This window comes from Nocardia sp. TBRC8007 (assembly GCF_056629435.1).
Genome location: NZ_JBWSOR010000035.1, coordinates 1 through 48238 on the forward strand (window position 1 = coordinate 1; position 48238 = coordinate 48238).

Genomic DNA, 48238 nt, shown 5'->3' on the forward strand with positions numbered 1-48238 from the left:
CGGGTGTCCTCTATCCTGTAAGTTGCGACCCATGGCAGAACATACACCGGGGCTGCGGGTACTAGGCAGACTACGGCTGAGCAGGGATACCGACGAGTCCACCTCGATCGAGCGCCAGAAAGACGCCATCACCCAGTGGGCGACGCAAGAGGGGCACACGGTCATAGGATGGGCCGAAGACGTTGACGTAAGCCGGTCCACAGACCCGTTCAACACCCCAGAGCTAGGCAGATGGTTTAAGCCGGATAAAGCTGGTGAATGGGACATTGTTGCGGCTTGGAAGCTCGACCGGCTAGCCACCGGAAGTATTTACTTGAATAAAGTCATGTCCTGGTGCTTCGAAAACAACAAATCGCTGGCGTCAACTACCGAGAGATTCGACCTGAGCACATGGGTGGGTAGGCTTATTGCCAACGTCATAGCTGGTGTCGCCGAGGGCGAATTAGAGGCGATTCGGGAACGCACCAGGGCGTCACGCGCAAAACTCTTGCAGCTTGGGCGGTGGCCCGGAGGGGCTGTGCCGTACTGGTGTGACAAGCACAAAGTCGACAATGGGTACAAGCTCCGCAATAACCTCGAACGATCCAATGTGGTCCTACGGGTGGTGTCTGATGTCATCTCGGGCAAGTCAGTAGGTGAAGTGGCCCACGACCTGAATTCCGAGGGCGTGCCATCTGCCACCGGGAAGGCTTGGTCATCCAAGGTTTTATGGCAGATTCTCACGAGCAAGACATTGCTTGGGTATGCCACTCATGAGGGTGTGACAATCCGAGACGCGGAGGGTAAGCCGGTGCTACTCGGGGACCCGTTGCTCACCTTCGAGCGATGGGAGGAATTACAACACGCGCTTGAGCAGCGGCGTAACCCGAACCGTAAACGTACCCGCAATCCATCTCGATTGTTGGGGGTGGCGAAGTGCTGGACCTGCGGGCTCAATTACTCGATTCGGGACCATGAAAAGAACGGGAATCGGTATCGGTACTACTGGTGCCGTGGGAGGCACCCCGGAGAGGGGCAACTGCCCGCCGGTTGGCTCGAGGAACTGCTGGCGGAGCAGTTCCTCGAGTCGGTGGGGCACCTAGAGGTGCTAGAGAAGGTGTACATCCCTGCTGAATCTCATGCAGCGGAATTGCAGGCCGCTCAGACGGCTATAGACGAACTAACGCCAATGCTGACCACTCTGAGTAGCAAGACGGCCCGCGCACGTGTCACAGCACAAATCGGGGCGCTTGATGCGCGTATCGCCGAGCTTGAAACACTGCCGGTGCGGGAAGCTGGGTACGAACTACGCAGCACAGGCGAGACGTACGCGGACGTGTGGGGGGCTTCCGAATGGCCGGAACGCCGGGAACTGCTCCTCCAATCCGGCATCACGATCAGAGCCAGGGTCACCGGCCGAGGTAAGCGGCCGGGGGAAAGTGGAGTGTTCCAATCTGAGCTGCTTGTGCCGCAGGAACTCAAAGAGAGAATGCAAGCCCTTAGCTAGCTGTGAACCTGGGCATGAAAAGACCCCCAGTGCCGGTAGGCACCGGGGGGTCGGTAAACCAGTCGTTACGCGGTCCTGATGTAGATAGCTAACCCGTAGTCAAGGATGATCTTGTGTGAGACGCCAGCGAGGATATCGGCTATGTAGATCACCACATGCGCGTATTCGGCGATCGGCTCCGGGTATGGGTTCGGGATCGTGTAGTGGTGTTCGGAGTGCTTGTTGCTGGTACGGCCGCTGTACCCCGCGCCGACTCGTTTACCGTCCACGGTGACGGTCAACTCCATCGGGTGGTTGAGCATTGACACCTCAGGGTCAAGGGACACGGCGACATACGAGAATTGAAGCCCTAGCTGGGTTGACAATATAGGTGTCAGCCAGGACCGGACTCCGCCCTCACCGTTGCTCACGAACTCGGGATCGGTGTGTCTCCCGATGGTGGTGGGGCTGCCCCATGCACTGTTGTTGATGGTGTCTGACATAAGCGTGGTGTCCTTCCGGGAAGTGGTGTGGATACCAGTCTCCCCTCCCGTGTGGACGGGAGGGGAGGTTAGGCGTGGATCAGTTACCCGATGTAGCAGGGGGCTGAGTACTCATCAGAGAGTGTCTGCCCCTCGTTATCTCCCGCCTTAAGCGTCATCTTCATCCGGTATGTGGTCTTTGCATCACTATCACATGAGGTAGACACGGGAACGGAGATGTTAGGGCGGCCCTGCTCGTACCCTTGCGATTCTGCCGTGTCGACCGTAGAGAAAAGCACCGCATGATGCTTCCGTTGCAGCTCGATAGTGATCTTGTGCGGGTGCCAGCCGGTTCCGCCACAGATGCTAGTGACACCCCACTCAAGAAACCCGTTGACCTCCCGGATTTGATGCCAGGACCCGACACAGCCGCCGGTGTCGGCGGCGGACGCGGGTGCAGTGGGCAGCATCGTGGCTGCGATGCCGATGATGCCAGCCGCGAGGATCTTCCGGGGGACTGTAATAGTACGCATGACGAATGTCCTTTGCGTTGAAGGGATTTCGGAGGAGCCCGGCCGGACCACTCCAGTATGTACCATCATGTCTCATTTGTCCAATAGTGGTACATAAGTCGTGTTGTGGCATGATCAGCTCATGGCCGTCGATACCGATTTGTGGGACACGCTTCCCGGAGCGATCCGCGAAGCTAACGCCGCTCAGCAGCGGCTTGATGACATCGTGGCCGCACTGCTGGACCGACGACGGCGGGGGGACATAGACCGACTTGCCGCGCTACTCGGAGTTGACCGTAAAACAGTCTCTCGCTGGGCGCAGGACCTGGATGAGGGGATCTGGCCCCCTCGCAGGCGCTAGTACTCGCGTGCGCTGTCCGGTCGCATCTTTCCCGCCTTGATGAGCGTCAGCCTCGCTTCGGCTTTACGTGGACAGTCCACTACACGGCACATGATGTGCTGCTGCATAGTCGCATGAGCTTCGGGCACGGTGAACGGATGCTGTGGCGCTCGATGTGTCTCGCCGTCAATCCAATACGTCATCGTGCCCTCCAGCGCGTAATCCGGTCTCCGCGATGACATCCGCGCCCCGTGCTGCGAGCATCTGAGCCCACGAAAACCCGTCCCCCACATGTCCGTCCGCGTAGACGAAGCTCCATGTTTCGTCGTCACGCTGGAGCCACGCCACAGGGACGTCGATATCAGTATCCGGTGCATCATCAGGCATGCTCCGCAGTGCGGCAGCGAGCGCTTGAGCAGCGGCGTATGTCAGTGACACAGTTGACCCTCTCGCGCGTAGTACCTGTCCAGCGCGACCGCGATCCGGATAGCCCGTGTGTAGGACATCTGTGGATGTGGGTGTTCTGGACGCAACGGTGGCCTCGGAATGCGTTGCGGTAGCTGGTGTCTCACTGTGGATCTCCCCTGGTCTGCGCTTGGTGCCGCTTCATCATGCATCACCTTAGGCGTAATCGTCTAGATATTGAGATAAGTCTGCGACATTAGCGTGGGTACTCTCTCTATGCAGCAGAGGACTAGAGAGAGGACCCGAACCCGTGAGTACGACCGGGGAAACCATCCGCAGACGCCGGGCAGCGCTGGGGCTGTCACAGGCTGATCTAGGCAAACGGGTCAGTGAGAGCCAAGAGGCGATATCGCGCTGGGAGCGCGGCCCGGCCGAGCCATCGCTAACCACCGGCGTACTGCTGGCTCGGGTCCTCGGAGTGTCCGTGACAGAGCTGGCCGGGTTGGCACCGCACGAGCTGGATCTGTCCGGGGATTGGTGGGCTGCCTGGCAGACGGTCAAAGACGACACCCCGCGTGTCGACATCCATACGCTAGAGATCACACAAAACGGCGATTTTTTAGAGCTGTACGGCGATAGGGCGCGGTCTGTCGAGGACGGCTCCTATGCGTGGCGCGGCGAAATGCGGATCTGGGAGCATGAGGTGTTGATGGGCTGGTATATCGCCGATGATGGTGCAGTCCGATCAAAAGGCACCATGCACATGACACTGCACCCGCACGGGGCACATATGATCGGTGGATGGGTCGGGCTGTCTCATCAAGCGCCAGTGGTGCGCGGGTGGGCTGCGATCGCTCGTGACCGTGCCCTGCTCGAGAATCTGATGCGGGACATCGGAGCCCAGAGTGATAGAGACTGGATCACATGGTCGAGCACGAGATAGTAGCTGTCACAGTCACCGCCGAGAGTGCCGAGTGGCTAGCTGGATTCGTACGCCAGCTCATAGCAGACAGGTTAGCCGCGTGTGGCAACCTCGTCCCTGCTGTGCGGTCGCTGTACCGCTGGGAGGGCGCGATACAGGATGACGCAGAAGCGCTCGCGATCCTGCATACGCGAAACGTATTGGTATCCCGGATCATCGAGCGCGCAGATCGGGATCATCCGTACGACGTACCGCAGGTGATCGCGCTACCTGTGGTCGGTGCTGGTCCGGCGTATCTGCAATGGGTGCTAGACGAGACCGAGCCGACGTAATACACGTGTGAGGCGTGATGCCACCTCATTGCACAACAGGGGTTGTGGTCGGCGGACCGACCGGCTAGGGTAGTCCTCGCTCCATCCCCTTCGGAGCACTTCCCCGCGCTAGCAGGGATGGCCCACCTTGATGTATGGGCAACATGTTGGCCCCGCTCCTGCGGGGATGGTCCTAGTTAGGTCGAGGACTAATAGTAGGCCCCGCTCCTGCGGGGACGAGAAAGCCCCCTGGCTAGGTTCCAGGGGGCTTTCGTTTCTGCTACTTCTGGGCTTGCACTCTATCCGTGGGACTAGACGGATTCGAGGTCTACGCCGTAGGTGGCGAGATCCGCGATCTTATCCGATAAGCCACCTGCGCAGCTCACCATTACTTCCTTCGCTTCCGCACGGTCTTCCCGGTCGGCATCCCCAGCAATCCAAACGTCGATATATTCGTCCATCGTCTTTCGCAATAGCATCAAGAACCTGCTGGGTCATACGTGGCATTATTGCGCACCTCTCGCATTGATTGAATCAACCCCGAATGGGGTGAGTTGAAACTAATACGGGTATTGCCTGTTTGTCAAGTCCGATAATTGATCAGGGCAAATAGACCAGGGAATGAAAAACCCCCGGCCGACAGAAAAGGATCTGCCAACACGGGGGTGGTGTGTCGGAACGACATGCGGGTCTATTTAATCCGACCTGCGGAGCATATCACAATCACGACTGTCGCTCAGTAACACCGGTCAGTACCGAAGCGCCGACCGCGCCATAAGGCACCATGTATTGTTCAAACGCTTCACCGCTCAGTCGTACCCTTACCAGGGAATCCTCCAGAGACTCGATGGTGAAAATATCCGCAACAGACTCACCGTGTCCGGGGAGAGTGCAGCAGCCACACCCTGAGTCCGGGATCTCTACTTCAACGTCTCCTACTTTGTCCTCTGCGGCTTGCAACAGATTAATTAGCTCGTTGATCTTCATCTCAGTCTCCTTTATTGCTAAAGTCGCCTCGCCTCCTTCAGCCTCTTCAGTGTTTCCTCCGGGGGCTCAACGGTGATAGTGTATACGGGCTCTACCTCAACATTCCCTATAACACCCCTTGCTGTCTCCAACACCTCGATAAGCTCGCTGAGCTTCATGCTTCCTCTCCTGGGCTAGAAATCGTTAAAATAAGTGTCCCAGTCCGGGCGGCTAGTCTGCTTCATATTCCTTTACCCGCTCGTTCAGACGGGATACTTCTCCCTCCAGCAGAAAAACCTTGCGCTTAAGTACATCGGAGGCTGTGTCTGCCGCCTCCGCAGCGTCGAACGCTGCTTTGGCGCGGAAGATAATCTCGGGTAAGAGTTCGTGTACGGCGAGAATGAAATCTGCGACTTCATCATCGGCTGTGTCAGCCACCCGCCGGGGACCGATACCCTCTCCCGCAAGCGCGTCATACAAAACAAGCCCGCTCTTGGACCATTCCCCTCGCGTGGCTCGTTCCCTCATTTTGGTGAGCATATCGAAGAACTCTTCGTCGTCCACTTACGCGGCCTGCTTTCTATACGGTAATAGATACGGGTCAGTGATTTCAGGCAAGTCCTCTTCTTTGACGTACAGCGACCCCCATGAGTAGCCTTTGACCTCCGGGTCGGTGTCGATAAGCACCTCTCCCATCTGCTCCGCCATGATCCGACCTATTTCCCTGGCGCCCCATTCCGCATGTGCTTGCGGGAGCGATGCCAGTACTTCGTCATGGATCGGTAGTCGTAGATATGGTGTGAATCCTGCTTCGTGCAGACGTACAAGCGCTCTGCATGTAACGTCACGTGACGTTGACTGGATAAGGTAATTCAGTGCGGAGTATGCGCGGGTTGGGTCGACCGGTAGCCTACGGCCGGTCTTCGTATAGATACATCCGTTGCGTATAGCCTCCCGTTGAAGTCGTTTAGACAAATCGGCTACGCGAGGGTACGCAGCATCGAAGGCGTCAATAACGGTTTTCGCGGTTCCCCGATCCAAACCGGTTTGTTGGGACACCGTACCTACTCCGCCGCCGTAAACCCTGCCGAAGTTCACGGTTTTAGCGTAGCCGCGCTGCTCTTTCGTGAAGCTGTCGCCGAACGCTGCGGCGGCAGTCATCGCATGAAGATCCTTGTTTCGGCGGAACGCTTCGGTCATAGCCTCATCCCCCGACAAAGCTGCGAGCACCCTAAGCTCTTGCGCTTTGTAGTCGATCGAGGCCATCAAATGGCCTTCGTCCGCGATGAAGCAGCGGCGGATCAGGTAATCCTTGGACGGTAGCGTCTGAGCCGGAATGCCCGTAATGCTCATCCGGGCTGTGCGAGCACGCAAAGCGTTAATATGTGCGTGACACCGGTCCCCGGTATCCCGGTTAGCGAGGAATCCGTCTACCCATGTTTTTCGCCATTTCTTAGCTTTCTTGGCCTCGACTACCGCCTCAGCGAACGTATCCCCTTTGGCTACCAGTGAGGCTAGGAGTTCGTTGTCGACTCGGCGTTTACCGGTGGGTGTTCTTCCGTGGATGATGACACCACGGGATTCGAGGACATCAGCTACCTGGTCGGTCGAGTTAACGCTCTCGCAACCGTATTCAGCAGCGATATCGGTAAACCGATCTTGCCGTTGCTTCAGCGTTTCCGAAAGCCGCTTCGTGTAGTCGACATCCAGAAGGAAGCCTGTACGCTCCATATACGAACAAACTTCTGCTACCCGATGCTCGAACCCGATCAACGGTTTTGACCTGGCAGGGACCAAACCAGACAGCTTCTCGTACAACCTGTACGCGAGTATCGCGTCCATCCCCGCGTACAACTGATATTCCGGGTCATCAGACGGTACTAACGCCCAGATTTTACTTTTCGTAGTCTTGTATGTCATCGCTAGATCCCGCATTAGTGTCTTCACAGAGTCTGCGACACCAGTGTCTATGTAGTGTCTCGTCACATCCTCCAGCGAATGACCAATGCCGCCTTCGTCCCTGCCCCTCGGGTCCACCAGGTGAGCCAAGATCCGGGTATCGGTGATCTTCGGCCACATATCCTCCATAGGGACACCTAGAGTCCGCTCGAGCACCTGCAAGTCGTATGAAGCGTTGTGCACGATAAACCGGTCGACCCCTAGGAGCGCTAACCGTACATCCTCCTCAAACCGTGGACCGAACTCGGGGAAGGCTACAAACGCTGTAGTCCCCGTACCGAACTGCACCGTCCGCAGCCTAAAATCCGCGCCGTAGATGTTGAGCCCTGTGGTTTCGGTGTCGAGACCGAGCAGACCTAGGTTGCCCCGGATAAAGTTGCGGAAAGCCTCTAGGTCGTCTTCGTGTGTCACTACGTTGATTTCTACCGGCGTCCCGGCAACTTTATCCCGGTGCTGGATCATGTCAGTTCTCGAACACCAACGCCTTTTCCATAGACGGCGGTAATCTGCTCAGACAGAGAATGGATGTCCATTTGGGTATCTTCCTTGTTAGGTCTAACCCTGTCGGGGCCGAAGCCCCGACAGGTGTTTTTGTCAAGTCAGCGTGCTACTTAACGTATTGGGCTTTGCACTGCTCACTGCGCTTAGGTTCCGGGCAAGCAAAGAGCTTGTAGGCGTTCCCTTGCTGCGAAATACCCGACTTGTATTGCATTCTCCCGTGCTCGCAATAGCGCTTTTCCCCGTTAGGTGCCTCCTGATAATCAGGCTTCTTGTTCTGAGAATCCCCTCCCCCGGATGATGCTCGGACAGCAGGCTTAGCGCTGGTGAACTGGCTAGCGAAGTACTCGCCCGCCCTAGCTGCTTGCTGCATCAGTGCAGCTAGCTCGATGCTAGCCTCATCCTTGAACTCTGCGAGCAGCTCGGCCACCGTAGCGGCCCGCAGCACGATCCATGGTGCGTCGTAACCGGGGCCTGCTTTCAACGTGACCGAGTGTGGATACCCGCCATCGTCCTCTGTGTCTTTTTCCTCATCCGCAGTAACCACCTTCTTAGTGACAGCCTTCCTAACCAGCTTCTTAGGTGCCTCTACAGGTGGATCTTGGAAAGTGTCTTCTACTTCCGGTGCGTTAGCGGTCTGGGCTTCGTCGTCATCAGGAGCCGACGCAAACGGATCAACGGTCAATTCAGATATTCCTTTCGATTGTTCCCCACTTTGTGCGGGTTTAGAGTTTATTGATTCGAAATCAATTACGGGGATGCCTGCCGCCTCGGCAGCTTTCATGCACTGCCGAGTACCTGGAGACTCCCCGACTGGGAAAGCTAGACAAACATCCGCCCCTGCGGAAACCATTTCGTTGTTCCGAATCGGACCAGCGGTTTTGCCATATTTGTCCCAGTCTGCTGGGTAGCGTCTCTCGGTTACTCCTTCGTCTCGCATCGCTTCGCACCATTCACGGGCGAAACGATCGGCACCTGTAGGACAGTCACCGTGAACGACGGTGAGACTATCCATGGAATGGGCGTATTGCTCGTTTAGCGCTGACCAAACCAGTTCCTGATCAGTTAGATATCGGGAGCCGGTGACGATTACTGTTCGCATAAGTTAATCTGTCAGTGCCCGAATAAGCGTGGCGAAATCGCCCCCGAATATATATGTACGTCTGCAACCTTCCGAGTCGGTGTAATCAACGTCCACGACAGTCTGCTCATACGAGCAGGTCTCACAAAAGCCTAGATCCTCCGTACTCTCGTGGAATCCGGTTACGGCTACAACATCCAGATAAGTCGACTTTCTCATGTATCCCACTACTGCGTTGAGAAATTCATCTGAATAAACCTGCAAGGCTTTCTTAACCCCCGTCTATCGGATCGGGCACGCTCCCGAAGCGCAGTCTTCGTCTACTCCATCCGCTACTGTCTTATTGGCAGATGATTCATATTCTTCTTTTGTAATCCGCTCGTATGGCGCTTGTTGCATAGAAGACGCAGGGAAGATAGTCGCGCCTTTAAGCCGACCACTGAACCGCTTAATCACGGACGCTATCTCTTCAGCGGTATAATCTTCTGGGTCCAAGTTAGCCGTGAACGAAACAGCATTATCCGCCCAATAAGTTTGGTAAAGCGCCTGCATATTCAGCATTTGGGCTAACGAAAGATCGTTGGCATCCTCAACCACATATCTGGGTACGGATTCTCCGAAGCGGTCCGCTACCTCCTGCATCAGGATGTCCTTGGTTGGGATCGAGACAACTACTGTGTTATCAGCGTAAAGATCATCCTCAAGGCTGCAACCCAGCGCCTCTAGGTCCCGTACAGTTTGCATCTGAGACTCGTCTAGTTTCGAGAATCGGATACGCCGGATAAAATATTTGTGGATAATTGGGTGTATACCCTCAGATACTCCAGGCATTTTCGCGATAGTGCCGGTTGGTGCCACAGTGCGAGTCTTGACCGGAACCGGAATACGGAACTCCCGCGCGTACTCCAGCGCTTCCATATCTACCACGTGTGCCCACTGCATTAATTCATCGGAGAACATGTCACCGGAATCCGTAATCTCGTCCCCTGCAATAGAATATTTGACCCCTCGCATAGCCAGGAACGAAGCCACCCCAAGATGACCAATACCAATTCGTCGGTTTCTGTCGAGAACCGCTCGTGACTTAGGATCAGACACCGGAGCAAAAGTTGCCCGGATAAGGAAACGAGTCATGAGCCTATGCGCAAGCTCTAGCTCGTCATAGTCCACCCCGCCTCTATCATCCACGAAGGCTGCTAGGTTTACATGCCCGAGATTGCAGGGCTCCCAGGGCTCTAGCGGGATCTCTCCACAAGGATTAGTGCAAACCACCCTGTTCGGCTCACCCCAATTAGAATAGCTGGAGTCCCAGAATCCAGGCTCGCCATTCCTGAGCATCCCATTAGAGATAGCCTCGAGTACTAAGTGTGCGTGCGCCTGCTTAAGGTCGACGTTGAAGCCACGCGATTCGTCACACTCACGTATCGCTTTCCAAAAATCGGAATCAACTTCTACGCTGATATTGGTTGTCCAGTGACTACCCGAATTCTGCTTGATATTGATGAACTCAAGTATCTGTCGGTCATGCCAAGCCATCATTGCCATGCGAGCGGACCGGCGGACACCTCCGGAGACAACACACTCAGCTAGAGCGTGGTCTATCTCCATCGCTGTGATTCCGTCTAGCTGCTCGCCAGCGCGGTTAGACAGGATCTCGCAGACCTCTTTAAGCATCTTCGCCACCGATGCCGGGCCGGAAGCCGTCCCCCCGAAGGTCTTGAGCCGTGACCCGGCAGGGCGAACCCTGCTCACGTCGTACACCCGATGAAAATGCACAACATCGCTGCAGTAGTGCGTCTTGATCAGATCAACGAGGGCCGCTGCCCATCCTTCGCGGGAGTCTTCTACCTCGAAGCTGCCGGGCCAGTCCGAGTCGTATCGGTCAGAGAGAAGTCCGGCGCCCCGCATTTCCTCATAGTCCGGGTGGTCAGGATCGCACACGATTTGGACGCGCAGCGGGAGCTGTACCGGCCCGTAGTCGACTAGGTGGCGGTTCGAATAGTTAGCCCCGACTCCTCCGCCCTCCATGAGGCGGAGGAATGTAAACTCGAAATGATCCCATGGGTTTTCGGTCCAATGACTAACCCAGCAATTGAAAAGGTGCTGAGCGCCTTTAACCCCGGATGCCCAGAGATGCCTACCGGCAGGAATGATCTTAAACTCATCCATCATCTCAACGAGCTGCTCACGCTCGTGCGCGGCGTGATATCTGGGCTCTACAAGCGCCAGGTTGCCGTCTACTACGCGGCGGACTGTTTCCGGCCACGTTTCCTTACTACCATCCGGTTTGGTCCGCGAGTAGGTGCGGTTGTAAATAAATTCTCCGGTTTCAGTAAACTGCAAGTTCAGTCCTTCTTTTCCTGGGAGGTGGTGATGTTATCTATGATCAGGATTCCGAGGCACATCAGGATCGGTGACCAGATCCACCACAAAGACCAGTCGATAAAACCCCCGAGTCTGAGAATCGACAGCGTGATAACCACGATCCACATGATTGATCCCAGACGCTTACCAATTTCTTCAGCGGTCTTACTTGACATATTCACCTCCGCAATAAATAATCAGGTCTTCCTCGGGCCAGTTACTAAGCACTGGTTGCGGTTCCTCACCTAGCTCGGGGAAAACCCATGTCCGATACATGCTCATCCCGCCGTTGAACACGGCTTCGAAAACGCTCGGGGGCTGAGCCACCTGACCTTTTACCTGCTTTACCGGTACTCCTGGACCGGTATCCGTCAGGTATTCGTCACGCTCGGTAGGGCGATTCATCAGCGACAACGCAATATCAGCAGTCGGATCGGATGTGTCACCTACAGCCCGGCGAGTCTCGGGGTACACAGCAGCCTTAGAGCCGGGGCCGGTGTCTGCGCCCGCTGAGGTCAGCACTATGAGGTTAACCTCTTCGGCGAGTGCTCTATGGGCGCGTGTCAGTGCGTTATCGTCGGCTTTGGTCTCAGGGGTGATGCCATCCTCGTATCGTGCACTGAGTATCTCGACATATCGGGGGTTTCGGCGCTCCAGCTCTTGAATAGCTCTCGGCAGAATCCTGGACAGATACCGGTTTGTCGACTCCCCTTTTAGGGCATCTTTGACTGATTCCGAGGAGTACAACGCCCGGCCGTTGAATGAGTCACTTCTGAGAGTAGCTCTACTTAGGATCTGAAGCGCGGTGCGCTTCGCCACCTGGACCGCCTTCTCGGGAGACATCTCCCTTAGCATCTCCTGACGCGACGGACGTTCTAGATACCACACCCACAGCTCTTGAACCAGCTCCGGTTTATCTAGTGGCGGTTCAGCCCATTCATACAAAGCCTTAGCGGCAGCTTTGCAGAAGACCTCCTCCACGTTTTTAGTTTTATCCTTTGTCAAGTATTAGACCTTCCAAACATGCCCATCCACCAAGAACTTCCCCGCAGTGATCGGAACAACCTCGGGTTTCACCGACTTACCATCTACCGTGAGCATCCCAAACCCCCGCTGCCAATTACCCGTGCCGCCCTTGAGGTATCCCGCTTTCGTCATGTCCATCAGGTTGCCGACCTCCATCCCGGTGACAACCCGCTCGTGCTTTTTATCGCCACCGCGCCCGTGGGTGTATGAGCCGATACCTGCGCGGTGCGTGTGTCCTATAACCACTGATACGCCCATCTTCTTAGCGGCGTTGAGCGCGGTGTTCCCCGCGATTTGTGACAGCTTGATTCCTCCAAGGTGCCCGTGAGTGGTGATCCATCCAGGCGCTACGTCGTACGTTTCCGGTACCCGCTCGACGCCGAACCCGTTGAAGTCGAGCAGGTTTTCAATGCGGAAAGCATCCGCTTCCGCGAGCGCTGGCGCATACTTCGCCAGATACGTCCGTGGACGCTCATCGTGGTTGCCTTCGTGCATCAGCACCCTGCCGTCGTATACGTCGCGCAACGGGCCTAGCAGGACCTTTTTCGCCGCCTCCGAGTCCGCGAATACCGAGCCCTCGTACTCGGCTGCCGATCCTCGCGACCACCGCGAGGGTTGCGGGTAGTCCATGACATCCCCGATGTGGATTACCTCATCAGGCTGAAATTCCCCGATGAACCTGATAACCGCCTTGAGTAGCGGCCGGTCGTCGTAGGGGATTTGGGTGTCTGGGAGGATAACGATTCGTTTTGTCAAATATCCCCCAAATGGACTTCCTGGTCGGCCTTCTTAACGGATATACCCCAGGTAACCCCGATATCCTGATAGCTCTGCGCCGTGCGAGCCCAGTTAACCACCTCGTATGGTAAATCGAATCCCAAAAGTGAGTTGAGACGGCGGAAGCTCATAGAGACAGGCCTATGAAGGATCATCGGAGAGACCCCTACGTCGACAAGAGCACACCCGATAAGGCATGACCCTTGAAGGCCTCCGCGCTCCTCGTCCGACTCAACGTATACGCAATCACCATCCACCAGCCTATAAACTTTGTCCGGGTTAGCCGCTGCTTGTGCCCGTACTGCTTCTACGAATGCTTTAGCATCAATCTTCATTCCAATACCTCCGTGAATGGCCCGTACAGCGCGTTAACTTCTGTGCTGTTCATATGACGCCACATCCTTCTCTTCAGTTTCTCCCGGATTTGGTACCTACCCTCGTGGGACTGAAAATAGTTCCCCCATTCATCCTTGACTTCCACCCCAGGAGGGACATCCTCAAGCATCCACCACATACGCGGCTCCACCTGCTTAGGCAGGGGCTCATCACGCAATAGCGTTGCGAGTTTATCGGCGGCGTATTCAGCTGCCGGATCGTGTCTACTTATTCCGATCCGGTGCATCTCCCGAAGCACAAACCACAACGCCTTAGGTAGGTCATCCGCAGAGTCAGATTTATTCCGGCCATCGAGGCGGCATGAACGCCCGATATACTGCACGGCTTGTGCAGCATTAGGTGTCAGGTTCTCCGAGATGTCGATTAGTTGCGTACCGTTAGAAAACTCTCGGTAATGCTTAGGGTTAACTCTGTCACTCAATGCAGCCACGTCCCTTCTCCGTAGGTGGTGGGGGCCGAGTACATCTCGATAAGCGCGTCTACCCGATCACGCTGGTATCCGATAATCGGCTCAACCTCGTGGTCGTCCACCTCGATCACGGGGACACGCTTAGCCCCTAGTGTCTCGGTCACGTATTCCGCCATTCCTGGATTCTCATCCAGGTTGAACTCCGTAAAGCCCAGGCCCGCACTGGTTAGTTTTCGTTTGACCGTGCCGCAGTCTGGGCAGTCCGATTCTGTGTAAACCAGAATCACAATCCGATCCTCTCTAAATACTTAGCTTTGCCGTGCTTGATTACATACGAGTTGATGTCTTCCCCGTCTGGCATGGCGATTGTTCGCGCGTTGGGTAGTTGCCCGGAGATACCCTCTGCGAACCGGTATCCGGCGTCGTCGCCGTCGTGCGGGATAATGACCTCGCGGTAACCCAGGAACAATTCCCGGAAATACGGCTTCCACGTTTGTGCGCCGGGCACGCCGACTGTAGGTATCCCGCATACCTGGGATGTGATCGCGTCTATCTCTCCCTCAGCTAGGACCACTCGTGGACTGTTCACCAGCAGGGCGTTGGTGTTGTATAGCCATGGGGTATCGCTCTTGGTGGATGCGTACTTGCCGTGGTACGGGATCTCCTTGCAGTCGTGGTCTCGGATACACCGGAACCTCAGCGCGACGACTAGCCACCCGAACTCGTGGGACCAGCGGAGATAAGGTATAGCTATCGCACCCTGGTACTTCTCATGCCCAGGGAGTGGATCGGCGACGAAGCCCAATCGGAACCGGTTGACCTCCTCGCGGATACTTGGGGCGGTCAGACCTCGAGTCGCCAAATACTCTTCGCCGGCCGATCCGGTCAGAGCCGACACGTATAAGTTGGTTGCTTCCCGGAGAAAGCTCCGCTGTGAGTCGACATGCGTCCGCATAATTCACCTCCTCGAATCTCATCAGCAACCCGATCGCGTCCCCTTTCACCGGGCAGGCGAAGCAATGAAACGCATTGTGGACATATGACACCGATGCACTAGGCGAGTTGTCTCCATGGAATGGGCACAGGCACGAGATCCACTCACCCCGAGTAGGCTTAGGTGGCTCCCATTCTGGGTGGTATCGGCGGATCACCCGCACAATCAGTGAGCCGTCAGGCTGCATCCTGCTCTTTCGGATTAACTACTTCATAGCCCGCGTTGTTCAATACACGCGCATGGTCGAGAACCCCTTGTTCGGGGCCTTCCAGCTCCAGCCATGAGGTTACCTCTCCAGATTCATCACACCCGAAGATATAGGTCTCTTCCTGGTCAGAGAGAAACCTCCCGGAAATCAGGGGCAGAGTCACAGCGGAAACGACAACGTACTCGGTATAGACACCCTCCTCTACGTGGATCGGCTCGCTCAGCTTGTATAACCTAGCGTCCCCCTTCCATGCGCCCTTAGGCTTCCCAACAAACGTTGCTGTTTTATCAGGGATGTTCAAGTGCTAGCCTTTTCTTTTTCTGGTATCTGTTGCGGGATTCCACAGCTTTACATGTTTTGCACTCTTTAGCGCCGGGTCGGGAGGGGCGGGTGTATGTGTTTTCTGCGGTCATCTTGTGGCCGTTGATACAGTGAGTACGCCTAGCCGACCATTTCGATCTGTCAATGGCCCTGTGACACGCAAAGCACAAAGGCATGTAGAACTCAGGCCATACCGAGTACACCACTTTGTATCTATCATTGATGTAGGTTGTTAACTCGGTCTCATCTGTCCCATCGTAAGCCCATTCGTTGGCCCATTCTCCACAGCTAATACACTTGTACTTAGTCGCTGAGCCGAACCTCTGTTTTACTCTCCCATGCGCCCCGAAGTACGTCAGGTCAGAACGCAGTTCCTTATTCTTTAGGCATAACGAGCCGGTGCGCCAATACCTGTGGTAATGCGTTTGACACCATCCGGTTGCCTTATATTTCTGCTCATTCTTGCAGCCTACGACTGAGCAGCACTCCAAGTTCTCAAAACCTCCATTCCAGGGGGTTCGATCAAATATAATTGGATTCTCTCGATCAGTTCAGGGTCGTCTCTGAGATGCCCCAGATTCCGGTTACACGTTGCGCAACACAACGATCGGACACATCTACCGCAACTCGTTTTTCCTGGACAGCAAGCGTGATCATGGTCGACGGCTAGCCGTTTCTTAGCGCCAGTTGCTCTACGGCAAATAGCACATTTCTTGCCTTGGTACTCGTATATCGCCCAGTACTGCTCAGGTGTGAGACCATACGTCTTCCAGATATGAGCTTCCCAGGAAGCATTACGGCGGGCGCTTCGCCTCTCGCGGCGGTGTGTGGCGCACAACAACGGCTTACCTGTGGCTTTGCGCCGGTTGCTTAGCTCTTGCTTCTTACAGTCGATGCATTGTGCTATAAAATAGCTCCTTTAAACTGGATCTCGGAATGTCATGGTTGCTCCGATGAATTCGAGTTCTGCGGCGTTACGGCCGGACGGGTCGGCTTCTCCGTCTCGGTTTTTCACCGCAGCGATTTTCAGCAGATCCGGGCCGAACTCTGACCGCGACCTATGCATAGTCAGGATCAGCGACGGCACCCTAGACACTTGGCCTTTCACCCCGCTGATCGGGATCGGTTTATCCGAGTCGTTGTAGTCTCCGGTTACGTGATGCAACCCGATCACACACGCGCCTGTGTCTCTCGCCATCCCGGATAGGTAATCGAGTAGCGCTTCACGCCCCGAGAATGGATCTTCATCCACACCAGTGATGACGTTAGTTATGTTGTCGACCACAACTAGCGCCGGATAATCGCCGTATAGCTGTCGGTAAGCCTGCATCGAGTTCTCCACCTGGTCCACGGTGGGGGATGAGACGTAATTGAATCGAATCGGCAGAGTCGCTAGGTCGTCCTCGATTTCAGTCAAGTCTTCGGCTATGACCCGCTCTGCCGACTTCTCGAGTGTCCAGCCGGTCATTATCGATGTTAGTCGAGATATCTGTGTGAACGAGTTCGAATCAGCCGAGAAATACAGCGTCGGCTGCTCAGACTTCAACGTCAAAGCCAGCGCGAACGCGGATTTACCACAGCCCGCAGGCGCAGCGATCAGGACGAGTTGCCCTCGATATAAATGAACGCCTTTCTCCGCTAGGGCCATGAATACGTCGGGGATCGGGTCTCCAGCAGCCCCGCGTATATACAGCGATTGTAGTGGCGTATACATCAACCTCCTTGCCCTTTGTAAAGTTTCAGCCTAAAGAAAATTCACACGACGACTTCACGTCACAGAACCGGCACTTAGACGGCTCGGGATCAGGATCGAATCTCTCAGCCCGGATGTTGCCCTCTAGCTCGTGGAAGAGCTGGGTAACATGATCTTCGGTGTACTCGGTTAGGTTGTATGGGTGCGTCGCTAGCCCGGACTTACCCATCCAGAAATCTCCCTGAGTTGCCCTCACACCGAACTGCTTAGCTAGTGCTAAGCTATAAACTCCGAGCTGTAACGGGGTATCCGGTAGCCTCCCGGTCTTGACGTCTCTGGGCATCACCTCATCCCCAGATACCAATACCTGGTCGATCACACCTTTGACCTGTACGCCGTCTAGGTCGAACTCGAATTCGAGTTCGATTCCTGGCGTGCCGTCCTCGGTGATCCAGATAGCCTCCTCCGGGTGGGATTCCCGCCAAGCGAAATATTTTTCCATCTGCCCCAGCCCGATCTCGAATCGGCGCTCTATGTCTGTCTCCCCGTTGTACGGTCCGGACCAGAACCAATAGTCGAGTCGCGGCGTTTCACTCGTCAGAATCCCAATCTGACGGCAATACTCGACTTTGAAAACCTCCTTAGCTTCCTCAAGCGTCAAATCTTTGCGTTCGGTTTCCTCGATCGCTTTATGCTCGGCGGTGCCTTGTGGTGCCCACGCTGCGGGTCGCCGCCATACCCGGTCTATACGAGCCAGACGGTACGCGCGCGGGCATCTCTGGTATTGCTGGAGCTGGCTCACGCTCCGATGATCAACCACTCACGCTACCTCTTTCATATACACCGAGAACTCTCCGTAGCCCATAAGCAGCGCTTTGCACTCGATTTCTTCACTGAGCACCGGAGCACCACTACCCACTATGTTTAGTACGGGTTGATACATTGGGTCCGAGTCCTCGAGCAGCTCGCACCTAAGCACTGTCACACAGATCATCTTCGCCACTTTAATCGCTCTTGCAAAGAGTATGCCTGGGTGTGCAATCTCCAGGATATTCTCGACTACTTCACCGGGGTGAACAATACTCAAAACGGTCTCAGCCCTCATCTTCATCTATATAGTTCTCTAGCTAAGTTCCTTCGTCGGAAGCCGATGGACTAATCTTTTTGGGCTTCCGCTTCGGAATCCTGAACGCTATTCTTCCTTCTTCGGTCAAGCAGGTGTATTTATTTTCGCGGAGGATGCCTCGAGGATCATCCGTGCCCGTCTTGGGTAGAAATGCGAACCCCCCTGCCCCTACACTTTTGGTTGGCCCAAACGCGGGATCGAACTCGATTATCTCCTCGTTCCGTTCCAGGCGGTCATAAAAGAGCCTGAGCCGGTATAGTTTGTCATTGGACAACCCATGCCCCCCGGTACCAACATACTCCAAGTGGTCCCGGAGTCGCCCATAAGCTTGCGTCTCTCGAAGCTGTTTGGTCAGCGGCCAGTCCGGCATGTTCCGCCGCGCGATCTCCGCCGGAGACTTATACTGCAACCCGTATTGCTTTTTTATCCAAGAAATATGCGCGCGGGAGCAGCCCTTCATTTTGGCGATATCGGTTTGCGTATACCCTTGTCGCAGCAATTCATCAATTTCACTCGGGGTAACGATCAGTTCACGGCCCTTGCGCACGTTGTGGCCCATATCTGAATCTCCTTGATCCAACAATCAACACGGCAAAAGTAGGACCAGTTTTGTTATTTGTCAAGTAACCTCCCTGCTATCCCCTAGCTCCATACAGCCTTGTCTCGTAGCCCCCGAACAAGGCTGGCACACAGGGAAGTCCCCGCTACCAACCGTCTGTGACCTGACAAGACGAACATATGTTCGACCTACTCGATCGCTCCGGCATAGTCTTCGCTATCGTGACCGGTTGGTCAAGCATCCCAACACCCCCATTTCGGGGCAGTACGACTGCTATATGAGGTGACCCTAACTTTGACAGCCCCCCATGCTGGTACGATCATCCGTGCACTCCGAGAGGCAGCGCAGCTCAACCGGACTTGTTTCGCGCAGCAGCTCCACGTGTCCCCCCGTACAGTTGAGCGCTGGGAACAAGGACTTAAGACACCAGGCATCGATGAGCTAACCAAAATTTTCGACGTACTAGCTGTACCCATCCAGCTACGTGAGCATTTTCTAAGTGTCATGTTCCCAATGCTGCTCCGAGACGACCTCGGCCCTCTCCCCACGCAACCGCTCCCGACCGACATCATCGACATAGACGCACACACCTACCCGATCGCGTTTCAGCAGATGCCTCAGGTTGACCTTCTAGGAACCAATCAAGCCTGGGAGAATGCATTTCCAGGCTTGGGGGTGGGCGGTAACGCTATTATCTGGATGTTCACAAACCCCGCTGCCGAGAAGACCGTGGTCCAATGGCGGCGCGAAGCGCATTTGCTCGTCTACCAATTCTTTTGGCTTGGGATCGGCTTGCCTGATCGCGAAAAGGACCGAATCAACTCCGCGTGTAAGCATCATCCCGACTGGGAGTGGATGTCTACACACCCAGTACCTTCTCACCACCTTGAGCGAGACAGGTTCGAGCTTCGGGATGTTAAGACAGGCCAGCTGAGCGAGTTCCTGTTACGAATCGACAAGCCCGAGTTTCCAAGGAGACCTTGGTGGCGCTACCGCCTGGTGCCTATCCCTGCACCGCTCCCGCCCACATAATGGGCCTGCGAGCGGCCTTTCTCTTTGGATGTAACCTGGGCCAGGACCGAAGTACTGGCCCAGGTTACCTTGTTTCTTACCCCTCGTTTCTTACCCCTCGCGGTTACCTGACTGAGTTACGGACCAAGAGCCCAAGTGGCTCGTCCGAGCATCTCGGATGCAAGCCCCGGCGGCATCTGCATAAACCCGCGAAGCCCTGCCTGTTGCGCGGCGTAATCGTCATCCATCATCCCAGGTTCGACGTTCCGGCTGTTCCCACGAATAAGTGTCTCCGCTGCCATGAGAGCCACCCATTCCGCAGTCATCCAGAGTACATACTCGTTTGGGTCGAACGTAGCGCGTGTCAGACCCCGCACCTCTGTCTCGACATCAGACAGATTACTATACGTAAGGTAAGCGAGACACACCGCGCAGGTGACATCGGATATTGATGCCTCAGTACGGTGAATCAGACATACATACACCAATCGTCCGCAGATTGTTTTATGGTCGCTATAAGTTGCGTGCCGCCCATATCCGCTCATAGTGTCGCACACCGCGTAGTCGCCCATTGCGTGATCCCTCTCTATCGTGAGTCGGACACCACGACCAGCGGGTTACCCCGCTGACCATAGAATCGGACTCAAGCCTCTTCGGTAATCGCGTGTGATTCGTACTTGTTAGCCGCCGCCATGGCCTCTTCTTTAGTTTTAAATCCGGACTCATAGGCGATAAGCGTGCCCATTCTCACCCCCTCGGTACCCATCCGTGTTATGGACAGATCCCATAGATCACCAAATCTTGTGACATCGAAAACGATTGTCCCCCGATTCCGCATGTCACCGCAAGTAAACATATTTCCCTTTATGCCCACTGCATACCACGCGCCTATGGCCATTACCTTCCTCTTTCTACTAGTTCAGCTTTCACGGCATCTCCTTGATTAGTTATCGAGCAGTTCGGCTAAGAACTCGGAGAGCTTGAGCGAATCGTCATACGATATTTCGATACCCCAAACAACCCGGTCGCCCAAGTCCATAAACGTGCCGCTACCCGCGCCGCGCGCGGCACCGAACGAGTAGCCCCGCCCGTATGTTTGTTTTTTCGCCTGCAAAGGTGCAGGCTAGGGGTTCCGCCCTTAAGCTGCACTTAGCTAGCTCGGCTTCGTGTTGAGCCTTTCTGTCCGACGCGAATAAGAAAGCGTCCAGACAATCGTGCAGCATCCGGCGTTGGATATCGCGGGCAATCCGTTCAGGTGATTTAGCCGCAGAAACATTAATAGACAGATTTTCGAATCGCAGTGGCAAATACCGTTTCAAGTCTCCGAAACACCCTGAGATTTTCACCATGCCTCGCGGGCAGCCCTCTGTTGATATCAACAGCGAAAAATCATCTTTATATGTGAGTCTTGCACGGTACGGTAGCCGGTCCGCGTAAAAATCAGACGCCCGGACATTCTCACCTAGGTGCTGCGCGACCGCACACGCTAGAGCGTAGGCGTTTACGTTGGTATTAGGTTTCATAGTTCTAACCTTTCTGTAAGAGCCCAAGAAAAAACCAGGCCGATCCGGTCAGCCTGGTTTAGTGTTCGACTATTACAGTGGGTTATTCCTTGTGTGACCTCCGTTCGTGCTTCTCAGCGATTGCAGCCAGGTCGATACTATCCGCGATAGCTTTCACATCTGGCATGATCCGCCACCGGTCCTTATACCAGCAATCCAGATCACCGTAAGTCGTCAGATTAAAACCTTCGGGAAGTTTGGCGTTGATAGCTTCCAAATACTCCCGTTGGATTGCTTCGGTATCGTAATCGTCGCCGTAATCGTCGAACCAGTCTGAGATGTCGAGCACTCCCGAGAAGGTGCCCCGCCTCGTAAGTGCGTAATCATGCCTATTCACAGCTGGCCTACAATCTTCAACAACTGACCCTCGGCGGCGCCCGGAAGCGTCAACGTCGGTATAGGAGTCTCGTGGATTTCTTCGGTCATGTGCTCCTCGAGCAACGCTCTCGTCTCCTTTGTGTCCAGTTCGGGCGCTTTCTCAATCACGTGCGACCATTCAATGTGCGGGCGTTCGGTGCGGGGGTGACGATTAATTGCAGTAGATACCGTTGCATCGTGTTACCTTCCTAGCTTGAGTGGACAGACCCGAACAGGATTCACCACTTCCTGTTCGGTACTGCCGAATCAACCTATTCGAGTAGCCCTAACTCTCGTAGCGTCTTCTCAACCAACCCTTCGGTGTAACCGCTCGGGGGACGTTCGAGGATAATCGAACCGTCTGGGTAATGATCCTTTATTACTGGACTAGTGTATCCATACACCCGACCTATTTCTAATGGCGAGTGAAACTTTTTAGGTAAATTCCACATAGCAAGAAACTCTATACATCTGAGATAAGATGCATGAGAAACCACGAACATTAGCCTTTCCTCATCTAAAATTTCCCCGGCCGCCTTAACTCGGGTCCGTATGGACGCCACAACGTCCCGCGCCTTAGATGAGAATGTTGTGTCTGTCCATACCTCACATTGCAACCCCGATCTATCTATCGCGGCCACGGTCGTTAGTACATCCATCCCGAATAACCTCACCTCTTCCGGTTTGGTTCTTGCACCATAGAATGATGGCACCACCACGGTAACTACGCGACCATCCGCAGGGGTTTCTACCAATTGGTAGTTGATCATTGACTCAGGCTCACCTGAGAGAAACCTAGCGACATCTACATCGGAGCCCGTTACGTCATGAAACGATTGAAACGAAGTAGTATCTATTTCTTTGTAAATCATAGATAAACGCTCTTCTATGAGCGAGGGCATACTACCCCGCTCCCTTTGGATGCCGCGCACCGCAAGGTCACATGCCTCATCCACGGAGGATACGCCAAAAGCTTTTGGCCTGCCAGATATCCTATCGTTAAGATCGGCTAGTCCTTGTGGGTTACGATAGTGGTCTAGTTTCTCGGCTAACGAGTCATACTCAACTATGCAACGGGTTTTTTCATTGACAATTACCCTCATGCCTTACCCTCTCTTAGCTGACATGAAAGGGCACAGATGTCTGTGCCCCAACACGTTTACTAAGCGGGTTTAAGCTTGTTCCTGGTCGAATCATCCAAGCCACGCCATACACGCGCCTCTAGCGCTTGCTCCCAATCCATACCGGCATCCAGAAGCTTGCACATGCCCAGCGATGCACGCGGGGAAACAACCACGCTCAAACCTTGCCGCGCAGCGTTCTCTCGCACCGTGCGCACATACGTTAAAACCAGGTCGACAGTGTGCTCGGAAATCTCACCGACACCCCTGCATACCGCGTGCTCCAGTTCCTCATCAATTTCGATCGTAAGAACCGTGAACCGGTCTAGCGTCGCGGCATCCATAGCTTGACGGCCGACATACGCACGGGTAGCGCCACGCCCGTACGTATTCGCAGAAGCGACAACCCTAAAATCGTCGTGCCGCTTCACCATCCCATCCGGGAATGCCATACGACCGTTCGCCAATGCGGCATTGATCACAGCCATCACCGAAGGGTGCGAGTTGTCTATCTCGTCAAAGTGGAACACACCGCCGTGCTCATATGCGTGACGGAACAGCGTACCTACGTATTCACCGGTGGCTTGCATGTACCCGATGATTTGCGACGCGGGCGTTTGTGGACTCAGCGAAAGCGAGTACGACTCGAGCCCCAAGGCTTCCGCTGCCTGCTCTGCAATCGTTGACTTACCGGTACCCGCTGGCCCCACCATCATCACGTGTTCACCAGCGAGGACAGCGGTTGTCACGTCTGCAAGCTGCCGGTGTGTCAATCCCTCAATCGGACGACGTACACGGTCGCGTACAACCACGGTTCGGGTAGGAATCACCGCCGAACCGATGACTTCCCGCGCGATACGCTCTACCTCCGCTCGGTCAATCTGCGGAGTACCAACCAGGGTACGAAGCGCGTTAATCGCTGCTTCCGTATCAGAGTCGGATGGTTGCGTAGGCTGGGCGGATGGTTGCGCGAGATGATTCCTCAACTTATCCAGATCATCACACGTATGCAACGACAGATCGTTATTGAGCAAGACATCTACACCGTAGACTTCGCACTCGTAACAGTAAGGCGCATCATGATGACTTACCGAGTTCGGTCCCATGTCGTCTGTGTCGTGCCCGGCGTAAAGGTTTTTCGCTCCGCAATCCGCACACGGAGTGCGCAACGTGCGTTTCGAATGCTTGGCGTACCTCATCCTTGGTGTTCCTTTTCTGTGGATTTCTCTAAGCTTTGATGAAAGCGGCAGGTTGCAACCTGCCGCTAACATCACTGCTCAGTAGGGGTATGTATGGATCGGAACTCGTCTGATAGCTATTGCTGGGTGGCGGTTGCCCCCTTCCTTCCTCTCGCATCCATCACAAAAGGACCACGAGAACCATGGTGAGCAGTCTTCCGGGCAGGAATATTCAAGACTCCACCCAGAGGACCCCCAATGCCTATAAATCAAGTCTTCGGTTTGCTCATCCGTTTCGGAGGACACTCCATTAGCGATCACTACTAAGCAATCCTCACAAACCGATATCTCAAAACTCTGGTACTCAGACATGTTTCATACTCCTATGAGTAGTCCGCAAGCGTGGTATCTATGGCGCGTTGACGTTCCAAACCCGCAACGATCATTCGATAAGACGGATTTATTACCTGGAAAGAATGACCTAGGCAACGACCAGGTGAGCAATTACAAGGCACCTCGTTCGACTGCTGAGTCGAAAACTCATCTACGTACCATGATGCACACCCGCTCATCGCAAAGCGAGCGGTAGGCAATGTGTCATACACAATCTCGTATGACTCGTACCCCTCATCAGTGAGCTCTGAAAACTCTTCACTCGACACAGTGCATCCCTCGACACTTCCGTGAATCAAGACATGCTCGCCGATATATTTTGTCAGCCAGTTGTACGCGGAAAGGTTATCCCGGTAAACCGTAGACCCCGTTAGGAGTCCGTCACAGTCCCGGACGTGGTGCATCACTTTCGCCATTGGAATTTCTCCCTCTCTATTCGAAAGTGCGCTAGGTGGCCTACGACGGCCATACCGCTAAACGGTCCTAGCGCTGCCCTTTGTCAAGTTTTAGACAAAGATTTTACGCCTCAGCTCTGAGGCTGATAACCGAGGAATGGTGCGAGCCGATCCCAAACCAAGCCATGAGGCAGGTACATGTACGCGGGAGCACTCGAACCCGCCAGGCCATTACCCAGGTCGACCCGCCAACACGGCATATCCTCTTCACACCGAAGCTCAAGCGTCCGCTTAGGTGCCTCGAACCTGTACTCTGCGAGTACTTCCGCCTGAGCTGAACCGGTACCGAACAGCATCATAGCTACTCCGATAACTACAGCAGTCTTACGCATGACTAAATGCCTCTCCAAGTAACGGGTTGTCTCAAAGAATCTCGTAAAGAGTTTCGTATCGCTTAATCGCGTCCATAGCCTCAACGATCTCACGCTGAACAAACGTGAGAGCGCATCGTTCAGCATTCATAAGCGCCTCCACACGTTCCTTTGCTTCGCCTGCATAACGCCAAACAAGCGCGGCATCCTCGAATGACTTAAAACCCCAGAGATGCCAAGTTAAAACCTCGGTTAACGTGTATGTGGGAAACGGGATGTTCAATCTAGGTGACGGTGCCTCGCTCAACAGCGAGTGATCCCGAACAGTGTTCCAGTACTCCAGTACATCCGAGATTTTCGTCAGAGTGACCACTAGATCAGCCTTCCAGTCGATATTTGTCTTGCGTGGCGCGACCAGGACTCGAACCTAGCTCATCAACCAACACTCATGCGCTGGTCACCCACCTCACCCGTAAGGCAAGGCCACGCCTTTGCACACGATTAGGGCTCGAACCCTGAACGATCGGACCAAGTCGAAAAACATTCCAGTGGTATCCAATCGCCTCGTATGTGAGGCTCCAATATTTTCTAATCCCATGAGGGCCGGACTCGATTCCCCTACCTGAACGTAGCTCACGCGCTGTCGCTTTGCGCCATCCTTGGCGGTAAATCGGGTCTTCGGTTATCAAAGATCATGCGGCGCAGTTTCCGGAAGTATCAGCTTCCGAAGTTCCTGCCCTGTTGCGATTACTAACTTAGCAAAATTTAGCCCTTTGTCAAGTCAGAGATTCGCGGCTCCTTTCGGCTATTGCAATGCGTAACCGGAATGTAGCCGAGCGTAGTTTTGCTGCATTAGCTCTTGAGCCCTAATCGCATAAGGGTTCCCGCTCGGTACAGGTGCCTAGGTAGCGCAACGCATTTCTAAACACGTCCGCCAAGACATCGCAATAACCGGTATGGAGTTGATCAAAGAACATGAGCTGGAACTACCCGGTGATTGGTTTTGGTGTGTTCCTGCTGTGATTACAGATTTCCATACCAAGATGCCCTTTGTCAAGTAAAATATCGAAATAGCAGGTCAACCCACTCGAATATCCAAGCCCTACACGGATCACCAGCCAGGCTCGAGCGCTCCTCTGTACCGCAGTGCGCCACCCCTCGCCCTGTACTGCACTGTCCCGGAGCGATCGCTCAGCGGCACCTAGTACACACCCCAGGGCTAGAGACCTACGAGATAGGGCGTAGTCGCCTGCCCTGGGTACCCCGCCCCTGTGGCCGGCCATGCCCCTACCCCGGAACCTACCTGTCAGTGACCTACCGACTAGTAACCTTACCTGCCAGTAATACTACTCGCCAGTAACCTACCGACTAGTAACACGAGTACCCCTCAGGGGTATACACCGGTACCCCCTACGGGTACCATACTCTACCCCAGGGGGGTACCCCCTCCCCCGTGTGCCTCTAGATCGGGGCGTTATGCGGTTCTCCGGTCCTGTACGGGTTTTCAAGCCGGTGGGCTGAGGTGATCCGAACCAGGGAGCCGTCGTAGTGGCATCTGATTGCCCCGTGGAGGCTCGAACATCCATCAGAGGACTGAGGGGGTGCCCCTCATGCCCGCCGAGCGTACACACGCCCGTACTCGTCTACCCCAATCTCGTATCGGCTGGACTTCACCGCCGCCGAGAAGGCGACACAGAGCCAGACGATCACCCAAAACCCACATGTAAATACCGAGAGAAGCAGGTGCAGGATGTGATTGATCTGGCTGGTTCGGAGGACCAAGGCGGACGTTTGGCCCATCCCAAGGACTTGCCCGCCTCGGGCGATCTCGGCACTTATAGCGGTGTTCAGTATCTGTTGCCGGTATTCGGGGCTCAGCGGTTGCACGGGTTGGGTTCCCCCTTGGTGGAGTGATCGTCGACTGGGTGACAGTAGCAAATCCCCAGGTCACTAAAAAAAGTAGTGTGAACTACCTCACATTTGATGTGTTTTTGGTGAAATCCTCATGTGCATAGTTAGTGAGGGAGTGAGCGAAGCGAATGACCGAACGTTGACAGGCCGCAGGCGCGGCCGTTGAAGTAAGGAGCCCTTCGGGGGCTCCTGAAGTTTGTAAAGTAAGGACCCCTCAGGGGGTCCTGAAATATATAGGAGCCCCTGAAGGGCTCCCGAATAGTTACTAGGAGCCCTTCAGGGGCTCCAAAGAAGAGAAGCCCTTTGAGGGGCTTCTTATTGACTATAGGAGCCCTTGGGGCTCCCTAGGAATAATTATTAATTATCAGGAGCCTTGGAGGCTCCTGCTGGGGAGCCCTTCAGGGGCTCCTATGGATTAACCCCTTCCTACGGAAGATATTTCCTCCCTCATCGGTCGGAAACATCTTCCTAGGTTTCCCCTTTCGGAGTGTCGTGAGTTGGTTCTCTTCTGATCGGAAGTCTCGGCTTCCAGATGATTGGCCTCACCGTCGAGGTTTTGTGCTTCGCCGGGACAGCTACCAGTGTCAGCTTCGCCGTGTCGGCTGCTTGGGTGCAGCTACCGAGGTCGACCACACACACCGGGGGGATAACCACGCCATCGAGAACCTGAAAGCGGCGTGTGTTAGTTGTCATGCGAAGAAGTCGTCAGAGGAGGGAAACGCTCGTCAGGCGGCGCTACGAGCCCTGAGGTACAGACCTGCCGCACGTCACCCTGGGCGCTTGTGACCGGGCTAGGAGCCCGGCTATCCAGGAGGTGACCAGTGGGTGAGAGAGGCCCTGTCCCGAAGAGGTCGGATCAGAGGGTCCGACGCAACAAAGAAGACGTTCCGGTCGACAAAGTAGCAGCGATCGGATCGGTCCAGGTCCCGGAGCTGGGTTTCCCCGACCCACACCCGATTGTCCTGGACTTGTGGGGTTCATTGTCCGATTCGGCTCAGTCTCGATTCTATGAGCCAAGCGACTGGGCTTACGCGCGTTATGCTTTGCATTTTGCGGATAAGCTCGTTAAATCTGAGAAGCCCTCAGCGGTGCTGGTGTCGTCTGTGGAAGTGATGCTTAGTCAACTGCTTGTCTCTGAGGGTTCCCGCCGTAGGGTGAGACTCGAAATCGAGCGTGACCAGTCCGATGGTGACGTTGTAGATATCGCTTCGATAATGCGGGCGCGTATGTCGCAAGGATAGGGCTCGGCACCGGAGGGGTTGAGATCCCCTCCCCCTTCGGTGTCGCTACCAAAGAAGAGGGCAAGTCAATAGTGATCGGTCGTACACCTTTAACGGACACGCTTACGCTCAGCCTCGGGGCTGACTTCACCCACAGGGTTAATGCTGGGCCTGGGGATTCTATCCCGCTTGGTAGTACCGCCCGGATTTGCTTCTATCCTCCGGGTCAGAAGAACACATTAACCACGATTGCCGAGTGGTCTCATACCGCGATCACAGCGGATTATGTTTATTTTCGGGCAGAGTCCACGAGTGCGGATCAGATCCCGGATCGGGCACATTTCCGAATCTATATCAATTACCCGGATAACCCGACGCTTAATCATTGCTGGTTCGTCGGTGAGGTGAAGAGGAAGCAGTAATGGCAACTTGGCATGTAAAGGCTACTCAGACCGCAATTGCGACTCATCTTGCGTCTCTGATCACGCATGTGTCGCTGCACACCGCCGACCCTGGTCAGACGGGTGCCAACGAGGTTTCGGGTGGAACCCCGGCGTATGCGCGTAAGTCAGTTTCCTGGGGTGCGGCGACGGATGGTGTTGCGACGGGTGGTGAGGTCGTCTTCGACGTTCCAGCCGGCACCACAGTGACCCACGTAGGTTTCTGGAATGCTCTCAGCGGTGGCACTTTCCGCGAGTACGCGGACTCCGCGGATATCGCGTTCAGCGGTGCGGCGGGTCAGGTCAAGGTCGTTCCAAAGATTACTATTCCGTAAGGGGGGTCGGTGGTCGAGATCCCCAAGTTTCCTACGACCACTGCCGAGCTACCCGATATACCGGTCACGGTTGCGGCGATCCCTGGGGTACCGGTGTCGCGGCTTCCATCGGGGTTCGTCCCGTATGTGCCGTCCCTGCTGAATGTGGGTATCGGAAGCACTGGTGGTGTAGGTGTCGCTATTGCCCCTGTCTATCGGGTCACTGCCGGTATCGGGGGAATCGGTGGCATCGAGGCGACCTCTACGCGGTACGGGACGCTGGTCACCGGTGTAGGTGGGCAGGGTGGTGTGTCGACTAACGTGTTCGAGTATCACGAGCTTGTGGGCGGCGGCATCGGTGGCACTGGTGGTGTCGGGGCAGATGTTGAGGAGTTCACGGGCCTGGACGGAGCTGTCGGCGGCGCGGGTGGTGTGGTCGCTGAGTTGTCTGTTTTCGCTGATGCGGGCGGGCTCGGTGGGTTGGATGCTGGTATCGGCTTCGACGCTGGGGTGGGTGGGCCTGGCGGGGTAGCATCCGACGTGGTTCCGGTGCATTTCCGGTCAGTGGATGTCGGCGGCACGGGTGGTGTAGATCCACTTGTTAGCACCTTCTCTGATATGGGCATGGACAAAGCCGGCACGTTCCAGATGACCTCTGGTACCACTGGTCGGGTCGAGGGGTGGTCGGTGCGTTCGGGCTTCCCAGGTGCGGTGATCACGGATCATGGTCTGGTAGCTAATGGGGACACTAGCGTCACGATCAACTGGGGTGTCGCGTTGACTAGTGGCTGGCCCTCGTTCAGTACCCTCCAGCTACAGATACGTAAGAACAGCACCGCGATCGGCTCGGCGACTATCGGGTGGAACTCGAGTACAGCGGTATGTGATCCGATCAATACGTCGCTGGCGCAAGGTGATCGGATCGAGCTTTGGTATATAACACCGTTTGGTGGGTCTAGCACGATTCAGCAGGGTTCCGCTTCAACGTTTTTGTATTTCAACAAGAACTAAGAGGCGCGGGGTGCTCCTCGGGACCTTTCGCGTGTGTAGCTCAATTGGTAGAGCCGTGGTCTCCAAAGCCGCCGGTTGCAGGTTCGAGTCCTGCCGCACGCGCAAACGGGGGGCTTCTCAGCGGGGCTGACAACCTCCCGGCTCGATGGTGTAGCTACGGCAGCCGTCGAGTACAAGAAGGGGGTGCGCTTGCATTCCCGCAGATAGAGAGGTGGATATGACGGTCCAGGAAAAGATCAACAAGATTGCAAACGACGTTGCTTATGTGCGTGATCGGGTAGTGAAGATCCGCACGGAGATTCAGTGGCTGAAGCAGAATCCGCGTGCGGAAGACCTCAATTTTAAGCGGCTCGATGATCTTCTTGCGAACCTCGTTCAGCACGTGGACGCGACCGATCGTGAGATCCCGGATCTGCCTGCGTAACAAGGTATGACCGAGCACCCGCACGGGTGCTCGGTCCCCTCTTGCCAAGCTCCTGTAGCCCAATCCGGTAGAGGCGACGGTTTTAGGTGCCGTGCGATGGGGGTTCGAATCCCTCCAGGAGTACATACCACCCAATCCCTTAGGGATTGGGCTTAATTCTGATTGGAGTTCATTTGTCTACCGCTGACATCTACAACCGGTTCAGCTTCCATCCAGCGACGACGGACGAAAAGCGTGACGCGCATGCGTCGGTTCGTGAGGCGTGCAAGTCGCTGGCGTTGTTTCTTGACGAAGTGGTACCGGATGGGAGGGAGAAGGCTCTCGCTATCACCAACTTGGAGCCAGTCATGTTCTGGGCCAACGCGGCTATTGCGCGGAGCCAGTAATGGCGTGGAGCGGTGACCCTACCTGGCTGGCGGATGTGATCCGAGCCGAAGGCGTAGAAGTCCGTGAATGGCGCGACCCGGAAGACGGGTATCCCTGGACCGGGATCGGCCACGGCGATTTCCGGGATGTCTGGGGCGTGCTATGGCACCACATGGGCGTGAACGACCAGAGCGCCGACGTGATCCGGTACGGCAGGCCGGGGCTGACTGGCCCGCTCGCTAACGTGCATCTGTCACGTGATGGTGTGGCAACTGTGGTGGCAGCGGGGGTCGCATGGCACGCGGGCGCGGGTGCGTGGCCTGGGCTCCCCACCAACGACGCGAACCCCCGCCTGATCGGAATCGAGATGGCAGGCAACGGGACCGACCCGTGGCCTCGCGAATGTTGGGACGCCGCAGTGAAGATCGGCGCGGCTATCACCCGCAAGCTCGGATACGGCGCTGACCGGAATATCGCCCACAAAGAGTGGGCAGGTAAGTCCCAAGGTAAGTGGGACCCCGGTAATTGGGATATGGGCGAGTTCAGGCGACAGATTCAGACCCGTCTGGATGGCGGAGCATCATTAGGAGTAATCCCCATGAATCACGATGAGCTTAAAGCCGTCATCCTTGAATGCCTCGGAACCTATCTCGGCCCGCTGATTTCGGATGTGAAGGACATTCGGTGGCAGGACGTTGGTTCTCGCGACAGCATCCCCGGCGATATCGGTGCTTCTTATCCCGGTCTGCCGATGTTTGGTAAGGGACGTACCCGTGACGACGCTATCGCCGCGATCGGCGAAATGCTCGGTGTGGAGGGTATGTACGACCCTAAGCGAACCGACCGGGTGTAAAAGATGTAGCCCGCGATCGGTGGGCTACTTATTGAAGGAGAAGAAATGTCTTCTGGTGTGGACGTGGACGGTGTTGTGACCGTCGTTAAGGCGCTGTGGTCGCTCGGATCTGTGATCGTACCGCTGGTTATTTCGCTGCTTTGAGCTGAACCGATAATTGAATGGGGGACAGGTGGCGAGCAGAGATAAGAAGCTGCTGCCCGTTCCCCCTCATGTTATCGGGCCGGTTTGGCAGCGATATGAGGAGGGCGGGTTTTACCTGCCTGAGTTCTCGCTCGGCTGGGAGATCATTAACTGGCTAGCTGAGAACGTGAGAATGCCTGGCGGCGAATACGCGGGCGAGGCGTTTATTCCGACTCTCGAGCAGGCACGTTTCATCGTCTGGTGGTACGCGGTAGACGCTAAGGGCGTTTATGCGTATCGCACGGGGGTTTTGCGCCGAATTAAAGGCTGGGGTAAGGACCCAGTAGCCGCCGCATTGGCGTTAGCGGAGCTTTGTGGTCCGGTCCAGCTCTCGCATTGGCATCCGATCACGGGGGAACCTGTGGGGAAGCCGCGCCACGCGGCGTGGGTTCAGATCGCTGCGGTATCGCAGGAGCAGACGAAGAACACGTTTTCACTGTTTCCGATCATGATCTCGAAAGACATGAAGACCAAGTATGGGCTTGATGTCAACAAGACGATTATTTATTCGGAGGCTGGTGGTCGGATCGAGGGTGTTACGTCGTCCCCTCATTCGATGGAGGGCAACAGGCCGACGTTTGTTATTCAGAACGAAACCCAATGGTGGGTTGAGTCGGTACAGGGCCATGAGATGGCTGGTGTCATCGAGGGCAATGTTACTAAGATTCCTGGGTCGCGGATTCTGAGTATTTGTAACGCGCATATTCCTGGTGAGGATTCGGTAGCAGAGCGCGCTTACGAGGCGTGGCAGGCTATCGAGGCGGGCCAGGCGATCGACGTAGGGATGCTATACGACGCGCTAGAGGCTCCGGCGGATACCCCGATTTCTGAGATTCCTTCCGAGAAGGAGGACAAGAACGGGTTTACGGCGGGACTGGCTAAGTTGCGTGAGGGAATCCGGATTGCTGTCGGCGATGCGGTATGGCTGCCGATCGACTCGATAATAGAGTCGATCCTGGATACACGTAATCCGATTACGGAGTCGCGACGGAAATTTCTTAACCAGATTAACGCGGCTGAGGATTCATGGATCGCGCCGTACGAGTGGGATCACGTCCAGGCCGAGAAGCCGATAACCCTCTCTCCGGGCGATCGGGTCACGCTGGGGTTCGACGGATCTAAGACCGGCGACCATACGGCGCTGGTTGCGTGCCGTGTCGAGGACGGTGCGCTGTTCCTGCTGAATTTGTGGAACCCGGAGAAGTCGCCTAACGAGGAAGTACCCCGCGAAGAGGTAGACGCCGCAGTGAGGTCGGCGTTAGAGAGGTATGACGTGGTGGCGTTTCGCGCGGATGTCAAGGAGTTCGAGGCGTATGTAGATCAGTGGGGGCGTGACTTCAAGAAGCGGATAAAGGTGAATGCGTCGCCTGGTAACCCGATCGCGTTCGATATGCGGGGGCAAACCAAACGCTTCGCATTGGATTGTGAGCGTTTCTTAGACGCGGTGCTCGAGGGTGAGCTTACCCATGACGGTAACAAGGTCCTTCGCCAGCATGTTTTGAACGCGAAGCGTAACCCGACGACGTATGACGCTATTTCGATTCGTAAAGCGTCGAAGGATTCGAGTAGGAAAATCGACGCCGCCGTGTGCGCGGTGCTCGCGTTCGGTGCGCGGCACGATTTCCTGATGAGTAAAAAGAACCGTAGTGGGAAGGTGGTGATGATTCGGTAATGGCGGAAGCTAAACAAGCAGTTGACGTAGTTAAGACCCGTGATGACATGCTCAACGCATTCGAGGAGCGGGCGCAGGATCTAAAAGAAAACCAGGAATACCACGACGCCACGCGACGACCTAAAGCCATTGGTCTGGCTGTCCCACCTAAAATGCGGGATCTTCTCGCTCATATGGGGTACTCCCGCGCGTATATCAAAGCGCTCGCCGATCGGCTGAACCTAGAGGGTTTCCGAATGCCGGGAAAAGACGAGGCGGACGCTGAGCTACTGGATTGGTGGAAAACAAATTTCCTGGACTCTGAGTCCAAGCTAGGGCACGTTGAGGCGCTCATCCACGGGCGGGCGTATATCACGGTCTCGATGCCTGACCCAGAGGTGGATATCGGCCTGGACCCGAATGTCCCACTGATCCGTGTGGAGTCCCCCCGGTCGCTGTACGCCGAAGTCGACCCGCGTACGCGCAGGGTAGCCAAGGCGATTCGCGCTATCTACAACCCGGCGGGTACGGACATCACGTACGCGACGCTGTACCTACCGGATCAGACTGTCTTGTTCGAAAAGCTGGAAGGGCAGTGGCAGCCCCCGAAGAGCATCCCGCATGGGCTAGGACTGGTACCGGTTGTGCCGCTTATCAACCGGTCACGTGTCTCCGATACCACAGGTACATCTGAGATCACCCCAGAACTTAAGTCGCTTACCGATGCTGCATCCCGGATCATGATGCTGATGCAGGCGACGGCAGAGCTTATGGGTGTCCCACAGCGCATAATGTTCGGCATCAACGAATCCGAGTTGGGGCGTGACCCTGAGACGGGTGAGATCAAGTTCGACGCTTACCTCGCTCGCATACTCGGTTTCGAGGACCCGGACGGTAAGGCGCAGCAGCTTGCTGCGGCGGAGCTTCGCAATTTTGTTGGCGCGCTAGAAGAGATTCATAAACAGGTCTGTAGCGTCACAGGATTGCCACCGAACTATCTGAGTAGCCAAACCGAGAATCCGGCGTCTGCTGAGGCGATTAGAGCATCGGAATCACGTCTGATAATGAATGCGGAGACGAAGCAACTCATCTTCGGGGCTGCGTGGGAGGAGGCCATGCGGATAGCGTGGCGGATGGTGAAAGGCGGCGGGGAAATTCCGCCGGACATGTACCGGATGGAGACGATCTGGACCGACCCGGCAACGCCCACCTATACGGCTAGGGCGGATGCTGCGGTGAAGCTGTATGGCAACGGTCTGGGTGTGATCCCACGAGAGCGGGCTCGGATCGACATGGGCTATTCGGTGACTGAGCGTGAGCAGATGAAACGCTGGGATGAGCAAGAAGACTCGATGGGGCAACTCGCTGGCCTTTACGGAGGCTCGGCGCAGACCACCGATAAGGCTGCCCAGCCGGATGCGGCGTGACCCCGGAGCAATACGCGGCTGCTCAAGCTGTGGTGGCGGCTAAGGCTGCTGCATCGGTAGCCGAGCTAGTCGAGTTGTTCCTGGAACCTGCGCTATCACTACGAATGTGGCTGCGGATGCTGCGGAATATACTCCCCACAGTCGTGGGCCTACGCGAGGAGTCCGCTCGGCTCGGCCGCGATTTCTACGACGCGCAACGCGGAGCGCATCACCCGGAGCTGCCCAGGAGGCAAGACCACCCGGAAGAAGGCTACGAGTTCGGACGGCTCGTTGAGGCGGTCGATCCGGTACGTAACCGGTTCTCGCAAGCGAATGCACCAGCGTCTGTGCTGGGTGATTTGGCTCGCCGGGTGGTGGCCGAGGTCGAGAATGCGGGTCGGCGGCAGGTGATTCGGTCTGTGCAGACCGAACCGGCCGAGGGGGTTATCCGGGGGTGGGCGAGGGCAGCTACCGGCCGTGAAACGTGTGCTTGGTGTCTGATGCTGATATCGCGGGGGCCGGTGTACCACGGTGCTGATACTGCTGGGCTCGACCTGGACGACAAGTACGCGGCCCGCTTGATCGCGGCGGGCAAAGACGTGTCGGAGTGGATGGACCAATGGCACGCGGGGTGTGATTGCAAAGTAGTACCCGTTTTCGATCGTAAGAACTGGCCTGGTAAAGCAGCGGCAGATAAGGCATTGAGGCTGTGGACACAGGCAACCAGGGAAGCGACTGCGCTTATCGAGTCCAGTAGGTCACGGACCGACAACCACAACAAAGAAGCAATTAACGCGCTTCGTCGCCGCCTGGAGCGGGGCGAGATCAGCGTTTCTGAATTTGCGGCGTTCGCCGCGTAACCACCCCCTGGAGGGGTGTTCTTAGTCCAGGAGACAAATTAACTATGGGCGACACGCCTGTCACTGTGACCGATCCCAGCGAGGGCCAGGAGCCCAAAGAGTTGCCGGATTGGGCACGTCAGAAAATTTCGGACGCCAACGCTGAAGCTGCTCGATATCGAGTGGAGAAGAACACTGCGGTTGAGGCTGGCAAGACCGAGGTTCGGGCTGAGTTCGAACAGAAGCTAGCTGACGCGCAGGCCCGGTATGACGCGGTGATGGCGGATAAGTCCGCTATCGAGCTGGATCGGCTTCGGGTTGATGTCGCGTTGGGGCTCGGTATTCCAGCGGACAAAGTCAAGCAGGTTGCGGCTTTGCTCAAGGGTGATTCCGAGGATGAGCTGAGGTCTCACGCGGAGGAAGTCAAAACGTTGTTCGAGATTTCTGATTCTAAGCCCTCGCGGGTTGTCGACCCATCCCAGGGTCACTCTAATCAAGAAGTTCTACCGCTTAATGGCGATTCGCTACTTGAGGCGGTTAAGCGCAAGGTTGGCGCTTAATAAGGAAGGTTATTAATGGCTGTCCCGGCAACTGCCGCGTCTATTTCCGATTCGATGTTCTCGGGCTATCTCGAGCCCGAGTTCGCACAAGATTATTTCGCAGAGGTCGAGAAGACCTCGATTGTGCAGAAGATTGCACGTAAGATCCCGTTGGGTCCGACCGGTGTGCATATTCCGCACTGGACCGGTGATGTGACTGCCAAGTGGGTTGGTGAAGGCGATAAGAAGCCGATCACCAAGGGCAACATGACCAAGCAGACGATTAAGCCGCATAAGATCGCGACGATTTTCGCTGCCAGCTCTGAGGTGGTGCGAGCCAATCCCGCGAACTACCTGAATACCATGCGGGTGAAGGTCGCTGAGGCTATCGCGTTGGCGTTTGACGCCGCCGTGCTCGCGGGTACCAATACCCCGTTCGGTGCACATGTTAGCCAGACCACTAAGGCTGTGTCTTTGGTGGATGCTGATCCGACCGGCGCTGCGGGCATCCAGGCCACTAATGCGTATACCGCGATCAACAACGGTCTGAGCTTGCTGGTTAACGATGGTAAGAAGTGGAACGGCACGCTCCTGGATGATGTTTCTGAACCGTTGCTGAATGCGTCGCTCGATGCTAATGGTCGCCCGCTGTTCGTGGAGTCGACTTACGCGGAGCTGACTACTCCCATGCGGGAGGGACGGATTCTGGGCCGTCCTACCGTTCTGTCTGATCACGTCGCAGCCGGTACCACTATCGGTTTTATGGGCGATTTCTCACAAATCGTCTGGGGCCAGATCGGTGGAATTTCCTACGACGTGTCCGATCAGGCTTCGCTGGATCTTTCTGCGGCGCAGGATGGGTCTCAGATCGTTTCGTTGTGGCAGAACAACTTGGTGGCGGTCCGCGTTGAGGCCGAGTTCGGTGTTCTCGTGAATGATCCTCAGGCGTTTGTTCGTCTGACCAAGGCGAGCAACTAACAGCTAACGTCGGGTGGGGATTCCTGCCCGGAACTGGTGGCAGGAGGTCAGGTGAGGATCAGGCACAAGATCAATGGCGGATTCGCCGAGGTTTCCGACGAACTTGGCACGCGGCTTATCGAGACAGGCGGGGAGTGGGGGCCTGTAGAGGCCCAACCGACTATCCGGCGTGGGCGCCCGCCAAAAGCTAAGGGTAAGCCCGCGGAAGAGGAGTGAATGAATGGCGTACGCAAAGGCTACAGATGTTTCTAGCAGGCTAGGGCGTGCGCTAACCCCTGAAGAATCCACGCTTGTCGACGTACGTCTCGATGATGTCGAGCGGATGATCAAGCGGCGTATACCGAACCTGGATCAGCAGGTGTCGGGTGGAACTATCACCCAGGCCGATGTGATCCAGGTCGAGGCGGAAGCCGTTATCAGGATGGTGAGGAATCCTGATGGGTTTATCTCCGAAACTGATGGTAATTACACGTATCAGCGGTCGTATAGCTCGGCGCACCCGGCGCAACTAGAGATCCTGCCGCATGAGTGGCAGATGTTGAAAGCTACTACCGGTGGGATGTTTGTGATTGTCCCGGATTTGGGGGTGCCGACATGAGCCTACTCGACCATGGACGAGATACCGTAACGGTCTATCCAGAGATCACTGAGACTGATATCGACGGTAATATCCGCACTCGACCCTCCGACACGGGTGTGCAAGTTCGAGCGAGTATTCAGATCCAGGGGCAGTCGGGTACATCATCCCGGCGGCAAGAGCAGGATAATGAGGGATACGAGTCGGAGAAGGTTTACAAAATCCGGTTCCCTCGCTCGTTTACTCAGGTACTTGGCGCACAGTCACGTATCGAGTGGAACGGCGAACGCTGGGCGCTCTTCGGTGATGTCAACCGGTATAACGCATCGAGCGCTACCGCGCACCACACGTACACCATCAAGAGGTACTGATGGCGAAGGTCAGGCTTATCGGCAATAAAGCCATGAATATAGTTGTCTCGCGTGAAGAGGGTGTGAAGCAGGCGGTTCAGTCGAAGGCCAGGACAGCGAAACGGCGTGCTGCTGCCCGGCTGGCACAGCATAGACACTCTGGGCATGCAAAGGTGACTGTTACTCATGGCGATGTCGACTCGTTCGTGAACTTGGTTGATCCGGCAGCGTTGAGCATCGAGTTCGGGCACTTCGTCAAAGGCAGATATGAAGGGGATACCCCTAAGTTCGTTCCTGGCCTTTACATTATTTCGGAGGCTACAGGTTTCCTGGATTAGGAGGTCTGATGTCCCGTATCCCACGGGTTCAAGAGGTTGTTATCCCGATTCTCCGGGCGGCATTCCCGAGTGTGAAGGTCGGTTCTTGGGTTGAGGATATCGACCATCGGCAGTTCCCGATGCTTAATGTTCGTCGCCTTGGCGGTACCAGACATCCCGAGCTGCCTACTCTGTTAGGGCTACCGGTGATCGAACTTACAGCGTTCGGGAAGGTGGGGCTCCCGGAAACCGAGCAGTTGTATGAGGACGCTTTAGAGGTCTTATACGACGCACAGATGCGCCAGACCCTGACACCGAAGGGGTACATCCATTCAATGTCCGAGCGTATGGGCGCAACCCAGATTTCTAGCTTGTTCATGGATTCGTGGCGAGTCCAGGGAATTATTAAGGTCGGGATTCGACCACGTAAGGAGAGCGCCTGATGGCACTTAATGATAAGTCTGTGATTACCGCAGCGGTAGGGTATGTTTTTACCGCACCACTCGGCACCGCTGCACCGACTCCGGCGGTGTTGGATACTATCGACCCGTTCGTTTTCGGCGCCCAGGTGCAGACACTTAAGCTTACGGGCACCGCCACTGGCGGTACTTTCACCGTTTCGGATGGCACGAATACGTCGTCCCCCCTTCCGTATAACGCCACGGCGGCGCAGGTTCAGGCTGCGGTTGAGGCTCTAGGTAAGGTCGGGGTTGGTAATGCAGTGGCTTCGGGTGCGAGTCTGACCGCAGGTATCAACGTGGCGATTGTCGGCACACGTCAGGGAGAGTCGCTCACGGCTTTCACGGCGGATGCCTCCAGTCTCACGGGCACCTCACCGGCACTGGCGTGGACTGAGACCACTGCGGCTAATGGATGGCGGAGCATCGGCCACACCTCGCGAGAGGACATGCCCGAGTTCGGTTTTGATGGCGGTGACGCGGAGGTGCGGGGCACCTGGCAGAACGCCCAGCTCCGCGAAGTCATCACCGAACAGGCGGCGGATTATCTGACTCTGTTTCTGCACCAGTTCGACGCTGAGTCGTTCGCGTTGTATTACGGCCCGAATGCGTCGACTACACCGGGTGTTTTCGGTGTAAGTGGGCAATCCGCACTCACAGAGCGCGCGTTCCTCGTGCTTATCGTAGATGGTTCCACTCGGGTGGGTTTCTATGCACCTAAGGCATCGGTTCGTCGTGATGAGGCTATTCAGATGCCGGTTGATGAGTTCGCAGCCCTGCCGGTGCGGGCTACGTTCTTGAAGCATGGGGCTAATCATCTTTACGAGTGGATCTCTTCGGATCTTTTCTCGTAACCAGATCGGGGTGAGGAGGTTTTCTTGGCGGACCTACCTCCTCTCCCTTTTTATCAGGTCCGCATACCGCTTTGAAAGGTCTGCCATGAGCAATACTGTGTCCCTTGATTCCCTGCGAGAAGATATCGAAACCAAGTACCGCCCGATTGTGGTCACGCTAAGCGATGGTACTGAGGTGGTGCTGCGTAACCTGCTGCGAGTGCCCGCGACCACACGCAAAGAGGCCTTGGAGTTAATGAAGGCGATGCGGTCGGATGAAGAAGATGAATCGGTATCCCCCGACACCGTTCTAACTAACTCGCAGCGGGTGTTGGAGCTGATGGCGAAGGAACCCAAGCTGGGTAAGCGTCTGGTTAAAGAACTAGGTGAGGATCTAGCGTTGACGACTGATCTGGTCAAACTGTGGTCGGAGGCGACACAGCCGGGGGAAGCGCAGCCCTCGCAGAGCTGATCGACCAGTACGGGGAGTATATAGTCCCTGACTTACTCCAGTACTACCAGGTAGACGCGAGGGACGTTTTTGTAGAAGGTTCCGGGGTCACGCCCCGGTTCCTGTTGAATCTGATCAGACAGCTACCCACGAAATCGCGGACCGTGGGTGTCCGCCGTGGCGGTGAGGAGTTCATCGGGTGGGATATGCCACTGTATCTGCAAGCGGCGACGGTGAATGCTTTGCGGGAGCTTGTGTATGTCACGGTGTGCGCGAATGTGGAGCGGTCGAAACGACCGAAGAATCCGCCGGAGATGGTTAATCCGCCGCAGTCTCGAACCAATTCCGAAAAGAAGAGCCACGCGCCTGGGTCGTTCGCGGGTATCGCGTTGGCAGCGTTGAACAGACAGAGGAGTAGCAATGCCGGGACCAGGGGGCCAGGAGGTAGGCCGGGTCTCCGTTCGGGTGGTCCCGGATACGGATAAATTCCGTAAGCGGCTTCGACAGGCGCTCGAGGCGGAAACTCAGGGCCTTGAGATCCAGGTGGATGTGGGGCTCGAGAACGGAGCTGTCCGTGAGCTGGTGCGGGACACCGAAGGAGCGGTTAAGGCAGCGCAAGCGGCTGCCGAAGAGGTCGAGGTCGAGCTAGACCTCGATTCCAAAAAGTTCATGCGTGAACTGGCGGGGGTCACTCGAGCTGCTGAGGCCGCTCTGGATAATATCGACTCGCATATTGACCTTGACCAGGAAGAGTTCCTTGCTGGCGTTGCAGCTATGGTCGATTTCGCTGAGGAGCTGTTAGACCGGATTGATGCTGGTTTCGATGTTGACCAGACGGGGTTCCTCGCGCAAGTTCGGGAGCTGGCGGCAGCCGCAGAGTCCGCTGTGGGAGACATTGATGTTGAGATGACTCCCGAAGCCGTGGAGTTTATCAAAGCGGTGGAGGGGATTGTCGAGATCGCAGAGGCTGCTGCGGGCGATATCGAGGTAGCTATGAGAATCCGAGATGAGGGTGTCGTCCCGGAAACGTTGGTGGCTATCGCGCGGGCGCAAGCAGTGGCTAGGGCGAACCCTATCGAGGTTCGTATTGATGTCGACAGGTCGGGACTTTCCAGGGCGTTTAGCTCGATTCGCGGGATGTTTATCAGGCTGGGTTCCGATATCAGTGAGTCGACTAGGAAGCTCGGTCAGGGTACTAAGACATTTGGGGGCAAGTTACGACAGGTTGTGTCCAGTGTAGGTAAGGCCGCTAAAGGGTTCGCCCGCGCTATTGGGCGCATGTCACACGCGATGTGGATACTGGTAGCAATCTTGGTCTTTGGTGCACCGGTGCTTGGGATTCTCTCGGGTGCATTGATCAGCCTTCCCGCAGTGCTGGCTGCGGTCGCTGTCCCCGCTGCTGCGCTCGCGCTGGGCTGGGAAGGCATGACGAATGCCGCCAAGTCACTTTCCGACCAGGTGAGCGACCTACAAGAAGTCATGAACCAGAAGACGGAAGACGTGTTTATGCCGATCTTCGAGCGTCTAACCCCGGTCATCGACGTGCTTAAGCAGTCGCTACCGAGGGTTGTTGACGCTCTGGGCACGATGGCTCAAGGGTTTGTTAACGCGGTGACCTCTGAGGAGGGGTTACAGCGGATCAGTAGAATTATCGAGAATGTTGCTAAGGCGGTCGAGTCTGCGGCACCTGCGGTCGAGAAGTTCACTGAGGCTCTACTTCTCTTGTTGGATAAGACAACCGACCGGTTGCCGGATCTTTCTGAGTTGATGGATGAGTGGGCGCAGCGTTTCCTCAACTGGGTTACGAAGATCACCACAGTAGATGATCAGGGAAACACCCCGCTCGAGCGTGCTCTGATGGGTGTGAAGGATATCCTCGAGGGTATCGTGAATCTGCTTGGAGGACTGACAAGCACAGGTTTCGACTTCTTGTCCGAGGATGGGGTCGGAGCAGATATACGTAGGTTCCTGGAAGACTTTCATATTTTGGTTAATGAGCTCGGCCCTCTGTTTATCCGTACGTTTAAGGGTGCCGCGACAACGTTGGAGTGGCTTGGGAAAGCTGCCGCAGTGGCTGTTGGCCCTATCGTAGCGGTAATCGACACGCTTAGAGAACTTGACTGGTCGGAGCTTTTCAAAGACCCTGGTGGGACTCTAATCGACGCAATTTTTAACTTCTTTTTTAAGATAGAGTGGTGGAGGCTGTTCGAGGGGTTGTCGAGCGCATTCTCTAGTGAGATGAGCCTTCTGCCAGGCATCTCAGGCACCACTATGTCAGAAGTGAAGGCCAAGTTCGCGGGGATGATGCCGGGAATCATATCGGTGTTCACCAAAGGTGGGGCGGATCTGGTTACGGAAGTGGGGACATGGCCGAGTAAGATACGTGGTGCACTGGGCAATCCGCTATCCCTGCTTACAGGTGCAGGCTCGGATATTGTTCAAGGCTTGATCAACGGCATCAAATCAAAGCTCGGTGCGCTCTCAGCTATAGCAGGGGCACTAGCGTCTGCTGTGAAAACCGGGATTGGTAACCCACTGGAGATCAAGTCACCATCCAGGGTGATGTACAGGTACGGCGTCAATGTCGGCGAAGGTCTCGTGAACGGTATGAATGCCGAGAAGTCGAACATCGAGCTTACCGCTGAGGAACTAGCTAAGGGTCTGAAAGCAGGGTTCGGAGACTCCACTAATGTGCGGATCAAGATTGCTATCGAATCCGAGGGTGTACCGGAGATCGACAAAGCTACCTCTGCCGTCGAGAGTCTAGGCGACTCGGCTAAGGAAACCGAGAAAGCGTTGGGTTCGGTCGAACAGGTGTTGAAGAGCATAGACGAGTCGATCAAGCTCCCAACCAAGACAATGAGCCTACAAGCTAGACAGCTTAACTTCGAAGCTAAGAAGCTGGAGGACCGAGCCGCCCGCGAACCGAACAAGGATCTACGTGCCTCACTAGAGCATCAAGCGGAAATGCTGCGGATGCGGGCGGATGAGCTTGCGCTGCAAGAAGAGCAGATCGCCCTCGATGCGGAGATCGCTAAGTACGAGGCAGAGCACGGGCAATTCGATTCGCTGGTGGATGACGTGTTGGCTGCATCGGAGCAGGTCGAGGACGAGGGCCTGAACATGATGGAACGACTACACCGCGCGGTCGCTAATGGCACTGAGGGAATCACGCAAGAGTTCCGGGAGATGGTAGACGAAATCGGGGAAGTGTTCGGTGTCGAGGATCTTGTAGCGAAATGGGACGAGGCAGACGAAAAGTCCAGGTTTTCTAAGATCCCTGAGGATTTCGTTGCGGCGAATCGGAAGCAGTTCCTGTCGGATCTCGGAATCAGCGGTAAGGGTGCTGTGTCTCAGCTCTTCGAACAAGGTGCCAAGTACATAGTCCAGGTCAACTCGGTGGATGAAGCGCTGGAGTACAAGCAGCGCCAACAGAACAAAGATAAGTTGTCGTACGCACGGAGATAAATTGGATACTGTCGTTGAGCTGGAAGGTGTCAACGGCGAATGGTTTACGCTGGCAGGCCCTGACGCCGGGGATCGCGGGGTGTATCTCGCGACCGGTGTCGAGGGCTTGTTCGATCCCCCTGTGAAAGTTGTTTACGAGGAGCCAGGTAACTATCCTGGCGCTCGATTTCTGAATCATCGTATCCTGCGTAGGGATATCGTTTTTGGTGTCGAGATCCTAGACGGCGGTGCGGATTCCTGGATTCGCCGGGATTCCGAGTGGGCTAAAGCGTGGGCGTTCGACCGTGACTGCAAGTTGTATATCACCACGGAGGAGTCGGGTACTCGGTATTTGAAGCTGCGGTTGGGTGAGTCGATAGATGTTTCGTGGGAGACCGACCCCACGATGAATGATATTAACCGCGCCGGGATGGTGTGTATAGCGGGTGACCCGTTTTGGTATCAGGACGATGTAATCCATACCGCTGTCACGAAGACCGACACAACCGGCGGTGGCACAGAGATCCTATCTATCACCGTCGACGGCACCAACGGATACGTTAACCCGACGAATCAAGCCGCGTTTCCTAAGTGGGTTCTTCCTGCCCCTGGACGGTGGACTATCCCGGATTATTCGTTTGATTCCACCGATGGGCTGGATAACCGGCGGGTTGTGATGCCGACGCTGGCGTCCGGTGAGGACGCTGTAGTCGACACCGATCCTCGTGTGGAACAGGTAGCTGCGGAAAACAACACATTGTTGTGGGCCCGGATGAACGGTGTCCGGTTTCGGCACCCGTTCCCGCCGTATACACAGGCACGGGCGTTCGAGGTTGCGGTCACTGGGGTGGCTGCGGGGCAGATGATTACGCTACGGATTCCTCGTGCGTGGACTCGTCCTTGGGGGCTCGAGTGATCGACTCCAAGACACGGATGGAGCAGGTGTGGGCCACTGTAATGGCCCGGCGTGCTTGGCGTGAGAAACAGCGGCTGGCACCCCCACTGATCCGATTATGGGATGGGGATATGACCCTCCGTGGAGAGCTTCACGGTGATCTCGGGGGCTCGTTTCAATTCCTGGAGAACGAGACTGGTACGGCAGAACTTCGGATCTCGATCCACCACTACCTAGCTAAGTGGCTGATGAACCATCTAGGGCGGACTAAACGCAATGTCATCGTCACGATCGACAAGCAGGGCGCTAGGTGGTCCGGGTTCATGGACAACTATGAGGTTATCCGTGAACGTGACGGTCGCGCGTATGTCATTGCCCGGTTCAAGCACGATTACGAGCAAGCTAAATACATCCGTGTATGGCCTAACCCGTTTCTGCCTCCAGAATTCCAGTTCCCGAAGGCGTGGCTGATGTTCGGCCCTGCGAAGTGGGCGCTATCTGTCACTTTGTTGGTGAATCTTATGCGGATCGAGTCCTCGATCTGGCAGCTACCTGATGATCCGATGGACCCAGCACAATGGGTCAATTTCGATCAATCCACGTGGCGGAACGTGGTCAAGCCATTCACGTTCTCTTCGGATAAATCAAATCTGGCTTTGATCTGGTCCCGGTTCAAATCGTTTCATGATACGGCGAAGAAGACGCTGGCGGATGCCCAGCTCACAGTCGAGGTTCGTCGGTATTTGAATGGTGATCCTCCGCCGTGGCCCGGCGCTAACCTGCGCCATGGTTGTTTGGTGTGGGAGATCGTAGACAAGTCAGGTTGGAATACCCAGACCTCGTTCGGGGGTAATCTCCTCACCGGGCTGGAACGATCGTACACCTCGATCGCAAACGATGGGTACACCGAAAGTGTCAGTGCTGTTGCTGGCGACCCTACTTTCCCTGCCGAGTACTCCACCCCTGGGTGGCAAGGCACACGCGCTAGTGCGCCATGGGTAGTGTATGAAGAGGGTAGGTACACCGGTATAGAGACCTCTAAATTCCAGTATTTCGAGGCGACCGCGACACACGTCATGGTCGGAGGTAATTCCATGCCGGGGATCAACGAAGGATTGTCGGCGGCGGTTAATATGGCTGGGGATGCTATTGCCGCTGCGGTGATTATTCCCCCGATCGGTGGAATGTTGGATGCGGTACTCCGCCCTCTTTATTCCGATGTCATCCTCGCATTCATGCGGTGGGGGGATATTAATAGAGCGCAGGATCTAGGAGCTTTCCACCTTTACGAGACCTGGGCGGATGGTGCAGATAGAGCGTATACGCTTGCCGCAATTATCGCGCTAAGGGCGAAGCTGTGGGAAACTAGGGCGCATACCGCCCATAAAATCCAAGTGTCCGATGCGGCACCTTATTACGTCGGTGCCGAGGGGTATGGCCATGTGTGGCTGGGTGACCGCGTCGCTACAGCCCCGTTGGGGTGGCCTGTCGAAAACCAGCTATTTGTTGATCGCGTGATGGAGATCGGTTATTCCTGGGGGGAAGACGGCCCTAAGGGCTGGAATATGACCATCGGATACCAAGAGCCGGAAGATCCGGTTGTCAAATTGTTCAAAGAGATTCAAGAAGCAAGCGCGGCGCTAGAAGCGCTGGGTATCAGTTAAGAGGTTCGCCAAGTGATTCCAATGCAAGACGAAGTGGATTGGGAAGATCCTAAGCAGCATTTTTTGTGGGCGCTTAAGCGTCTACCGATGATGCATGGGGTCGGGCAGATCACCCACCCGCAGATTCTTCAAGGATGGTCTGAGCATCTGCACAAGTGCGGATTCGCCCATCGGGATTACCTGGCGTCTCTCGCCGACGAAGACGGAAATATTCCCGTGTCCCGACTGCCGTCTCAGCAGATCAAGTATCAGCCGGTTGTCCGTGGACCACGCCATGAATACAACGGGGCGGATGGATGGGTGGATGCGAATGAGCCGGATTCCCCGGTGATCCGCCTGCCAGATGTCTCCAAGTTGACGATGCAGGAGCAAGCGGTGTTACTCGAGCAATTCAAGGCGCTAGGCATGGTACCTACTCCCCCACCGCCCCAGGATGTAGCTAAGGAGCTGACGTAAATGGTTACTACCGAGAAGATCAAGGAACGAATTCCTGAGCCTGCGATGATCCGGGCGGCTGTAATCGCCGTTTTAAGCCTCGTAAGTGTTCTCCTAGGTAAGGAGATAGACACGGCTTGGATCGAGCCTGTATTGGGCATCTACACGGTGGTAATGCCGATTGCGCTCGGTTGGTGGATTCGGCGAAACGTTTCGCCTGCGTCTAAGTCGACAGGAAGGCACGCTAAGCCGTGACTCTGCCTGATGATGCACCGGAGTACTTGATTGCCTTAGCGATTTTGACACCTGCGGTTGGTGCTTATCTGACAGCACGATTGAGCCGGTCGATAGCACAGGTTAGGCACCAGGTCGAGAACACGCACACCACAAACCTGCGTGACGATCTGGACGAGATGAGGCAGGATGTTCGAGGAATATCAGGGGATGTGCGGAACCTGCGGGAAGACGTGCGCGATCTTCGCCGGGACCACTACCGGCTCGAGCAGAAGCTATCAAGGGGGGAGAAATGAATGACCGCACCTAATCAGCCAGCACCGGCGGGCGCGTACGTCATAGGCAATGGTGGTGGCGACTATGACTATGGTCAGAAGATGACCGAGAGCGTCGGTATGTCGATCATGACCGGCGGTATTAAGGCAACATATGCTAAAACTCAGTCAGATATACAGTCCACCACAAAAAACGTGATCCCATCAGGGTCCTCGCTGTGGAACTCGTATAAGGGCAACGCCGATTCGACGTTCCCGCATGTGATGTTGCAGGCGACTGCGAACTCGACCAGTTCCCGGTCGACGAGTGGTTCGCATAGTCACTCGATTTCCTATACTGATCCTCCGGACTACAAACCGTCCGGAGGGGGGGACAACACGGTCGAACTCGGTTTCATCGAGTGCACGAAAGACCGAACGTACACCAACGTGTTGTTCGGCTTGGGAGACTCTGTGACGGTGCTTGGTATCGGAGCGTTTTATGTGATGGTGTATAAGATGGACCCGGATACCGGGAACCTGTCGATCAAGTATCAGTCGTCGGATATCAAGTCGAACCTGAGTAAGAACAAGAATTTCGCTTTCGCGACTGGAGATATCACAGCCAACAAAGGAGACATTTTAGCTGTTGGTACGCTTCAGGTGACCTCTGGGCTGCAACAGTGTATGTCGCTGCTCGGATTGAATCTGTGGCGTGTGCTACCGCCGTCTGCGGAGAAGCCCCACGGTCTGTATGCGTATAGTATCGGGAACCCGTCTCCACCAGCGAGTATCGCGTATAGCTCGCTGTACTGGGATTGGTCGGGTAGTCCTGTGGTCCCGCTACCGTACTACGCGCTGTATTAGATGATGTAAGTAACCCCCTGGGTTGAGGGAGACCTCAGCCTGGGGGGTTTTTGTGTTTCACAGGCGATAGGATCGGTGATATGACAGCGGACGTGAGGCGTACAACTAGTGTGATTGAC

The 48238-nt window shown here is 55.7% G+C and carries 58 protein-coding genes, 2 tRNA genes and 1 pseudogene; 33 read left to right on the plus strand and 28 right to left on the minus strand.

Annotated features, from left to right (window positions below; all coding sequences use genetic code 11):
* The first annotated feature begins 31 nt into the window (after positions 1-31).
* The gene (locus tag ACX4ZE_RS19395) at positions 32-1486 is read left to right on the plus strand and encodes a recombinase family protein (protein WP_480274884.1); all 1455 of its coding nucleotides are present in this window, start codon (positions 32-34) and stop codon (positions 1484-1486) included.
* A gap of 65 nt (positions 1487-1551) precedes the next feature.
* Here the strand turns inward: ACX4ZE_RS19395 and ACX4ZE_RS19400 are convergent, their stop codons facing one another.
* Complete coding sequence (locus ACX4ZE_RS19400; RefSeq protein WP_480274885.1) at positions 1552-1788, minus strand: hypothetical protein; 237 nt, start codon at positions 1786-1788, stop codon at positions 1552-1554.
* 813 nt (positions 1789-2601) lie between these two features.
* Between ACX4ZE_RS19400 and ACX4ZE_RS19405 the strand changes: the two genes are divergently transcribed.
* On the plus strand, positions 2602-2820 hold the full coding sequence (locus tag ACX4ZE_RS19405) for a hypothetical protein (RefSeq protein WP_480274886.1): 219 nt from the start codon (positions 2602-2604) through the stop codon (positions 2818-2820).
* Here ACX4ZE_RS19405 and ACX4ZE_RS19410 read toward each other — a convergent pair.
* Complete coding sequence (locus ACX4ZE_RS19410) at positions 2817-3002, minus strand: hypothetical protein (RefSeq protein ID WP_480274887.1); 186 nt, start codon at positions 3000-3002, stop codon at positions 2817-2819. The genes ACX4ZE_RS19405 and ACX4ZE_RS19410 overlap by 4 nt on opposite strands.
* The gene (locus ACX4ZE_RS19415; RefSeq protein WP_480274888.1) at positions 2986-3186 is read right to left on the minus strand and encodes a hypothetical protein; all 201 of its coding nucleotides are present in this window, start codon (positions 3184-3186) and stop codon (positions 2986-2988) included. Before ACX4ZE_RS19415 ends, ACX4ZE_RS19410 begins: the two co-directional genes overlap by 17 nt.
* A 328-nt stretch (positions 3187-3514) precedes the next feature.
* Between ACX4ZE_RS19415 and ACX4ZE_RS19420 the strand changes: the two genes are divergently transcribed.
* Both ACX4ZE_RS19420 and cutA read left to right on the plus strand, forming a co-directional pair.
* Positions 3515-4147, plus strand: coding sequence for a helix-turn-helix transcriptional regulator (locus ACX4ZE_RS19420; RefSeq protein WP_480274889.1), 633 nt, complete (start codon positions 3515-3517; stop codon positions 4145-4147).
* A complete protein-coding gene (cutA, locus tag ACX4ZE_RS19425; RefSeq protein WP_480274890.1) occupies positions 4129-4458 on the plus strand; it encodes a divalent-cation tolerance protein CutA in 330 nt (109 codons plus the stop codon). Before ACX4ZE_RS19420 ends, cutA begins: the two co-directional genes overlap by 19 nt.
* A 290-nt stretch (positions 4459-4748) precedes the next feature.
* On the opposite strand, the gene ACX4ZE_RS19430 is transcribed toward cutA, so the two are convergent.
* From ACX4ZE_RS19430 to ACX4ZE_RS19530, 21 genes and pseudogenes are all read right to left on the minus strand, one after another.
* Positions 4749-4898, minus strand: coding sequence for a hypothetical protein (locus ACX4ZE_RS19430; protein ID WP_480274891.1), 150 nt, complete (start codon positions 4896-4898; stop codon positions 4749-4751).
* A gap of 262 nt (positions 4899-5160) precedes the next feature.
* The gene (locus ACX4ZE_RS19435; RefSeq protein ID WP_480274892.1) at positions 5161-5424 is read right to left on the minus strand and encodes a hypothetical protein; all 264 of its coding nucleotides are present in this window, start codon (positions 5422-5424) and stop codon (positions 5161-5163) included.
* A gap of 17 nt (positions 5425-5441) precedes the next feature.
* Positions 5442-5582 carry a hypothetical protein gene (locus ACX4ZE_RS19440; RefSeq protein WP_480274893.1) on the minus strand — a complete coding sequence of 47 codons (141 nt, stop codon included), beginning with the start codon at positions 5580-5582 and terminating at the stop codon, positions 5442-5444.
* A 52-nt stretch (positions 5583-5634) separates the two neighbouring features.
* Entirely contained in the window at positions 5635-5967 is a 333-nt protein-coding gene (locus tag ACX4ZE_RS19445) for a hypothetical protein (protein ID WP_480274894.1), read from the minus strand.
* Positions 5968-7824, minus strand: a complete 1857-nt coding sequence (locus tag ACX4ZE_RS19450; protein ID WP_480274895.1) for a DNA polymerase — start codon at positions 7822-7824, stop codon at positions 5968-5970.
* A 145-nt stretch (positions 7825-7969) separates the two neighbouring features.
* On the minus strand, positions 7970-8644 hold the full coding sequence (locus tag ACX4ZE_RS19455; RefSeq protein ID WP_480274940.1) for a hypothetical protein: 675 nt from the start codon (positions 8642-8644) through the stop codon (positions 7970-7972).
* 114 nt (positions 8645-8758) lie between these two features.
* Positions 8759-8962 (minus strand): annotated as a pseudogene (locus tag ACX4ZE_RS19460) (SLOG family protein); the annotation flags it as partial.
* A gap of 261 nt (positions 8963-9223) precedes the next feature.
* On the minus strand, positions 9224-11284 hold the full coding sequence (gene nrdJ / locus ACX4ZE_RS19465; protein ID WP_480274896.1) for a ribonucleoside-triphosphate reductase, adenosylcobalamin-dependent: 2061 nt from the start codon (positions 11282-11284) through the stop codon (positions 9224-9226).
* Positions 11285-11286: 2 nt separating this feature from the next.
* A complete protein-coding gene (locus ACX4ZE_RS19470; RefSeq protein WP_480274897.1) occupies positions 11287-11481 on the minus strand; it encodes a hypothetical protein in 195 nt (64 codons plus the stop codon).
* A complete protein-coding gene (locus tag ACX4ZE_RS19475; protein ID WP_480274898.1) occupies positions 11471-12310 on the minus strand; it encodes a hypothetical protein in 840 nt (279 codons plus the stop codon). Before ACX4ZE_RS19475 ends, ACX4ZE_RS19470 begins: the two co-directional genes overlap by 11 nt.
* Before the next feature lie 3 nt (positions 12311-12313).
* Positions 12314-13087, minus strand: coding sequence for a metallophosphoesterase (locus ACX4ZE_RS19480; protein WP_480274899.1), 774 nt, complete (start codon positions 13085-13087; stop codon positions 12314-12316).
* 352 nt (positions 13088-13439) lie between these two features.
* Positions 13440-13934: a hypothetical protein gene (locus ACX4ZE_RS19485; protein WP_480274900.1), complete on the minus strand. Its 495-nt coding sequence runs from the start codon at positions 13932-13934 to the stop codon at positions 13440-13442.
* Positions 13922-14200: a glutaredoxin domain-containing protein gene (locus ACX4ZE_RS19490; protein WP_480274901.1), complete on the minus strand. Its 279-nt coding sequence runs from the start codon at positions 14198-14200 to the stop codon at positions 13922-13924. Before ACX4ZE_RS19490 ends, ACX4ZE_RS19485 begins: the two co-directional genes overlap by 13 nt.
* Positions 14197-14775 (minus strand): toprim domain-containing protein, encoded by a 579-nt coding sequence (locus tag ACX4ZE_RS19495; protein WP_480274941.1) that lies wholly within the window; start codon positions 14773-14775, stop codon positions 14197-14199. The genes ACX4ZE_RS19490 and ACX4ZE_RS19495 overlap by 4 nt, the downstream gene beginning before the upstream one ends.
* Positions 14684-15094 (minus strand): CHC2 zinc finger domain-containing protein, encoded by a 411-nt coding sequence (locus ACX4ZE_RS19500; RefSeq protein ID WP_480274902.1) that lies wholly within the window; start codon positions 15092-15094, stop codon positions 14684-14686. The genes ACX4ZE_RS19495 and ACX4ZE_RS19500 overlap by 92 nt, the downstream gene beginning before the upstream one ends.
* Positions 15084-15416, minus strand: coding sequence for a hypothetical protein (locus ACX4ZE_RS19505; protein ID WP_480274903.1), 333 nt, complete (start codon positions 15414-15416; stop codon positions 15084-15086). The genes ACX4ZE_RS19500 and ACX4ZE_RS19505 overlap by 11 nt, the downstream gene beginning before the upstream one ends.
* A gap of 489 nt (positions 15417-15905) precedes the next feature.
* Positions 15906-16277, minus strand: a complete 372-nt coding sequence (locus ACX4ZE_RS19510) for an endonuclease VII domain-containing protein (RefSeq protein ID WP_480274904.1) — start codon at positions 16275-16277, stop codon at positions 15906-15908.
* Positions 16278-16355: 78 nt separating this feature from the next.
* On the minus strand, positions 16356-17150 hold the full coding sequence (locus ACX4ZE_RS19515; RefSeq protein ID WP_480274905.1) for an AAA family ATPase: 795 nt from the start codon (positions 17148-17150) through the stop codon (positions 16356-16358).
* 25 nt (positions 17151-17175) lie between these two features.
* Positions 17176-17949 (minus strand): RecB family exonuclease, encoded by a 774-nt coding sequence (locus ACX4ZE_RS19520; protein WP_480274906.1) that lies wholly within the window; start codon positions 17947-17949, stop codon positions 17176-17178.
* Positions 17950-18234: a hypothetical protein gene (locus ACX4ZE_RS19525; RefSeq protein ID WP_480274907.1), complete on the minus strand. Its 285-nt coding sequence runs from the start codon at positions 18232-18234 to the stop codon at positions 17950-17952. It lies immediately after the preceding gene.
* Between the two features lie 22 nt (positions 18235-18256).
* Positions 18257-18814 carry a hypothetical protein gene (locus tag ACX4ZE_RS19530; RefSeq protein ID WP_480274908.1) on the minus strand — a complete coding sequence of 186 codons (558 nt, stop codon included), beginning with the start codon at positions 18812-18814 and terminating at the stop codon, positions 18257-18259.
* 282 nt (positions 18815-19096) lie between these two features.
* Here ACX4ZE_RS19530 and ACX4ZE_RS19535 point away from each other — a divergent pair, with 282 nt between their 5' ends.
* Complete coding sequence (locus tag ACX4ZE_RS19535; protein WP_480274909.1) at positions 19097-19846, plus strand: helix-turn-helix domain-containing protein; 750 nt, start codon at positions 19097-19099, stop codon at positions 19844-19846.
* Between the two features lie 1584 nt (positions 19847-21430).
* On the opposite strand, the gene ACX4ZE_RS19540 is transcribed toward ACX4ZE_RS19535, so the two are convergent.
* The 4 genes from ACX4ZE_RS19540 to ACX4ZE_RS19555 all read right to left on the minus strand — a co-directional run bounded on the left by ACX4ZE_RS19540 (position 21431) and on the right by ACX4ZE_RS19555 (position 24064).
* Positions 21431-21676, minus strand: coding sequence for a hypothetical protein (locus ACX4ZE_RS19540; protein ID WP_480274910.1), 246 nt, complete (start codon positions 21674-21676; stop codon positions 21431-21433).
* Between the two features lie 44 nt (positions 21677-21720).
* Positions 21721-21873 carry a hypothetical protein gene (locus tag ACX4ZE_RS19545; protein ID WP_480274911.1) on the minus strand — a complete coding sequence of 51 codons (153 nt, stop codon included), beginning with the start codon at positions 21871-21873 and terminating at the stop codon, positions 21721-21723.
* 143 nt (positions 21874-22016) lie between these two features.
* A complete protein-coding gene (locus ACX4ZE_RS19550; RefSeq protein WP_480274912.1) occupies positions 22017-22847 on the minus strand; it encodes a DUF7192 family protein in 831 nt (276 codons plus the stop codon).
* Between the two features lie 59 nt (positions 22848-22906).
* On the minus strand, positions 22907-24064 hold the full coding sequence (locus ACX4ZE_RS19555) for an AAA family ATPase (protein WP_480274913.1): 1158 nt from the start codon (positions 24062-24064) through the stop codon (positions 22907-22909).
* A 2890-nt stretch (positions 24065-26954) separates the two neighbouring features.
* On the opposite strand from ACX4ZE_RS19555, the gene ACX4ZE_RS19560 reads away from it, so the two are divergent.
* The 28 genes from ACX4ZE_RS19560 (at position 26955) to ACX4ZE_RS19695 (ending at position 48119) form a co-directional block, all read left to right on the plus strand.
* On the plus strand, positions 26955-27116 hold the full coding sequence (locus tag ACX4ZE_RS19560; protein ID WP_480274914.1) for a hypothetical protein: 162 nt from the start codon (positions 26955-26957) through the stop codon (positions 27114-27116).
* A 555-nt stretch (positions 27117-27671) separates the two neighbouring features.
* Complete coding sequence (locus ACX4ZE_RS19565; protein ID WP_480274915.1) at positions 27672-27899, plus strand: HNH endonuclease; 228 nt, start codon at positions 27672-27674, stop codon at positions 27897-27899.
* Positions 27900-27934: 35 nt separating this feature from the next.
* Positions 27935-28354, plus strand: coding sequence for a phage terminase small subunit (locus tag ACX4ZE_RS19570; RefSeq protein WP_480274916.1), 420 nt, complete (start codon positions 27935-27937; stop codon positions 28352-28354).
* A gap of 71 nt (positions 28355-28425) precedes the next feature.
* The gene (locus ACX4ZE_RS19575; protein ID WP_480274917.1) at positions 28426-28755 is read left to right on the plus strand and encodes an LtfC-like domain-containing protein; all 330 of its coding nucleotides are present in this window, start codon (positions 28426-28428) and stop codon (positions 28753-28755) included.
* Positions 28755-29108 (plus strand): phage tail fiber protein, encoded by a 354-nt coding sequence (locus ACX4ZE_RS19580; protein ID WP_480274918.1) that lies wholly within the window; start codon positions 28755-28757, stop codon positions 29106-29108. Before ACX4ZE_RS19575 ends, ACX4ZE_RS19580 begins: the two co-directional genes overlap by 1 nt.
* A 9-nt stretch (positions 29109-29117) precedes the next feature.
* Positions 29118-30098, plus strand: coding sequence for a hypothetical protein (locus tag ACX4ZE_RS19585; RefSeq protein ID WP_480274919.1), 981 nt, complete (start codon positions 29118-29120; stop codon positions 30096-30098).
* A gap of 29 nt (positions 30099-30127) precedes the next feature.
* Positions 30128-30200, plus strand: a tRNA-Trp gene (locus tag ACX4ZE_RS19590).
* Between the two features lie 115 nt (positions 30201-30315).
* On the plus strand, positions 30316-30522 hold the full coding sequence (locus ACX4ZE_RS19595) for a hypothetical protein (RefSeq protein WP_480274920.1): 207 nt from the start codon (positions 30316-30318) through the stop codon (positions 30520-30522).
* 48 nt (positions 30523-30570) lie between these two features.
* Positions 30571-30645: transfer RNA gene (locus ACX4ZE_RS19600), tRNA-Leu, on the plus strand.
* 50 nt (positions 30646-30695) lie between these two features.
* Complete coding sequence (locus tag ACX4ZE_RS19605) at positions 30696-30908, plus strand: Acb2/Tad1 domain-containing protein (protein WP_480274921.1); 213 nt, start codon at positions 30696-30698, stop codon at positions 30906-30908.
* Positions 30908-31741 (plus strand): N-acetylmuramoyl-L-alanine amidase, encoded by an 834-nt coding sequence (locus tag ACX4ZE_RS19610; protein WP_480274922.1) that lies wholly within the window; start codon positions 30908-30910, stop codon positions 31739-31741. Before ACX4ZE_RS19605 ends, ACX4ZE_RS19610 begins: the two co-directional genes overlap by 1 nt.
* Positions 31742-31913: 172 nt before the next feature.
* Complete coding sequence (locus tag ACX4ZE_RS19615; protein ID WP_480274923.1) at positions 31914-33596, plus strand: hypothetical protein; 1683 nt, start codon at positions 31914-31916, stop codon at positions 33594-33596.
* Positions 33596-35002 (plus strand): phage portal protein, encoded by a 1407-nt coding sequence (locus ACX4ZE_RS19620; protein WP_480274924.1) that lies wholly within the window; start codon positions 33596-33598, stop codon positions 35000-35002. Before ACX4ZE_RS19615 ends, ACX4ZE_RS19620 begins: the two co-directional genes overlap by 1 nt.
* Positions 34999-35841 carry a VG15 protein gene (locus tag ACX4ZE_RS19625; protein ID WP_480274925.1) on the plus strand — a complete coding sequence of 281 codons (843 nt, stop codon included), beginning with the start codon at positions 34999-35001 and terminating at the stop codon, positions 35839-35841. Before ACX4ZE_RS19620 ends, ACX4ZE_RS19625 begins: the two co-directional genes overlap by 4 nt.
* Before the next feature lie 44 nt (positions 35842-35885).
* Positions 35886-36380 (plus strand): hypothetical protein, encoded by a 495-nt coding sequence (locus ACX4ZE_RS19630; RefSeq protein ID WP_480274926.1) that lies wholly within the window; start codon positions 35886-35888, stop codon positions 36378-36380.
* Between the two features lie 15 nt (positions 36381-36395).
* Positions 36396-37337, plus strand: a complete 942-nt coding sequence (locus tag ACX4ZE_RS19635) for a phage major capsid protein (RefSeq protein WP_480274927.1) — start codon at positions 36396-36398, stop codon at positions 37335-37337.
* Positions 37338-37388: 51 nt separating this feature from the next.
* On the plus strand, positions 37389-37553 hold the full coding sequence (locus ACX4ZE_RS19640) for a DUF7302 family protein (protein ID WP_480274928.1): 165 nt from the start codon (positions 37389-37391) through the stop codon (positions 37551-37553).
* A gap of 4 nt (positions 37554-37557) precedes the next feature.
* Positions 37558-37935: a Gp19/Gp15/Gp42 family protein gene (locus ACX4ZE_RS19645; protein ID WP_480274929.1), complete on the plus strand. Its 378-nt coding sequence runs from the start codon at positions 37558-37560 to the stop codon at positions 37933-37935.
* Between the two features lie 349 nt (positions 37936-38284).
* On the plus strand, positions 38285-38602 hold the full coding sequence (locus tag ACX4ZE_RS19650) for a DUF5403 family protein (RefSeq protein ID WP_480274930.1): 318 nt from the start codon (positions 38285-38287) through the stop codon (positions 38600-38602).
* 8 nt (positions 38603-38610) lie between these two features.
* Positions 38611-39024 carry a hypothetical protein gene (locus ACX4ZE_RS19655; protein WP_480274931.1) on the plus strand — a complete coding sequence of 138 codons (414 nt, stop codon included), beginning with the start codon at positions 38611-38613 and terminating at the stop codon, positions 39022-39024.
* Positions 39024-39893: a phage tail tube protein gene (locus tag ACX4ZE_RS19660; protein ID WP_480274932.1), complete on the plus strand. Its 870-nt coding sequence runs from the start codon at positions 39024-39026 to the stop codon at positions 39891-39893. Before ACX4ZE_RS19655 ends, ACX4ZE_RS19660 begins: the two co-directional genes overlap by 1 nt.
* Positions 39894-39978: 85 nt before the next feature.
* Positions 39979-40344: a phage tail assembly protein gene (locus tag ACX4ZE_RS19665; protein WP_480274933.1), complete on the plus strand. Its 366-nt coding sequence runs from the start codon at positions 39979-39981 to the stop codon at positions 40342-40344.
* Between the two features lie 399 nt (positions 40345-40743).
* Complete coding sequence (locus ACX4ZE_RS19670) at positions 40744-43791, plus strand: phage tail protein (protein WP_480274934.1); 3048 nt, start codon at positions 40744-40746, stop codon at positions 43789-43791.
* A 1-nt stretch (position 43792) separates the two neighbouring features.
* Positions 43793-44686 (plus strand): phage tail protein, encoded by an 894-nt coding sequence (locus ACX4ZE_RS19675; protein ID WP_480274935.1) that lies wholly within the window; start codon positions 43793-43795, stop codon positions 44684-44686.
* A complete protein-coding gene (locus ACX4ZE_RS19680; RefSeq protein ID WP_480274936.1) occupies positions 44683-46329 on the plus strand; it encodes a Gp37-like protein in 1647 nt (548 codons plus the stop codon). The genes ACX4ZE_RS19675 and ACX4ZE_RS19680 overlap by 4 nt, the downstream gene beginning before the upstream one ends.
* 21 nt (positions 46330-46350) lie before the next feature.
* Entirely contained in the window at positions 46351-46785 is a 435-nt protein-coding gene (locus ACX4ZE_RS19685; RefSeq protein ID WP_480274937.1) for a phage gene 29 protein family protein, read from the plus strand.
* A 230-nt stretch (positions 46786-47015) separates the two neighbouring features.
* Positions 47016-47294: a DUF2746 domain-containing protein gene (locus tag ACX4ZE_RS19690; RefSeq protein WP_480274938.1), complete on the plus strand. Its 279-nt coding sequence runs from the start codon at positions 47016-47018 to the stop codon at positions 47292-47294.
* Complete coding sequence (locus ACX4ZE_RS19695) at positions 47295-48119, plus strand: hypothetical protein (protein ID WP_480274939.1); 825 nt, start codon at positions 47295-47297, stop codon at positions 48117-48119.
* Positions 48120-48238 lie beyond the last annotated feature (119 nt).

Excerpts from the sequence above, each read along its gene's own strand:
- ACX4ZE_RS19500 (WP_480274902.1), bottom strand. The coding sequence starts at position 15,094 with ATGCAGCCTGACGGCTCACTGATTGTGCGGGTGATCCGCCGATACCAC.
- ACX4ZE_RS19655 (WP_480274931.1), top strand. The coding sequence starts at position 38,611 with ATGTCCCGTATCCCACGGGTTCAAGAGGTTGTTATCCCGATTCTCCGG.
- ACX4ZE_RS19515 (WP_480274905.1), bottom strand. The coding sequence starts at position 17,150 with ATGTATACGCCACTACAATCGCTGTATATACGCGGGGCTGCTGGAGAC.
- ACX4ZE_RS19550 (WP_480274912.1), bottom strand. The coding sequence starts at position 22,847 with ATGAGGGTAATTGTCAATGAAAAAACCCGTTGCATAGTTGAGTATGAC.
- ACX4ZE_RS19620 (WP_480274924.1), top strand. The coding sequence starts at position 33,596 with ATGGCGGAAGCTAAACAAGCAGTTGACGTAGTTAAGACCCGTGATGAC.
- ACX4ZE_RS19430 (WP_480274891.1), bottom strand. The coding sequence starts at position 4,898 with ATGGACGAATATATCGACGTTTGGATTGCTGGGGATGCCGACCGGGAA.
- ACX4ZE_RS19415 (WP_480274888.1), bottom strand. The coding sequence starts at position 3,186 with ATGCCTGATGATGCACCGGATACTGATATCGACGTCCCTGTGGCGTGG.
- ACX4ZE_RS19685 (WP_480274937.1), top strand. The coding sequence starts at position 46,351 with ATGCAAGACGAAGTGGATTGGGAAGATCCTAAGCAGCATTTTTTGTGG.
- ACX4ZE_RS19525 (WP_480274907.1), bottom strand. The coding sequence starts at position 18,234 with ATGAGGGCTGAGACCGTTTTGAGTATTGTTCACCCCGGTGAAGTAGTC.
- ACX4ZE_RS19670 (WP_480274934.1), top strand. The coding sequence starts at position 40,744 with ATGCCGGGACCAGGGGGCCAGGAGGTAGGCCGGGTCTCCGTTCGGGTG.
- cutA (WP_480274890.1), top strand. The coding sequence starts at position 4,129 with ATGGTCGAGCACGAGATAGTAGCTGTCACAGTCACCGCCGAGAGTGCC.
- ACX4ZE_RS19530 (WP_480274908.1), bottom strand. The coding sequence starts at position 18,814 with ATGGGCCACAACGTGCGCAAGGGCCGTGAACTGATCGTTACCCCGAGT.
- ACX4ZE_RS19435 (WP_480274892.1), bottom strand. The coding sequence starts at position 5,424 with ATGAAGATCAACGAGCTAATTAATCTGTTGCAAGCCGCAGAGGACAAA.
- ACX4ZE_RS19440 (WP_480274893.1), bottom strand. The coding sequence starts at position 5,582 with ATGAAGCTCAGCGAGCTTATCGAGGTGTTGGAGACAGCAAGGGGTGTT.
- ACX4ZE_RS19470 (WP_480274897.1), bottom strand. The coding sequence starts at position 11,481 with ATGTCAAGTAAGACCGCTGAAGAAATTGGTAAGCGTCTGGGATCAATC.
- ACX4ZE_RS19595 (WP_480274920.1), top strand. The coding sequence starts at position 30,316 with ATGACGGTCCAGGAAAAGATCAACAAGATTGCAAACGACGTTGCTTAT.
- ACX4ZE_RS19695 (WP_480274939.1), top strand. The coding sequence starts at position 47,295 with ATGACCGCACCTAATCAGCCAGCACCGGCGGGCGCGTACGTCATAGGC.
- ACX4ZE_RS19630 (WP_480274926.1), top strand. The coding sequence starts at position 35,886 with ATGGGCGACACGCCTGTCACTGTGACCGATCCCAGCGAGGGCCAGGAG.
- ACX4ZE_RS19610 (WP_480274922.1), top strand. The coding sequence starts at position 30,908 with ATGGCGTGGAGCGGTGACCCTACCTGGCTGGCGGATGTGATCCGAGCC.
- ACX4ZE_RS19410 (WP_480274887.1), bottom strand. The coding sequence starts at position 3,002 with ATGACGTATTGGATTGACGGCGAGACACATCGAGCGCCACAGCATCCG.
- ACX4ZE_RS19450 (WP_480274895.1), bottom strand. The coding sequence starts at position 7,824 with ATGATCCAGCACCGGGATAAAGTTGCCGGGACGCCGGTAGAAATCAAC.
- ACX4ZE_RS19635 (WP_480274927.1), top strand. The coding sequence starts at position 36,396 with ATGGCTGTCCCGGCAACTGCCGCGTCTATTTCCGATTCGATGTTCTCG.
- ACX4ZE_RS19400 (WP_480274885.1), bottom strand. The coding sequence starts at position 1,788 with ATGCTCAACCACCCGATGGAGTTGACCGTCACCGTGGACGGTAAACGA.
- ACX4ZE_RS19660 (WP_480274932.1), top strand. The coding sequence starts at position 39,024 with ATGGCACTTAATGATAAGTCTGTGATTACCGCAGCGGTAGGGTATGTT.
- ACX4ZE_RS19395 (WP_480274884.1), top strand. The coding sequence starts at position 32 with ATGGCAGAACATACACCGGGGCTGCGGGTACTAGGCAGACTACGGCTG.
- ACX4ZE_RS19405 (WP_480274886.1), top strand. The coding sequence starts at position 2,602 with ATGGCCGTCGATACCGATTTGTGGGACACGCTTCCCGGAGCGATCCGC.
- ACX4ZE_RS19645 (WP_480274929.1), top strand. The coding sequence starts at position 37,558 with ATGGCGTACGCAAAGGCTACAGATGTTTCTAGCAGGCTAGGGCGTGCG.
- ACX4ZE_RS19665 (WP_480274933.1), top strand. The coding sequence starts at position 39,979 with ATGAGCAATACTGTGTCCCTTGATTCCCTGCGAGAAGATATCGAAACC.
- ACX4ZE_RS19455 (WP_480274940.1), bottom strand. The coding sequence starts at position 8,644 with ATGAAAGCTGCCGAGGCGGCAGGCATCCCCGTAATTGATTTCGAATCA.
- ACX4ZE_RS19650 (WP_480274930.1), top strand. The coding sequence starts at position 38,285 with ATGGCGAAGGTCAGGCTTATCGGCAATAAAGCCATGAATATAGTTGTC.
- ACX4ZE_RS19580 (WP_480274918.1), top strand. The coding sequence starts at position 28,755 with ATGGCAACTTGGCATGTAAAGGCTACTCAGACCGCAATTGCGACTCAT.
- ACX4ZE_RS19555 (WP_480274913.1), bottom strand. The coding sequence starts at position 24,064 with ATGAGGTACGCCAAGCATTCGAAACGCACGTTGCGCACTCCGTGTGCG.